Raw genomic sequence first — 57671 nt, forward strand, 5'->3', positions numbered from 1 at the left:
CCACCGACCCGACCCCCACCGCCACCTCCGACCCCACCGCCACTTCCGACCCAGCCCCCGCCGACCCCGGAACCACCGATCCCTCCGCGACCTGAGCCGACGATGTGTGAAGGCCTCGAAAGAGTGACGTGACCGTCCTGTGTTCTCAAGGGCCCGCACGGTGGACGCGTGCGGGACCGGGTTGATATTTCGGGCACCCTTCGAGATCTTTGCCCGAGGGAAACAGTTCGTTCCGACCGGAAGGTGGTGCGACTCGCCACAGGCGGGTCCCCGCTCATGGGTTCACCCAAGACAGAGACCGGCACGTCCACGAAGGAGCGGTTCGACCCGGCCGAGTGGGGCCGGCCGCCGTACGCCGTGCTCGTCGTCGACCGGGCCGGAACGGCCGTACGCACCGAGGGGGAGACGACCCTCCTCCCGGGCGTGGAGCAGGGCGTTCCGCTGCCGGAGGGCCTCTCCTGGCTGGCCGGGGCCACCGCCGCGGTGGCCGACGACGCAGTCCACCAGGGCGGCTCGCCGCGGCCCGCCGTCGATGGGGAGTTCGCGGGGCGCCGCTTCGAGGCCCACCCGACCCGGCGTGCGGACGGCGAGGTCGTGTGGTGGCTGGTCGACCACACGGCCCGGTACGCCGCCGAGGAGGCCCTGACCGCCGAGCGCGAGCGCACCAGGTTCCTCGCCGAGGCGTCCAACGTCCTGCTGTCCTCGCTGAACTCCGAGCGGTGCATGGCGGCCACCGCCAGGCTGGCCGCCGGATTCCTGGCCGACGCGGCCGTCGTGGTGGCCCCGGCGGCGGGCCGGCGGCTGCCCGTGACCCGTGCCGTACAGGGCCAGGACGTCACGCAGGACATGATCGTGGCCGACCCCTCCGACGTACCGGGTCTCGCCGAGGCGCTGAGGGGCTTCCCGCCCGTCCCGTCGCGGTGGATCGACCCGACGTCGCTGCCCGAGTGGCTGGTGCCCGACGGCTTCGACACGCCGGTCGGTTCGGTCGTCGTCACCCCGCTGCCGGGGCACGGTGTCCCGGCCGGGGCGCTGATCCTGCTCCGCGCGGACACCCGCAGCGGGTTCAGCGAGACCGAGGAGACGTTCGCCCGGCTCTTCGCGGCCCGCGCCGGAGCCGCCCTGTCCGCGGCCCGCCTCTACGCGGAACAGCACAGCATCACCCGGACCCTGATGCGCGATCTGCTGCCGCCCCGTCTCCACCGGGTGCACGGGGTGGAGTTCGCCGGCGGCTACCGGCCCTCCAGCTCCCACGAGAGGGTCGGCGGCGACTTCTACGACGTCCACCCCGGCCCCACGGCGTCCGACCCGTCCCTGGTGGTGCTCGGGGACGTCTGCGGCAAGGGGCTGGACGCCGCGGTCCTCACCGGCAAGATCCGCAACACCCTCCAGGCCCTCATGCCGATGGCCGACGACCACGAGCGGGTGCTGCAACTCCTCAACGGGGCCCTGCTGAACGCCGACAACACCCGGTTCGCGACCCTGATCCTGGCGTCCGTCCTGCGCACGGAGAACCAGGTGCACCTGCGGCTCACCTCGGCCGGCCACCCCGCGCCCCTCGTGGTGCGCGACGACGGCCGGGTGGAGGAGGTCGCCACCCGGGGCAGCCTGGTCGGGGCCCTGGACCAGGTGTCGGCCCGCACCGTCGAGACCTCCCTGCTCCCCGGCGACACGTGCCTGCTCTACACGGACGGGATCACCGAGGCGCGCGGCGGCCCGCTCGGCGGTGAGCTCTTCGGCGAGGAGCGGCTGAAGCGGGCCCTGGCCGAGTGCGGCGGCATGCCCGGCGACGCGGTGGTGGAGCACATCCGGATGCTCACCGCGCAGTGGCTCGGCGACGGCGGCCACGACGATCTGGCGGTCGTCGCCATCACCGCACCGCGGACCACCCATCTGAGTGCGGTGGACGGGCACACACGGGGCAGGTACACCGCATGACCACCACTGTCGAAGCTCCCGGTCTCGACACACTGCGCAGCGACCTGTGGACCGCGGTGACCGGCCGGGACGAGTACCGCGCCGCCGACATCGTGCTGCGGGCCCTGGACGCCGGGACACCCGCCGAGTCGGTCCTCCTCGACGTCATCGCCCCTGTCCAGGCCCGGGTCGGCCACGCCTGGCAGGCCGGCCGGCTGACCGTCGCCCAGGAGCACGCCGCGACCGCGATCGCCGAGCGGGTGATCGCCGCGCTCGCCCACCATCCGGCCCACCGGCCCGCCCCCTACGGCGGCCGGATCACCGTCGCCTGCGTGGACCAGGAATGGCACGCCCTGCCGGCCCGGCTGCTCGCCGAGGTCCTCACCCTGCGGGGCTGGCGGGTCGACTTCCTCGGCGCACAGGTGCCCACCCCGCACCTGGTGACCCATCTGCACAACACCGGCGCGGACGCGGTGGCCCTCTCCTCGTCCATCGCCACGCGGCTGCCCACGGCCCACACCGCGATCACCGCGTGCCAGGCCGTGGGCGTGCCCGTGCTGGCGGGCGGTGCCGCGTTCGGCCCGGACGGCCGGTACGCCCGGCTGCTCGGCGCCGACGCCTGGGCCCCCGACGCGCGCGCCGCGGCCCGGCGGCTGGCCGACGGCATCCCGCCCCCCGACCTGGCGGTGGGCCGGCCGGTCGAGGAGGGCCTGGCGCACCTCACCGACCAGGAGTACACCCTCGTCGTACGGGCCAGGGCCCGGCTCGTCCGGGTCGTGCTGGCGGACCTGGAGCGGAACTACCCCGCGATGGCCGCCTACTCCGCCCCGCAGCGGGAGCGCACGGCCGAGGACATCGCCCACATCGTGGAGTTCCTCGGCGTCGCCCTCTACACCGACAGCGACGCCCTCTTCACCGACTTCATCCGGTGGACCGCCGCCGTCCTGACCGCCCGCAAGGTCCCCGCCGCGTCCCTGCGCCCCGCGCTGGACGCCCTGGGAGCCGAGCTCAAGGACTTCCCGCGGGCCACCCGCATGCTCGACCGTGCCCGCCTCCACCTCGACGAGGCCGTGCCCACCACCGACCAGCCCCCCGGAGCTTCCGCATGACCGCCCTGCCCAGCCCCCTCCTCACCGTCACCGCCGAGGAGGGCCGGGGCTGGGTCCGGCTGCGCCTCACCGGCGACCTGGACTACGACACCAGCCACGAGCTGGTGGTGCGGGCGGGGGACTGGCTGGCCGTCCGGCCGGACCTGCGCGACCTCCGGCTGGGCTGCGCGGAGCTGAGGCTGTGCGACTCCATGGGCGTCTCCGCCCTGCTCCAGATCCACCGCGACGCGGCGGCCCAGGGCGCGCGCCTGCACGTGGAGGACGCGCCACCGTTCCTGGACCGGATCATGCGGATCACCGGAATCGACCACCTCTTCGCCCGCCAGGAGGAGCGCCGGCCCGCCCGGGGCGCCGGTGAGGCGGCACTGCCCCCCGACCAGCGCCCGTCGCCCTCGTCCTGAGCCGTCACGCCACCGGTCGGCGCGAAGCCGTTCCGCCACTCACCGGCAGGCGCGACGGCTCAGAACAGCGACACCACGGCGACGATGCGTTTGCCGTCCTCGTGCGAGGTGACGGACAGCTGCCGGGTGAGCCGGTGCACCAGCGACCAGCCGTAACCGCCCTCGCCGACCGACCCGGGCGGCGGGTCCTGGAGCACGGGATGCCGGGGGTCCGCGTCGTCGACGACCAGGCGGAGCCCGCCGTCGGTGATCCGGGCCGAGAAGCCGGTGAGGCCCCCGCCGTGCCGCAGTGCGTTGGTCACGATCTCCGAGGTGACCAGCAGGGCGTCCGCCACGACCACGTTCGAGAGAATCTCGTCCGACAGCTCGTCGAACTCCGCCGCCAGCAGCCGGGTCACGACATCGCGCGCCTCGCCCGCGGTCCGCGGCAGGTCCGCGGACGGGCCGCCGTCCGCGTGACGTACGGGAGGAGTGCTGTACACGCCCGTACCTCCTTCCGTGCCGTCGATCTTTTTCCACTGCGGTGGAAACCACCGCATTCCCTCTGCCGCCACCTCCATACCTGGCTCACCCCGATGGCTCACCCGGCCGCCCGCCGTCAGGCCTGCTCCGGATGGTCGCCCGGCCCGTGGGCCCGGGTGGCCAGCGGGGTGGGGGAGAGGTCCGACCGCTCCTCACCCGGTTCCAGCAGGGTGTCCGCGGGGCCGATGATCAGCGGGTCCGGGGTGCCGACCGCCTTGTCGTCCTTGCTGTCGTAGTCGAACCGCCACAGCAGACTGCGCATCGCCTCCAGGCGGCCGCGCTTCTTGTCGTTGCTCTTCACCACGGTCCACGGCGCGTGTTCGGTGTCGGTGGCCCGGAACATGTCGACCTTCGCCGCCGTGTAGTCGTCCCAGAGGTCGAGCGAGGCCAGGTCGGTGGGTGACAGTTTCCACTGGCGTACCGGGTCGACCTGCCGGATCGCGAACCGGGTGCGCTGTTCGTTGCGGGAGACCGAGAACCAGAACTTCACCAGCAGGACGCCGTCGTCGACGAGCATCCGCTCGAACTGCGGCGCCTGCTTCAGGAAATGCGCGTGCTGCTCCGGTGTGCAGAACTCCATCACCCGCTCCACCCCGGCCCGGTTGTACCAGGAGCGGTCGAAGAAGACGATCTCCCCGGCGGTCGGCAGGTGGGACACGTACCGCTGGAAGTACCACTGCCCGCTCTCGCGTTCGGTCGGCTTCTCCAGGGCGACCACGCGCGCGCCACGCGGGTTGAGACGCTCCGTGAACCGCTGGATCGTCCCGCCCTTGCCCGCGGCGTCGCGGCCCTCGCACAGGACCACCAGCCGCTGCCCGCTCTCCCGGACCCAGCGCTGGAGTTTCAGCAGCTCGATCTGGAGGATGCGCTTCTCCTTCTCGTACTCCCTGCGCCGCATCCGCCGTTCGTACGGGTAGTTCTCCCGCCAGGTCTCCAGCGGGCGGCCGTGCTCGTCCAGCAGCACCGGCTGTTCGGGCCGCCGTCCATCGACGGTCAGCCCCTTGAGCAGCTCCGCCGGGTCGGTCTCCGGGCCATCGGCCATCTTTCGTTCCCCGTTCTCCTCGGTACGCCCCCGCCCGCAGCCGGGTTCCCCCGTCGCCGCCGCTCATGTACGCGGAAGCCCCCCGGCCGGATCAGCCGCCCGCGAACACCTCGGCCAGGTCGTAGGAGACGACCTCCTCCAGCTGCGCGTAGGTGCAGCCGGCCGGGGCCCGGTCCGGGCGCCACCGCCGGAACTGCGTCGTATGGCGGAACCGGTCGCCCTCCATGTGGTCGTACGCCACCTCGCAGACCCGCTCCGGCCGCAGCGGCACCCACGACTGGTCCTTCTTCCCCGACCAGCGGTTCTGCGTCCCCGGCAGCCGTGAGGCCTCGTGCGCCGCGGCCTCCGCCCACGCCCCCCACGGGTGGTCGGGGAAGTCCGTGCGCAGCGGGGCCAGTTCCTCGGCGAGTTCGGCGCGCCGCTTCATCGGGAAGGCCGCGCAGACGCCGACGTGCTGGAGCACGCCCCCGGTGTCGTACAGGCCGAGCAGGAGCGAGCCGACGACGGGGCCGCTCTTGTGCTCGCGGTACCCGGCCACCACGACGTCGGCGGTCCGCTCGTGCTTGATCTTGTACATCACCCGGGTGTCGGGCCGGTACGGCAGGTCCAGCGGCTTGGCCACGATCCCGTCGAGCCCCGCGCCCTCGTACCGGTCGAACCAATCGCGGGCCAGCTCGATGTCCGTGGTGGACGGAGCGAGGAGTACGGGCGCGGAGGCGCCGGAGAGGGCGGCCGTCAGGACGGCCCGGCGGTCCACCTGCGGGGTACTCAACAGGGAGGTGTCGTCGACCGCGAGGATGTCGAAGGCGATCAGACTGGCCGGGGTCCTCTCGGCGAGCATCCGCACCCGGGAGTCCGCCGGATGGATGCGCTCGCTGAGCCGGTCGAAGTCGAGCCGCCCCTCGTGCGCGATGACCAGCTCCCCGTCGATGACGCAGCGCGGCGGCAGGTTCTCCCGTACGGCGTCGGCCATCTCGGGGAAATAGCGGGTCAGGGACTTGCCCGTACGGCTGCCGATCTCCACCTCGTCACCGTCCCGGTAGACGATGGCCCGGAAGCCGTCCCACTTCGCCTCGTAGCTCATGCCCGGCGGGATCTTGGACACCGACTTGGCGAGCATCGGCTTCACGGGTGGCATCACCGGCAGGTCCATGGCCCGATTCTGGACCGGTCCTCTGACCGTGTCTCCCGATATGCGGCATACGTGCGACCGGCCTACGGTGACCGTCATGGGAGCTGCGGTGGAGCTGGACGCGGGCGGACGAGCGGTGAGGCTGTCCAACCCCGACAAGGTGTACTTCCCGGCGAAGGGCTACACCAAGAGGGATGTGGCGGAGTATTTCCTCGCTGTGGGGCCCGGGATCACCCGTGCGCTCAACCACCGGCCCACCACGCTCCAGCGCTTCGTGGACGGGGTGGAGGGCGACTTCTTCTACCAGAAGCGCGCCCCGAAGAACCTCCCCGAGTGGATCCCCACCGCCCGGATCGCCTTCCCCAGCGGCCGTCCCGCCGACGAGCTCTGCCCCACCGAGCTCGCCGCCGTGATCTGGGCCGCCAACCTCGGCACCCTCACCTTCCACCCCTGGCCGGTCCGGGCCGGGGACACCGACCACCCGGACGAACTCCGTATCGACCTGGACCCGCAGCCCGGCACCGACTACGCCGACGCGGTCACTGCCGCCCACGAGCTGCGCTCCGTCCTGGAGGACCACGGCGTACGCGGCTGGCCCAAGACCTCCGGCGGGCGAGGAATGCACGTCTTCGTCCCCATCGAGCCCGCCTGGACCTTCACCGAGGTCCGGCGCGCCGCCATCGCCGCCGGGCGCGAGCTGGAGCGGCGGATGCCGGAGCGGGTGACGACGGCGTGGTGGAAGGAGGAGCGCGGCGAGCGCATCTTCGTCGACTTCAACCAGACAGCCCGCGACCGCACGATCGCCTCCGCCTACTCCGTACGCCCCTTCCCGCACGCCCCGGTCTCCGCACCGCTGCGCTGGGAGGAGATCGACGACGCCGAACCGCGCGACTTCGACATCGTCACGCTCCCGGTGCGGTACGCCGAGGTCGGTGACGTCCACGCGGACATGGACCAGGAGGCGTTCCGGCTGGACGGGCTGCTGGAGCTGGCGGACCGGGACGAGAAGGAGCGCGGGCTGGGCGACATGCCGTACCCGCCGGAGTACCCGAAGATGCCCGGCGAACCGAAGCGGGTCCAGCCCAGCCGCGCCCGGCACGACGACGACGGCGAGATGGCGTGAGCGGGAGCGGCGAGGCGGGCGGCGGCACCGGGGAGAGCGGGAGCGGCCAGGGCGGGAGCAGCCAGCGGCACGGCGCCCACGGCCGCCCCCTCACCCTCCGCGAGCGCTGGGAGGCGTACAAGAACAGCCCGTTCCTCCCCGCGACCGTCCTCGTCCTGATCGTCGCCGCCGCGGCCGGTCTCTTCGCCGGCTCCTACACCTACGCGATGGCCAACCCCACCCCGCACCGGATCCCGGCGGCCCTGGTCACCCAGCCGGAGGTGGAGCGCGGCGAGGCGTTCGTCACCGGGATGGAGAAGGCGCTCGACGCCTCCCTCGAACTGCGTGAGTACCCGGACGTCGCCGACGCCCGCCGCGCCCTGGACGAGCAGAAGGTCTTCGCGATCGTGCGCGCCTCCGACGACGGGGTGGCGCTGGACGTGGCCGGGGCGTCCGGCGCCTCCGTGGCCGAGCTGCTCGGCAAGGCGGGGATCGAGGTCGGCGACGCCACCGGGGTCGAGGTCACCGTCCGGGACGTCAAGCCGCTCCAGCGGGGCGATCCGCGCGGACTCGCGCTCTTCTACATCTCGCTGGCCGCCGTCATCATGGGCTTCCTCGGCGCGATCCAGTTGAGCGTCCACGCCCATGGCCTCAACCCGGCGGAACGCATCGCGTTCACCGCCGCGTACGCCCTGCTCGGGGGGTTCGCCATCGCCGCGGCCGTGGACTGGTGGCTCGGGGCGGTCGACCTGCCGTTCGTCCAGTCCTGGCTGATCCTGGCGTTCACGATGTTCACCTCGGGCATGGTCTTCACCATGTTCAACACCCTGATGGGCCGCTGGGCGATGATCCCGACCTGGGGCGTCATGGTGCTGCTGGGCAACCCGTCCTCCGGCGGCGCGGTCTCCTGGCCGCTGCTGCCCTCGGCCCTCGGCCACATCGGCCGCTGGCTGCCGCCGGGCGCCTCCGTCAACGCCCAGCACACCGCCGTCTACTACCAGGGCCACCAGTTCCTCTTCCCGTACCTGGTCCTGGCCGCCTGGGCGCTGGTCTCCTGCACGGTGTTCTGGGTGTGGCGCCACCGGCACCCAGGAGGCCGCGCCCGCACGCCTGAGCATGCGGCCACGGCCTCCTGAGACCTTTCCGTAGGGCTTACAGCTTCCCGTACGGCTTACAGCTCCTTGATCCGGATGTCGCGGTACGAGATGACGTCCGTGACCCCGTGGACCTGGAGCCCGATGTAACCGGAGGCGAACCGCCGGCCGTCGGTGCCCGGGTCGTCGCCGCGCGGCGGCTCGAAGAGCTGGCCGCCGGTGTTGTCGAACTCGTTGATCAGGACACCGTTGCGGTAGATCTCGTAGTGCTGGTCGACCACCTTGATCTCGTAGTCGTTCCAGGTGCCCTTGGGCGTGACCCCGGCGCCGCCGAGACCCACCCGGTCGAACCCGTAGACCGAACCGGTCTTGTACATGTCGCCGTCCGGCCGGTCGTTGACCTGGATCTCATGGCCGTACTTGATGGCGACCCACTCCGGACGGGACTCCTCCGGGTGGTCGTGGACCTTCGGGAAGCGGACGAAGACCCCGCCGTTGGCGTTGCCGGAGCCCGGGGCGTCGTCGCGCCACTGGAGCTTCAGCGAGAAGTCACCGTACGCACGGGTCGGGAACCAGAGCATGCCCATGCCGCCCACCGTGGTGGAGCTGGTGATCGAGCCCTCCTCCTCGTTCAGCCCGAACGCGCCGCCGCCCACGTGCTGCCACTTGGCGAGCGAGGCGGCCGTGCCGTCGAAGAGCTTGGTGTACCCCTCGGACTGGCCCGGCTTGCCGATGCCCGACTGCTTGGCGGCCTGGTTGATCGCCTTGCGCTCGCGCTGGTCGATGACGCCGTCGGTCTTCAGCTTGTCGAGGACCGTGGTCACGTGCTTGAGGAACAGCGCGTGCGAGGACCAGTCCTTCTCGTCCTCGATCAGCTCGTTGATCGTGCAGCGGTTACGGGTGATCCGGTTCGGGACGCCCGTGTCGACCGTGCCGACGAAGACGGTGTGCCGTTCGTCGAACTCCGCGCAGTTCGGCGCAGGGACCCCGCCGCCCTGGGCGATGGTGAACGACACCCTCTTCGCCTCGGAGGTGTTGCCCGCCTTGTCCGTCGCCCGGTGCGCCACCGTGTGGTGGCCGACCCGGTCGACGATCACGGGGGCGGTGTACGCGAGGTAGGGGCCGCCGTCCAGGCTGTACTCCACCTTGTCCACGCCCGAGTCGTCGTCGGTCGCGGTGACGGTGGCCTTGGCGCTGGTGATGAACGCGCCGTCGGAGTTCTTGCTCCCCTCCAGCTTCACCGAGGTCTCCGGAGCCGTCTTGTCCTGCGACGGCGGCTCGACGACGGTGAAGGTGACGGTCTTCTCGGCCGCGGCGTTCCCCGACCGGTCGGTGGCCCGGTAGCGGACGGTGTGCTCGCCCACCTCGTGGACCATCACCGGTGCGGTGTACGGCTTCCACTCACCGGCCGCGCCGAGCGCGTACTCGATGGTGTTGACGCCGGACCCGGTGTCGGACGCGGTCACGGTGACCGTGGCCATGCCCAGGTACGCGCCATCGGGGTCCTGTTCACCCGAGACGGTCGCCGAGGTCTCCGGCGGCGTCTCGTCGTCGGTGGGCGGCGCGGCGACCGCGAAGTCGACGGATTTCTCCGCCGCCGCGTTGCCCGCCTTGTCGGTGGCCCGGTAGCGGACCGTGTGGTCCCCGACCTCGTTCACCACGACGGGCGCGGTGTACGGCTGCCACGCACCGTCCGCGCCGAGCGCGTACTCGACGGTGTCGACGCCGGAGCCCTCGTCGGTCGCCTCGACGGTGACCGTGGCCTGGCCGATGTACGCGCCGTCGCCGTTCTGGTCGCCGTCGACCTTCGCCGAGGTGGCCGGGGCCTCGGTGTCCTCCTCGCCGCCGCCCTCGGTGACGGTCAGGATGCCCTGCATCTGGCCGTGGCCGGGGATCGTGCAGTGGTAGAAGTACCGGCCGGGCGAGAGCGTGACCTCCACGCTGTGCTTGCCGCCCTCGGAGTCACCCGGGTTGGCCAGGATGTTCAGCTGGACGTCGTTGTTGAACTCCGGGTCCGACACGCTGAACGTCAGCGTGTGCGGCATGCTCGTGGTGTTGCCGGTCGCCGTGCTGTTCTCGAAGACGATGGTCGCCTTGCCGGCCACCGCCGTCTGGGGAGCGGTGAGGTAGCGGTCGATCGGGTCGCCCGCGGTCCAGGTCAGCACCTGGTCGGCGGCCTTCGCCCCGGGGCCGTCGCCGCCCTTGCCGTACGCGGCCGTCGAGGTCAGCCCGAGGACCATCAGCAGGGAGGCCATCAGGGCGACCCAGAAGCTGGGCGGCCGATGCCGCCGCCGGGCGAGGTACGCGGGGTGTCTCACTGCGCTGCCGCCTTTCCAACCAGGTCCTTGGCGGCCGGAGTCGCCGCGCCGCCCTTGTAGGTCACGCGCCACAGCGCGGACTTGGAGTCGGAGGTGAAGAAGCCGCGCCCGTAGTCCAGGACGTACAGCGAGCCGTCCGGGGCGAACTTCCAGTCCATGAGGTTGCGGATACCGTCCGCGCCGACCGGGATGATCTTCTTCAACGACTCGGCGTGCGTGGGCAGTCCGCCCTTCCCGACCGTCTTCGGGTCGGTGATCACCGCGTGGCGCGGCTGCGTGTCGTCGTAGAAGTCACCGACGAACCACTTGCCGTCCCAGTAGGCCGGCCACTTGGCGGTCGAGTCGCTCTGCGCGTCGTAGCGGTAGACCGGGCCGTTCATGGTCGCCTGGCCACCGCCCTTGAGCCAGGGCAGCAACTCCTTCTGCTCCTCGGCCTTGTAGCTCGGCACGCCGTTGGCGTCGCGCGGGTAGTCGACCCCGCCTCCCTGCGGTGAGTACCAGATGGTGTTCGGCGTCACCGGCGGCAGCTTGACCAGGCCGTCGTTGTTCGGCGACTCGTTCTTCGGGGCGTTGCAGTCGTACCAGCCCAGCGGCTTGCTCGGGTCGGGCAGATTGCGGTCCCGGTAGGGCTGGTTGTTGCCCATGCAGAACGGCCAGCCGTGGTTGCCCGCCTTGGTGATCGCGGCGAACGTGTCGTACTTCGCCGGGCCCCAGGTGGTGGAGGCCGAGCCCGCGTCGGGGCCGACCCAGCCGGCGTACAGCGTGTCGGTGGAGGTGTCGACGGAGATCCGGGCCGGGTTGCGTACGCCCATCACATAGATCTCGCCCCGGGTCTTCCCGCCGCCCTCGTCCGGTTCCTTGCCGGTGAAGAGGTTGCCGGACGGGAGGGTGTACGTACCGTCGTCCTCGGGGTGGATCCGCAGGATCTTGCCGTTGAGGTTGTTGGTGTTGCCCGAGGTGCGCCGGGCGTCGGCGAAGGAGACGCCCTTGTAGTTCGGCTCCGGGTTGTTTCCGGAGTAACCGCTGCTGAAACCGGAGGAGTTGTTGTCGCCGGTCGCGATGTACAGGTTGTCCTTCGAGTCCCACGCCATCCCGCCGCCCGCGTGGCAGCAGCTGTGGATCTGCACCGGCCAGCCGAGCAGGACCTTCTCCGAGGCCAGGTCCAGCTTGCCGGTGGCCGAGTCGTAGGTGAAGCGGGAGACCTGACGGGTCGCCATGCGCTTGTCGCGGTCGATCTTCGCGTGCGGGGTGTAGTGGAGATAGACCCAGCCGTTGGAGGCGAAGTCCGGGTCCAGCTCGATGCCGAGCAGCCCCTCCTCCACCTTCACCAGCTCGTCGCCGCCGCCCTTGTTGCCGAAGACGTCCAGCGCACCGGCGAGGGTGACCTTCTTGGTCTTCGGGTCGTAGACGTGGATCTCGCCCTTGCCCTTGCCGATGTTCGGGTTGTTCCAGTCGGTGACGACCGGGACACCGCTCGCGGCGCCGCCGCGCCCGATGTAGAAGACCTTGCCGTCCGGAGCGGTGACGAGCCCGTGCGGCTCGCCGATCTGGTCGTTCTGGCCCGGCTGGTTGGGCTGGGTCAGGCGCTCGGCCGTGTAGTTGGAGGTGATGGTCGCCTTGCAGTCGGCCTGCGAGGTCCGGTTCGTCCAGGCGAGGGCGCCGCGCAAGTGGTCGCGGAAGTCGGTCTCGGCGAAGCTGTCCGCCGTACCGCCCATCGCCGTGTAGAAGGAGCGGCCGCCGTCGTAGTCGCGGCACCAGGAGACCGGGTGGTCCCAGCCGTTGGCGCCCGTACCCGGCTTGTACGTCAACTCCCGTACGCGGGCCACGGTGTGGACCTCACCGGACGGGTTCTGCGCCCAGTTCAGCCACTTGTCGGGGCGCTTCCACTCCAGCGGCAGGCTCTTGGTGGCCGGGTGGACCCGGTCGCCGATCTCGACAGTGGCCCGCTGCACGGAAGTTGGGCTGCCGGCCGCAGGTCGGGCGCCCACCAGGCCGGTGAACCAATCCGAGTACGGCTCGGTGCGCGCCGCGTCATGGATGCCGAGGAAGCCGCCGCCCGCCTCCATGTAGGCCTCCAGGCCCGCCTCCTGCTCCGGGTCCAGGACGTCGCCGCCGCCGGTCAGGAAGACCACCGCGTGGAAGGAGCCGAGCCGCTTGCCGTTGGTGAAGACGTTCGGGTTGGCGGTGGCCACGGTGGTGAACCGCCCGGCCTCCGGGCCGCTCTGCCCGATCTTCTCGATCGCCGCGATCCCGGCGTCCGTGTACGGCGCCTCGTCGCCCGCCGACGCATGGAAGACCAGCACCTTCACCTGGTTCGCGGCGCCCGGCGGGGACGGCAGGGACAACGTTGTCGCCATCTTCTCGACCAGGTCCCGGTCCGGCGACGTACCCGCGTTGGCCGGACCGCCCGCGCTCAGCAAGGACACGGTCAGTGCGCCGGCCGCCACGGCCGCCGCGAGGCCGCGTCGGTGTCGTGATCTGGACCGGTGATGCGATGCGCCTTGCATGTGGGTCACCCAACCCTTCTCTGGTCACTGGAGCGTTGACTGCGACAGCGCACGAAGCTAGACCTCTTTTCGTGGCCCGCCAATAGCTATGGCAGCAATCGCACAAACTTTGTCCTGAGTGTGGATAAACGCTCGGCTCCCGGTTACGGTGTGGCCCGTTCCGGTAGCTCCGGGGCCCTCCGTCTCCGCCAGTTTCCTTAGCCCAGTAGGGAGTTCGACATGGACCGAAGGACCTTCAGCCGGCGGATGCTGGTCGGCGGCGCGGCCGCGGCAGCGACCGGCGTGACATCGTTGTCGCTCGGCGCGGTGGAGGCAAGCTCCGCCGAGAACCCGCCGCGCACGGCCCCGGACGGGGGAGTGGTGCGCCGGATCAAGATGTACGCCGAGAAGCTGCCGAACGGCGAGCTGGGCTACGGCTTCGAGAAGGGCAAGGCGTCGATCCCCGGCCCGCTCATCGAACTGAACGAGGGCGACACCCTGCACATCGACTTCGAGAACCTGACCGACGTCGACGCCAGCCTCCACGTTCACGGCGTCGACTACGACATCGCCAACGACGGCACCCGGATGAACAAGAGCCACGTGGAGCCCGGCGGCACCCGTACGTACACCTGGCGCACGCACAAGCCGGGCCGCCGGAAGGACGGAACATACGAGCCGGGCAGCGCGGGCTACTGGCACTACCACGACCACGTCGTCGGTACGGACCATGGCACCGGCGGTATCCGCAAGGGGCTGTACGGGCCGCTCGTGGTGCGCAGGAAGGGCGACCTGCTGCCCGACCAGACGTGCACGGTCGTCTTCAACGACATGATGATCAACAACAAGACCGCTCACAACAGCGTCAACTTCGAGGCAACGGTGGGCGACCGGCTCGAATTCGTGATGATCACCCACGGCGAGTACTACCACACCTTCCACATCCACGGTCACCGCTGGGCCGACAACCGGACCGGGATACTGACCGGCCCCGACGACCCCAGCCGGGTCATCGACAACAAGATCTGCGGGCCCGCCGACTCCTTCGGCCTCCAGATCATCGCGGGCGAACGCGTGGGCGCCGGCGCCTGGATGTACCACTGCCACGTACAGAGCCACTCCGACATGGGGATGGCCGGGCTGCTGCTGATCAAGAAGCCGGACGGCACGATCCCGGGCTACGAACCCCACCATGTGGCAGGCGGAGCCGAGAAGAAGAAGGCCGCCGAGGGCAAGGGAGAGGACAAGGGCGCGGCGGAGCACCAGCACTGACCACCCGTCAGTCGGGCGGGTGGGCGAGCCGCTGCTGCTCCTCCTCGACGATCCGCCGGGCCAGCTCACCGTCGGACACGTCGACGGCGTCCGGCGCGGCCTCCGCGAGGTCACTGCGCCGGGCGTACGCGTCGAAGAGCCGGTCCTTGCGGGCCAGCAGCTCCACCATGCGCTGGTCGACGCTGTCCGCCGCCAGCAGCCGGTGCACCTGGACCGTGCGCACCTGCCCCATCCGGTGGGCGCGGGCGACGGCCTGGTGCTCCAGCGTCGGCTTGATCTGCGGCTCGCACAGGATCACCACCGACGCGGCCTGCATGTTCAGCCCGGTGCCCCCGGCCTGGATCTGGCTCAGCAGCACCGCGTGCCCGTCCCCGGCGGAGAAGGCGTCGACCAGCTCCTGGCGCCGGGCGGCCGGCAGGCTCCCCGAGATCGGTCCGTACGCTTCCGGCCCCAACGCTTCGCCGACCGCGGCCAGCACCTCGCGGAAGTAGGAGAACACCACCACCTTCAGCCCGTTGTCCCGTGCCTCGTCCACCAGTTCGCGCAGCCGCTCCAGCTTGGCGGAGGCGGCGGGCACGGCGTACGCGGCCCGGCGCATCCGCATGAACTGCCCGGACGCCACCGCCTCCCGGTACGCCTCCAGATCCCCGGCGCTGAACTCCTCCCACTCGTCCACGTGCACGAGCGCCGGGAGTTCGGCGAGGACGTCCACCTGGTTGCGGCGCAGGTAGGCGGGGGCGACCGCCCGGCGGAAGGCCTGCGAGCCGGCGGCGCCGTGCGTGGACGACACCACATCGGCGAGATCCGGGCGGAGTTGGCGTACCAGACTCCGGAACTCCTCCACCCGGTTCTCCATCGGCGTACCCGTGAGGAACAGGACGTGCTCCGCCCGCTCCGCCCACCCGGCGACCGCCTGAGCCCGCCGGGTGGCAGGGTTCTTGACGAAGTGGGCCTCGTCCACGACGAGCATCGACAGGGCGGTGCCGTCCTCGGGGAGGGTGCGCAGCGCGTCGAACGTGGTGAGCGCGACCCCGCCGCCCGCCCCCCACTCCGCGTACGCCGCCAGGCGCTCCGCCCCGTGCACCGGCAGCGCGCGCAGGGTGGACCGGGCCCGGACCTCCCGGCTCCAGTTGATCAGCACGCTGGCCGGGCACACCACCAGGAAGTGGCTCTCGCCCCGCGCCGCGAGATGGGCGAGGGCGGCGATGGCCTGCACGGTCTTGCCGAGCCCCATCTCGTCCCCTATGACCACCCGCTTCTGCGCCAGGGCGAAGCGCGCCCCGAACGACTGGTAGCCGCGCAGGGAGACCCGCAGCCGCGAGTCGTCGAGCCGGAGCGCCCGCACCCGGTCCGCGATCCCGGCGGGCAGGAACCCCTCGGCGGCGTCCCGGTCCGGGCCGCTGCCCGACAGCTCGGCAAGGAGGCTGTAGTACTCGGCGGACCGCAGCTCGAAGTCCACCCACGCCCCGGGTGCCGACTCCGGCGCCCGCAGCAGGTCGACCGAGACCTGGCCGAACAGCATCGGCAGCTCTTGCTCCGCCGCCTCCGTGAGCGCCGCACCGAGGGCGGCCACCGCGTCCAGTGCCCGGGTCCGCGCCTCCCTGCCGGTGAACAGCATCCGCAGCCGGCGCCCGGCCGGTGCGGCGGCGGACACCAGGGGATCGAGCCGCTCGGCCAGCCGCCCGGCCGCCTCCACCGCCCGCCGTGCGTCCGGACCGGCCTCGACCAGCCGGTGCAGGGCGATGACCAGGGCGGTCATCGTGTCGTCCGGGGCGTCCATGTCGATCCGTACGGAGACGGTCTCGCGCACCGCGCCGGCGATCTGCCCGGCGGCCGCCAGCGCCTGATCGGCGGTGTGCGCCCCGACCCCGGGGATCAGCCGGAGGTCGTAGCGGGCCGTGCCGTGGACCTGCCCGACGGTCGTGAACCCGGCCTGTTCGAGAGCGCCGAGGCGCAGCCGGCCCTCCGTGACGTCCTTCAGCCGGGCGACCGGGATGGCGGCCAGCTCCCGGCCGGCCAGGGAGGCCAGGAGCGGATCGAGGACGGCCCGCACGGCGTCGACGGCGCGGGCGTGGTCCTCGCGCACGGCACGGGCCCGGCTCAGCAGGGCCGCCGCCTCGGCCAGCAGCTCCCGGGTGGCCCGGCCCGTGGTCGCCGGGCGGGCGGCCCCGGCCCCGGTGTCGGTCATCGTCGCTCTCTCCGCCGTGCCCCGCGACCGGCAGGTGGTGGTCCGTTCGCTGTACGCAGCCATCGTCCCACGCCCCACCGACAGCCCCCGGCCCACCGGCAGCCCTCCGCGTACCGACAGCCCCCCGGCCCGCCGACAACCCCCGCGCACCGCCAGCCCCCGGCCCCGCTACCGCGCGGGCGGCCGCCGCTCCGCCGGGGAGAGCAGCAGCACCTCCAGAGCCCGCGCGCAGGACCGGGCCTCGCTGAGCAGCCACTCGGTGCGCTCGGCGGTGATCAGGGACGGGGTGGCCCGTACGGCGAGGGCGAAGCGCGCGTACCCCGCACCGTCCAGGACCGGCACGGCCAGGGTGCGCACCCCGTGCGCCGACTCCCCGTCGTTGAGCGCGTAGGCCTCGGCCCGTACCCGTACCAACTCCGCCTCCAGAGCCGCCGGTTCGACGATCGTCCGGTCGGTGAACGCGGGCAGCGGCGGCAGCGACTCAGGGCCGCCCTCGCCCGGCCGGGCCCAGGCGAGGAGCACTTTGCCCAGCGCGGTGGAGTGCAGCGGCCGGCGCAGCCCCACCTTCGGCGTCACCGAACCGCCCGCCACGATCACCGCGTGCGGCCCGCTGCGCAGCGCCAGGTCCGCCGTCGCGCCCGTCCGCTCGGCCAGGTCCGCCAGCTCCGGCGCGGCCAGGTGCAGCCCGCGCTGGTGGTAGGAGAGCCGGCCCAGCTCGGTCACGGCGGGGCCCAGGCGGTAGCGGGCGGTACGCGGATCCTGCTCCAGGAACCCCGCGCCGAGCAGCGTGCGCGCCAGGCGGTGGGCCGTGGACACCGAGAGCTCCAGACGCCGGGCGAGGTCGGAGGCGCTGAGGTCGGGCCCGTTGTCGTGGAAGCAGTGCAGGACGTCCAGCGCGCGCCGGACGGCCTGGGCGCCGCCCGGTGCGCGTGCTGTCACGGCCTCGGTCATGACGGGTCACTCTCCGATCGTCGAAGGGGCACGGGGTGCGTTCGATTGCCACATTACGGGAGTCGAGAAAGGGCTCAACCCTGCTGAGAAACACTCCGTTCACATGTGATCCCACATCATGGGAAGCGAGTTGTCGCATCCGGCACGGCCGTGGCAGGCTGCGGCCATCACCACCGACGAGCGGGAAGGAGCAGCGAGCCATGGCCCGACGTACCGCCGTGCACGCCTCCTCCGCCCCGGGCGCCCCCGTGCCGCTCGCCCTCACCGTGCGCCGCCACATCGACCTGGCGCGCGTCTCCAGCGCAGCCTGTCGCTGACCCTTCGCGGCACCCCCTCCCGTACCTCTCCGGCCGCCCCTCGCGCCGCCGTGGACCCGCTCCACCGCCGCTGAACTCCGTGCGGGGCGCGGGGAGCCGCGCCCTGTTCCCCGTGTGCCGCCGTACGTGCCAGGGGCCCCTGGGCTGCCCACCGCCACCCCGCACACCTCACGCGCCCCACCGACCCCTGTGGAGACCCACCCCCATGACGTCTGCCCCCGCCCTGCCCGCGACGCTCTGGTTCACCCGCTGTCCCGTGCCCACCGCCACCGGGATCGCGGCCGACCGGCAGTGGCTCACCGACGAGTTCGCCCCGGACGGCATCACGGTCCGCTCCCTCCAGGACGCCGAACCGGACGCGGACCGGGAGGCCCACTTCACCCACGCTCTGCCCGGGCTCTTCCGGGAAGGTGGCAACGTGCCCGCCCTCTGGGCCCGTTCACGCGGTGAGCGGACCCGGCTGATCGGTCTGACCTGGATCGAGGAGCGCCAGGTCGTCCTGGTCGCCCCCGGTTCCGGCATCCGGTCCGCCGGCGACCTGCGGGGGCGGCGGATCGCCCTGCCGGTGCACCGCATCGCCATCGACTTCTGGCGGGCCATGGCGCTGCGCGGCTTCGAGGGCGCCCTCGCCTCGGCGGGCCTCGGCCTGGCGGACACCGTCCCCGTCGACGTACCGGCGGACGGCCACCCGGGGCAGTGGGCCGCCGAACTGGCCGCGCTGCGCAGGGGTGACGTCGACGCGGTGTACGTCAAGGGCGCCCTCGCCGTCGAAGCGGCCCGCCGGTCTGGCGCCGAGGTCGCCGTGGAGCTCGACGACCTGCCGGACCGCCGCTTCCGGATCAACAACGGGACCCCGCGCCCCATCACCGTCCACCAGGACCTCCTGGACGAACACCCCGCGCTCGTCGACCGCTTCCTCGCCGTCCTGCTCCGGGCCGCCGACTGGGCGGCAAAGAGCCCGGCGGAGGTCGACCGCATCCTCGGCGCCGAGACCGGGGCCGGAGCCGAAGGGGTCGCCGGCGCCTACCGCCCCGGCACCCACCTCACCCTCCACCCCGACCTCTCCCCGGAGCGCCTCGCCCTGCTCGCCGAGCAGGAGAGCGCCCTGCGTGCCCACGGCTTCCTGCCCGAGCCCGTCCCCGTCTCCGCCTGGGCCGACCCCGAACCGCTCCGCCGAGCCGCCGCGCTGAACGACGCCCACCCGAAATCCCCCCTGCCCACCGCCCCTTGAGCCCGAGGACCCACCACCATGAACATCACCCGACCACGTCTCCGTACGACCGTCCCGACCGCCCTCCTCGCGGCCGCCGCCCTCCTCGCCCTGTCCGCCTGCTCCACCTCCGACGACAGCAACGGCAGCGCGCCCGCAGGGAGTTCGGGCAAGACCGTCGAAGTCCGTATCCCCGACCCCGGCAACTCCGGCGTCCTCGCCCTCGGCAAGAAGGACGGCAGCCTCGACAAGGCGCTCGGCAAGGTCGGTGCCCGGGTGAAGTGGACCGGCAGCGCGGGCCCGTTCGCGCCGGCCGCCCAGGCGATGAACGCCGACCAGCTCGACATCGCCACCGGCTCCATCACCTCCGGTATCACCTCGCTCTCCCAGCGCCCCGGCTTCACGTTCTTCACCGCCGTCGACCCCGACGCGAAGGGCGAGGGCATCCTCGTCCGCGACGGCTCCGGCATCGAATCCGTCGCCGACCTGGTGGGCAAGAAGGTCGCCGTCAACCAGGGCGGCACCGGTGAGTACCTGCTGCTCAAGGCGCTGGCCAAGGAGAAGATCCCGGCCGACAAGGTGGAGCGGGTCTATCTGCGCCCCGACCAGACCGCCGCCGTCTTCAACGCCGGTCAGGTCGACGCCTGGGCCGTCTGGGCCACCTACGCGGTGGCGGAGATCGGCAGCGGCAAGGCCCACTTCCTCGCCGACGGAGAGGCGATCGGCTCGGACAACTACAGCCTCAACGCCGTCCGTACGGGCTTCGCCGAGCAGCACCCCGCCGTCGTCAAGGCCCTCTACGACTACCTGCACACGGCCAGCGTCAAGGAGAAGAAGGACCCGGCCGCCTATCTCAACGTCTTCACCGACGTCGGCCCGACCGCCGTCACCGGCAAGGCCAAGGAGGTCCAGACCGAGATCACCGCCACGTCCGGCACCGTGGACCCGATCGGCCCCGAGGACATCGTCCGCTTCGAGTCCGTCGCCGCCTTCTACGCCGAGCAGAAGGTCACCAAGGAGAAGGTGGACGTCGCCGCACACCTCCTCGACGTCGAGAAGCTGACATGAGCGACACCCGCGCGGTCGCCCAGGTCGCCGACCCACCACCCCCGGGGCTCGTCACCCCGCGCCCCCAGCTCCGTAAACCCCGCAGCCGCCCCTACGCCCTGACCGTCCGCGCCCTCGGCCCGTTCGTCCTGCTCGGCCTGTGGTGGGCCGCGTCCGCGACCGGTCTGCTCACCCCGGACGTCCTCGCCTCTCCGGCGGAAGTCCTCAAGGTGGTAGGGGAGTTGTGGGGGAACGGCCAGCTGCCCGACGCGCTCACCACCTCCCTGAGCCGCTCCGGGCTCGGGCTGCTCATCGGCCTCGCCGCCGGACTGACCCTCGGCATCACCACCGGGTTCACCCGGCTCGGCGACGAGCTGCTCGACTCCTCCCTCCAGACCCTGCGCACCATCCCGTTCCTCTCCCTGGTCCCGCTGTTCATGGTGTGGTTCGGCATCAACGAGACCGCGAAGATCCTCCTCATCGCCGTCGCCACCACCTTCCCCATGTACGTCTCCACCTCCAGCGGCGTCCGCAACACCGACCCCAAACTCGTCGAGGCCATGCGCTCCTTCGGCATGAGCCGTCTCGCCATCGTCCGCGAGGTCGTCCTGCCCGGCGCACTGCCCTCGCTCCTTGCCGGACTGCGGCTCTCGATGACCCTCAGCGTCATCGCCCTCATCGCCGCCGAGGAGATCAACGCCACCGCCGGTATCGGCTACCTGATGTCCCAGGCCCAGAGCTACGCCCGCACCGACATCCTCGCCGTCTGCATCCTCGTCTACGGGCTCCTCGGCCTCACCGCCGACGTCCTCGTACGGCTCCTGGAACGCTTCCTGATGCCGTGGCGCACCCCGCAGGGAGCCCGCCGATGACCGAGAACGCCCACCGTCAGGCAGCTGTACGGGTACGGGGCCTGCGCCGGGTCTTCGGCGCCCGGGCCGTCCTCGACGGTCTCGAACTGGACATCGCACGCGGCGAGTTCGTCGCCCTGCTGGGTGCGAGCGGCAGTGGCAAGACGACCCTGCTGCGGATCCTCGGCGCGCTCGACGGTGCCGACGGGGGAGAGGTGCTCGTCCCCGAGGCCCGCACCATCGTCTTCCAGGAACCCCGCCTCGTACCGTCCAAGAAGGTGCTCGCCAACGTCACCGTCGCCCTGCCGCGCGGCCGACGGGACGACGGGCTGCGGGCGCTCGCCGAAGTGGGCCTGGAACGGCACGCCGACGCCTGGCCCGCCACCCTCTCCGGCGGCGAGGCCCAGCGCGTGGCCCTGGCCCGGGCCCTCGTACGGGAGCCCGAACTCCTCCTCCTGGACGAGCCGTTCGCCGCGCTCGACGCCCTGACCCGGCTGAAGATGCAGGACCTCGTGGACGAGCTGTGCCGCAAGCACCGGCCCGCCGTCCTGCTGGTGACCCATGACGTCGAGGAGGCCGTACGTCTCGCCGACCGGGTCGCCGTCCTGCGCGACGGACGGCTCGTCACCGACGAGAAGGTCACCGTCGCCCGCCCCCGCGACCCCGGCGACCCCGCCTTCGCCGCCCTGCGCCGCCGCCTCCTCGACGACCTCGGCGTCCCGGCCGCGTCCCACCCCGTGAAAACCCCCGAACTCGACCGTGTCGGAGTGATCTGAATGACCATCACCATCGGTGTTCACGCCAGCAACCCGTCCCTCTTCCACCTCTACCACCTGACTCGGCTCGGCTTCGCCCAGCAGGAGCTCGAACCCCTCGGCGAGACCGTCGCCTTCCACCCGTACAGCAACGGCGTCCGCACCGGCGAACTCCTCACCCAGGGCGTCATCGACTTCGGCGGCACGGGCTCCACCCCGCCCGTCACCGCCCAGTCCGCGGGCCACGACCTCGTCTACACCGCCGTCTCCGCCCCGCGCCCCGAGCACGGCGTCCTGCTCGTCCCCGAGGACAGCCCGGTCCGTACCGTCGCCGACCTCAAGGGCACCGCCGTCCACCTGGCGATCGGCTCCTGGCAGACCCACCTCGTCGCCAAGGCCCTCGACGACGCGGGCCTCTCCTACGCCGACGACATCACCGCCGTACGCTCCACCGACGAGAGTGAGCAGCTCCTGCGCACCGGGGCCATCGCCGCGTGGGTCGCCCAGGGACCCCAGCTCGCCGCCGCCCGCCGCACCGGCCAAGTGCGCACCCTGATCCCTACCGGCGACGTCATCAGCGACCGGTCGGTGTTCTTCACCCGCCGCGAACTCGCCGAGCAGCGGCCCGAGATCGTCGAAGCGCTGACCCGCGCCCTCCAGCACGCCGACGACTGGGCCGCCGCCCACCCCCGCGAGGCCGCCCATCTGGCCGCCGCCGACCTCGGCGGCGACGTGGACGACTGGGAGAGTGCGCTCACCGCCCTGCCCTGGCGGATCGAGCCGGTGAGCGAGGAGTTCCTCGCCGAGCAGCAGGAGGCGGCCGACATCTTCCACCGCACCGGCTTCATCGAGCACCCGGTCACCGTGGCCCGCGCCGTCGCCCACGCCTCCGCGACCACCCCGGCCGCCGCCCTGAAGGCGGTCTGAGCAGCCATGGCCACCGAAGTCCTCTGGTACATCATCCCGCGCGAGGGCGCCTACCCGTGGGAGCCGGCGGGCCGCCGCCCCACCGACCTCGGCTACCTCACCCGGCTCGCCGGAACGGTCGAACAGCTCGGCTACAGCGGGGCGTTGCTCGCCACCGACCTGCACGACGTCTGGCCGCTGGGCAGCGCGCTGTCCGCCGCCACCAGCACCCGGTTCAAGCCGCTGCTCGCCGTCCACCCCGGACTGATCTCGCCGACCCTGCTGGCGAAGATGGCGCTCACCTTCGACAACCTCTTCGGCGGACGGCTCCGCTTCAACGTCGTCAACGGCTTCACCAAGTCCCTCCAGGAGTACGGGCTCCATGTGGAGCACGACGAGCGGTACGAGCTGAGCGCCGAGTACTGGTCCCTCGTCAAACGGCTCACCGCGGGCGAGGTCTTCGACCACCAGGGCCGGTTCTACGACCTGAAGAACGCGGGCGCCTCGTTCCGCGAGCTGAAGCCCGTCCAGGACCCGCACATCCCGCTCTGGTTCGGCGGCTCCTCCGCCCCCGGCATCGAGATGGCCGCCCAGCACGTCGACGTCTTCCTCACCTGGGGCGAGCCCCCGCACCTGTTGAAGGAGAAGCTGGAACAGGTCCGTGCCCGGGCCGCCGCCCACGGACGCACCCTGCGCATCGGGCTCCGCCTCCACCTCATCGTCCGCGACACCGAGGACGAGGCGTGGGCGGCGGCCGACCGGCTGCTGGACGTCACCAGCGAGGCGACGTACGCCCGGCAGCTCGGGGACCGGGCGGGGGAGGACGGCGTCGGCTGGCAGCGCCAGTTCCGCCAGCACGGCGGCAGGGTCCCGGCGCGCGCCCGCGAACTGGAGACCCACCCCAACCTGTGGCCCGGCATGAGCCTCTTCCGCCCGGGCCCCGGCACCGCCGTCGTCGGCTCCACGGCCCAGGTGACCGAGCGGCTGAAGGAGTACGAGGAGCTGGGCGTCGACACCTTCATCCTCTCCGGCAACCCGCTCCTGGAGGAGGCCTACCGCGTCGCCGAGGCGGTCCTCCCGGCCCTGGGGGTACGCCGCTGACCTGCGCGGAGACGCGGGGCGGCCTCGGTCGGCCCCGCGCGGACTGCGGTGGACGGTGGCCGGTGCGAGACTCGACGGGACAGGGAACAGCCCCGCCGCCGTGCGCGAGCGGGGCCACGGGATCCGCTGAAGGAGCACGCCATGCTCAACCCCGCCTTCCCCGACGGAGCACCCAACTGGGTCGATCTCGGCACGCCCGACGTCGACGGGGCCGCCGCCTTCTACGGCGGTCTCCTGGGCTGGGAGCACGTCCCCGGCGGCCCGGAGGTCGGGGGGTACGGGATGTTCACCCTGGATGGCCACACCACCGGCGGGGTCATGGCGGTCCCCGAGGAGCAGTCCTCCAGCGCCTGGTCCCTCTACTTCCAGTCGCCCGACATCAACGCCACCGCCGAGCAGGTGAACCGGTCCGGCGGCCGCGCCGCCTTCGAGCCGATGGACGTCCTCGACTACGGCCGGATGGGCGGCTTCACGGACCCGGGCGGAGCCTACTTCGGCGTATGGCAGCCGCGGCAGAACCCCGGCCTCGGCGTCATCCAGCAGCCGGGCTCGCTCCTCTGGGCCGAGCTGTACACCCCGGACGTCCCGGCGGCGGCCCGGTTCTTCGGCGACGTCTTCGGCTGGAAGACCGACGCGCTGAAGGTGGAGGGCACCGAGTACGTCTACACCACGGTCCACCCCGCCGGCACCGGCCCGGAGCTGTCGTTCGGCGGCCTGGTCACGATGGGCGACGTCCCGGCCGAGGCGGCGCGCGGCCCGCACTGGATGCCGTATTTCGCGGTCGAGGACGTGGCGGTGACGGTGGACGCCGCCAAGCGGCTCGGCGGGGCGGAGGCGCTGCCGGCGATGGAGGTGCCGGGCGTCGGCACCATGGCCAACGTGACCGATCCGTTCGGAGCGGTCTTCGCGGTGATGAAGCCCCTGCCGAGGCAGTAGAAGCGAGGCAGGAGAACGAGGCAGTGGAAGAGGGCGCGCCGGACGATTGATGGATCGTTGATCAGTCGTTTATCGCACCCCGGCACCGTAGGTCCCATGCTGATCAATATGGTGACCGAGGACGCGCTCGACTGGCAGGAGACCGCGTTGTGCGCGCAGGCCGGACCCGAGTTCTTCTTCCCGGCCCCGGGCAGTTCGACGCGTGAGGCCAAGCAGCTCTGCGGAGCCTGCGAGGGGCGCGTGGCCTGCCTGGAGTACGCACTCGCCAACGACGAGCGGTTCGGCGTCTGGGGCGGGCTCTCCGAGAAGGAGCGCGAACGGCTGCGCCGGGAAGAGCGCGACCAGGGCTGAACCGCCCCCGCCCATGCCAGAATTCCGCTGTCCGCACAGCCACCCGCACCGGGCAGGGGAATCGCGATGACCACCACGTACGACTACATCGTCGTCGGCGCCGGATCGGCGGGCTGTGTCCTGGCCGCCCGGCTCTCCGAGGATCCGATGGTCAGAGTGGCACTGGTGGAGTCCGGCGGGCCCGACCGGAAGCCGGAGATCCGCATTCCGGCGGCCTTCCCGAAGCTGTTCAAGACCCCGTACGACTGGGATCTGCACACCGTGCCCCAGTCGGGCCTCGGCGGCCGCGAGCTGTACTGGCCGCGCGGCCACGGCCTCGGCGGGTCCTCGTCCATCAACGCCATGATGTGGGTGCGCGGACACCGGGACGACTACGACACCTGGGCGCGGACCGCGGGGGAGGACTGGTCCCACGACGCGCTCGTACGGTACTTCCGGCGGGCGGAGCAGTGGACGGGCCCCACCGGCGAGAGCACCGTCCACGGCACCGAGGGGCCGCTCTTCATCTCCCCGCCCCGGGACCCGAGCCCGCTGAGCGCCGCGTTCCTGGCCGCCTGCCGGTCCGACGGACTGCCCCAGCTCCCCGAACTCAACGTGCCCGACCACAGCGGCTGTTCCCTCACCCCGCTCAACCAGCGCAGGGGCCGCCGCTGGAGCGCCGCCGACGGCTACCTGAAGAGGGCCGCCCGCCGGCCCAACCTGGACATCCTCACCAGCGCCCGCGTCAGCGGCCTCACCTTCGACGGGCCCCGCGTCACCGGCGTCCGCACGGCGGTCGGCCGCCTTGCCGCCCGCCGCGAGGTGATCCTCAGCGCGGGCGCCATCGGCTCACCCCAGCTCCTGCTCCGCTCCGGCATCGGCGACCCCGAGGCACTCCGCGCGGCCGGGATCGAGGTGCGGGCCGCCTCCCCGGACGTCGGCCGGAACCTCCAGGACCACCTGTCCTTCGCCGTCACCGTGCGCTGCCCGCAGCCGGTGACGCTGACCGGCGCCGACACGCCCGCCAACCTCGCGCGCTACCTTTTGGCCCGCCGTGGGCCGCTGACCTCCAACGTCGGGGAGGCCGTGGCGTTCGTCCGCTCCACCCCGGAGCAGGCCGCCCCCGACCTTGAGCTGATCTTCGCCCCGGCGCCCTTCATCAACCACGGGCTGACCGCCCCCACCGAGCACGGCATCACTCTCGGCGTCATCCTGCTCCAGCCCGGGAGCACCGGCCGCATCACCCTCGCCCCCGACGGCACCGGGGCCCGGATCGACCCCGGATACCTCACCGACGAGTCCGACCTGCGCCGCCTGATCGCGGGTGTCCGCCGCGCGGAGTCCCTGCTCGCCTCCCCGGACCTCGCCGCCCACACCGGCGACCCCATGGGTTTCTACCCGGGCGTGGTCGACGACACCGAGCTGGCCCGGGCGATCCGCGGCGCTGCCGAGACCCTCTACCACCCCGTCGGCACCTGCCGGATGGGCGAGGACGAGGACGCGGTGACCGACCCCCGGCTCCGGGTGCGCGGGGTGGCGGGGCTGCGTGTCGTCGACGCGTCGGTGATGCCGCGGATCACGCGCGGCCACACCCACGCCCCGACGGTGGCCCTCGCCGAGCGCGCCGCCGAACTCATCCGCGCGGACGCCCGGGTGGGCGCTACGACGTAGCCGACGGCCCCCGCTCCGTGAACTCCTGGGGCGGGCGTGACCCGGCACGGCACAATCCCCCCATGACCGACGCACAGCCGCTCGTCCTCACCGCCGCCCTCCTCGACGCGCTCGACCCGCTGCCCCACCCGCAGCGCATGCGCGAACTCGCCTTGCGTGCACGGTGTTTGGCGGACGAAGGGCTCCTTCGGCCGGTGCTGGACGAGCTGGCCGACGGTGATCCGTACGAGCGGCGGACCGCCGTGGTCGCGGCCGCCGTCGGCCAGGACGCCGAGTGGACCGGTGCGCACCTCACCGACGAGGACGGCGTCGTACGGGGTCACGCCCTGCGCGCCGCCCGGAGCCTCGGCGTGCCGGACCGCGTGTACGAGGAGGCCTTCGCCGACGCGCCCGCCGTCGTACGGCGACAGCTCGTCCGGGCGATCGTCCTGGACGGGCGCACCGCGCTCGCCGACCGGCTGCTCCCCGTCCTCCGCGCGACCTGGGGCGACACGGAGGCGGCCCGCCTGCTGCCCGGGTGCTCGGCCGGCACGGTGGAGGAGGCGCTGCCCGCCCTGCTGCGCTCGGTGGGCGGCTGGTCCTCGCTCGGCCACCACCACCCCGGCCCGCTGCTCGACGCGGCCGAAGCGGAACTGGCCGCCCTCCCCGGCGCGGAGCGCCACGGGTGGTGGCACGGGTGCGGCCACGACCGGGCCGTCGCCGCGGCCGCGAGCGCCCTCCCGCACCGGGTGCTCGACCTCCTCGAACGGTACGGCCCCACCCGGCTCCCCGGGTCGCTCTTCCGCCACCTGGGACACCTCGCCACCGCCGACCCCGCCCGCTTCGCCCGCCTGCTCCTCGCCCCCGGCACCTGCGCGATACCGGGCCACGCGCTCTCCCGCACCCTGCTGCACCGGCTGGTGGGCGCCCTCCCCGACGGTCTCGTCGCCGAACTGGGCCGCAGCTCGCCCGACCTGCTGCCCCGCCTGCTCCGCGCCCTGCCGCCCTCCCGCCGCACCGCCGTCCACGCGGCGGCCGTCGCCGGCCAGGGCGAGGGCGCCCACGTCACCGTCGACACCGCGCTGCTGGATGCCCTGCCCCGTACGCACGTGGCCGACGTCGCGCGCCGCCTGGCCGACCGCGCCCGCGCGCGCGGCGCCGACCGCACCACCGTGCTCCGCGCCGAGTCCTACCTGCCCTTCGATGAGGTACGGGACCGGCTCCTCGCCGCCACCCGCGAACCCGTCGCAGACGACCGGGCCACCGCCTGGTCGTTGCTCGTCCGGAACGCGGGTCGCTCCGGTGACCGGAAGACCGTCGCCACCGTGCTGGAGGACCTGCTGCGGCTGCGCAACGAGCAGGACCCCGTGCGCTCGACCGCCCTGCGCGCCCTGCTCTCCGTCCCGCCCGACCTCTTCACCGACGCGCTGGAACCGCTGCTCGACCGCATCGCCGCCGACGCGGTGGAGGCCCGCGACTCCTCCGCGACGACCCGCACGGCCCTCAGCTCACTGGCCGTCGCCGTCCTGCGCGAACACGCGGTCACCGGCGAACGCGCCCTCCTCAACTGGGCGTTGCGCACCCTGGTCCGGATCTCCGGCAACAGCGGCAGCGCCGACCTCGGCCGCCTGGACCGGACCCTGCGCCGGGGCCAGGAGCACACCGTCCTCGAAGCGCTGCGGCCCTGGCTGGAAGCAGGTGCCGAACGCTCCGACTACGGTCTCGTCCTCGCGCTCGCCCGGGCCCTCGGCCGCCGCGCCGACGCCCTGCCCGGCCTCCAGGACCTGCTGTGGCAGGCCATCAGCTACGGCTCCACCTCCACCGCCCGCAGCGCGGTCGAGCTCTGGCTCCGGGACCCGGCGGACCGGGACGCGCGCATCGAGCGGCTGCTGACCCGCGACCCGTCCGCCGCCGCGCTGCCCGCCGTGCAGCGGGTCCTGACCACCCGCCGCACCGACCTGCTCGACGCGTACCTCGGCGGGACCCCGCCGTGGGGCCGCTTCCTCACCCCCGGCACGGTGTGGACCATCGGCACCGACTACGCCGGGACCCGCTGGGTTCCGCGCCAGCAGCGCACGGTGCAGCGGGATTTGGAGCGCACGGTGGCGGACGAAAAGCTGCCGCTGTACGCGCGCGGGGCGGCGCTCGGCCGGCTCGCCACGCTCCCGGGCCGTGGCTTCGACGCCGTACGGGCCTGGGTGGACGCCCCGGACGTGGTGCTGGCGGAAGCGGCGCTGGCGGCCCTCGCGCACACCGACCGCCCTGCCGACGCCCTGCCCGACCTGCTCGCCCACGCCGGGGACGACCGGGCCCGCGTCGCGCTGTACGCGGCGGGCCGGGCCGCCGCCCACGCCCGCCCCTCCCGGCTCCGCGAGCTGTTCGCCGCCCGCACCGCACCCGGCACCGGCAAGGTGACCAGCCGCAAGCAGACGGTCCGGCTGGCCGCCACCCTGCTGCCCCTGCCCGACGCGGCGGCCCTCCTCGCCGACGCGTACGCACAGCCGGACCAGCACCCCGATGTGCGGGCCGCCTGTGTGGCCTCCGGTACGGAGCTGCTCGGTGACGAGCGGATGTGGGAGGTGCTGGCGGACGCGGCGACCGGCGAACGCGCCCTGCGCACCGCCCTGTTGCGGACCCACCCGAACGAGCTGGACCCCGGCCACCGGCCGCGCTACGCCAAGCTGGTCCGGAAGGTGTGCGCATCCGACGACGACGAACTGGTCGCCCTCGGACACCGCGCGCTCGTCCCGTGGCTGCCCTGGGCACCCGGAGCGGCGACGGTCCTGGTGGAGGCGCTCACGGACATGGACCGGCGCGGAACCTGGAGCTCCGCCGCCGACGCCCTCGCCACCGCAGCCCCGGCCACACCGCAGGCGGCCGCTGCACTGCATCGCGCGCTGACGCTGCTGGCGACCGGGGAGACGGCGGACGACGCCGGGGCGGAGCGGGACCGGCCCGCCCGGCAACGCCTCGGCCGGCTGACCGAGGCGCTGACGGCGTGGCCCCAGGTGCACGACGCGCGGGGCAGGGCCGTGCTGGGTGAGGCCGGGCGGGTCCTCGCGGGCCACCGCGACCTCGTACCGCAGGCCGTGTCCCTGCTTGCGGAGTCTGTGGAGCTGGAGGGTGCGGGGGGTACGGACGCCGACGCGCTGCACGCCGCCCTGGTGGAGCTGGCCGCGCTGCACGGCGGCCGCCCGGCCCTCGCCGCCCGGACCGCCCGTACCGTCCGACGGCGCGTCGAGAGGGCCGGGGAGGCGGGCACGGGCGCCACGGACACCCTGCTGGTCGTCGTCGCACGGCTGGCCGGGACCGGGGACGCGGCCGAGGGGCTGCTCGCCGCCGAACTGACGGTGGCCTGCGGCCGGCGCACCGCATGGACCGGGCCGTGGCGCACCCAGCTCCGGATGCTGCGCCAGCACCCCTGCGGCGACGTACGCGACGTGGCGTACGGAGAGGTCACCGCCGTGGAGTGAGGGCGGGCGGGTGATCGGGCGGGGCGGGGGAGCGACCGCGTCAGGCGCGGCCGCGCGCGACCATCCGCGCCTTGCGGGCGGCGAGCTTCTCGTCGAACTTCGACGCCTCGCTGTCCAGCCCGCCCATGTACAGGCCGAGCTCCTCCTGCGCCTTCATGCCCTCCGGGCCGAGCCCGTCGATGTCCATGACCTTCAGGTGGCGCAGCACCGGCTGGATCACGTCGTCGTGGTGGATGCGCATGTTGTAGATCTCGCCGATCGCCATCTGCGCGGCGGCCCGCTCGAAGCCGGGCATGCCGTGGCCGGGCATCCGGAAGTTGACGACGACGTCGCGCACGGCCTGCATGGTCAGGTCCGGGGCCAGCTCGAAGGCCGCGCCCAGGAGGTTGCGGTAGAAGACCATGTGCAGGTTCTCGTCGGTCGCGATCCGGGCCAGCATCCGGTCGCAGACCGGGTCGCCGGACTGGTGGCCGGTGTTGCGGTGCGAGACGCGGGTGGCCAGCTCCTGGAAGGCCACGTACGCGACGGAGTGCAGCATCGAGTGCCGGTTGTCCGACTCGAAGCCCTCCGCCATGTGCGCCATGCGGAACTGCTCCAGCTGGTCCGGGTCGACGGCGCGCGAGGTGAGCAGGTAGTCGCGCATCACGATGCCGTGGCGGCCCTCCTCGGCGGTCCAGCGGTGCACCCAGGTGCCCCAGGCGCCGTCGCGGCCGAAGAGGGAGGCGATCTCGTGGTGGTAGCTGGGGAGGTTGTCCTCGGTGAGGAGGTTCACCACGAGCGCGATCTTGCCGATGTCGGTGACCTTGGACTGGTCCGCGGACCACGCCTCGCCGTCCTCGAAGATGCCGGGGAAGTTCCGTCCGTCGGAGAACGGGACGTACTCGTGGGGCATCCAGTCCTTGGCGACCTTGAGATGGCGGTTGAGTTCCTTCTCCACCACCTCTTCCAGCGCGTACAGCAGCTGGGCGTCGGTCCACGCCTTCGAACTGCCGAGGTGGGGAGAGGTGATCGTCACGGGGAGCTCCTGGGGACGGGAGTGGGGGGACGGGAATTACCTACGGATTCGTAGGTTACGTGACCGTAGGTTAAGGCGACGGTAAGGGGTAAGCCAAGCCCGTCCCCGCGGGCACCCGATCACGTACCGTTATGCGCGCAGCTCGCGGCGGACTTCCGTGAGCTTCAGCGGGTCTTCGCAGGTCAGCGGGGGTCCTCGGGCAGGCCCAGGTCCCGGCGCAGATACCGGGCGGTAACCGAGGTGCGGTCCGCGAGCAGCCCCACCGGCGTCCCCTCGAAGACCAGCTCGCCGCCCTTCTTCCCGCCGTCCGGGCCGAGGTCGATCACCCAGTCCGCCCGCTTGAGCACCTCCAGGTTGTGTTCGACGCAGATCACCGTGTTCCCCGCGTCGACGAGCCGGTCCAGCAGATCCACCAGCGCCCCCGTGTCGGCCAGGTGCAGCCCGGTCGTCGGCTCGTCCAGGACGTACACGCTGGAGGTGCGGTGCAGCTGGGTGGCGAGCTTGATCCGCTGGCGCTCACCTCCCGAGAGGGTGCTGAGGGGCTGCCCGAGCGTGAGGTAGGTGAGGCCGACCTCGTCGAGCGTGCGCAGCTTCCGCAGCAGTACGCGGTCCTCGAAGAGCCCGACCGCCTGCGCCGCCGTCATCTCCAGCACGTCGACGATGGACCGGCCGCCGACCCGGTGCTTCAGTACGTCGTCGTGGAAGCGGCGGCCCTCGCACTCCTCGCAGGTGGTGGTGACCGGATCCATGAACGCCAGGTCGGTGGAGATCTCCCCGCGGCCCGAGCAACCCGGGCAGGCACCCGCGGAGTTGAAGCTGAACAGCCCGGCGTCGACGCCGTTCTCGCGGGCGAAGACCTTGCGGATGGTGTCCAGCGCACCGATGTACGAGGCCGGGGTCGAGCGGGAGGACGCGGTGATGGCGCTCTGGTCGATGACCACCGCCTGCGGGTGGGCCGCCGTGAACACCTCCGAGACCAGCGTCGACTTGCCCGAACCGGCGACCCCCGTCACCACCGTCAGCACCCCGGCGGGGAACGACACGTCCAGCCCTTTGAGGTTGTGCAGGTCGGCTCCCCGGACCGGGAGTCGCCCGGTGGGGGAGCGGAACTCGCTCTTGACGGACGTCCGTCGGCGCAGGCAGCGGCCGGTGAGCGTGTCCGCCTCCCGCAACCGGTCGAACGGCCCCTCGAAGACGACGTGGCCGCCCTCCGCCCCGGCCCGCGGCCCCATGTCGACGATATGGTCCGCGACCGCCATCACGTCCGGGTCGTGCTCGACGACCAGCACGGTGTTGCCCTTGTCGCGCAGCCGCACCAGCAGATCACCGAGCCGCCCGACGTCCCGTGGATGCAGCCCGACGCTCGGCTCGTCGAAGACGAAGGTCAGCCCGGTCAGCGAACTCCCCAGGTGCCGCACCATCTTGAGCCGCTGCCCCTCGCCGCCGGAGAGGGTGGTCGTCTCCCGGTCCAGGCTGAGGTAGCCGAGCCCGATCCCCACGAGCCGCTCCAGCCGTTCACGGGCCGCCGCCGCGATCGGGCCGCCCACCGGGTCGTCGATCCTGGCCAGTACGCCGACGAGATCGGCGACCTCCATCCTTCCGTAGTCGGCGGGTGAGAGCCCGTCGACGCGGGTGGCGAGGGCCGCCGCGTTCAGCCGTGCCCCGCCGCAGGAGGCGCAGACCCGCTCGACGGTGAACCGGTCGGCCGCCGCGCGCCGCTTGTCCGACAGCGATGCCGTGTCGCGCTTGAGGTAGAGCCGCTCGAACCGCGTCACCACTCCCTCGAACCGCATGTCGGCCGAGCCCGTCCGCATGTCGATCCGGACGTTGAACCCGGATCCGTACAGCAGGAGTTGACGCTCCTCCTCGCCGTACGCGGAGAGCGGCAGGTCGTTGTCGAACCGCCCCGACCCGCCGTACAGGTTCCACTCCCAGCTGCCCACCGTGAGGCCGGGCAGCAGCAGCGCCCCCTCGTTCAGCGACTTCGACCAGTCCACCGCCCGGTCCAGGTCGAGCCGGACCGTACGTCCCACCCCGTCGCACTCCGGGCACATCCCCGCAGGGTCGTTGAAGGAGTACGCGGTGGCCCCGCCGGCGCTCGGCGTTCCGTACCGGGAGAACAGCACCCGGATCACCGACCAGATGTCCGTCGCCGTGCCCACGGTCGAGCGGATGTTGCCGCCCAGCGGCTTCTGGTCGATGACGACGGCCACGGACAGGTCCTCCATGGACTCGGCCCGTGGCCGCTCGTACTTCGGCAGCCGGTTCCGCAGGAACGAGGTGAAGGTCTCGTTCAGCTGCCGCTGGGACTCCACGGCGATCGTGTCGAAGACGACCGATGACTTCCCCGAGCCGGAGACCCCGGTGAAGACGGTGATCCGGCCCTTGGGCAGGGTGAGGGAGACGTCGCGCAGATTGTTCTCGTGCGCTCCGGTGATGACGATGCCGCGCTCGGTGCTGAGATCCATACCGACGACGCTAGGCGCAATACCCGACAGCTTCTGTCGCCTTTTCCCGCAGATCTGCCGGGGCCGCTCACCGCCCCGCCCGCACCTCCTCGGCAGTCGTGTCCCGCAGCTTCCCGTCCAGCCGCAGCCACCGGGTGATCCCGATCGCCTCCAGGAACGGCACGTCGTGGCTCGCCACGATCAGCGCCCCCTCGTACGCCTCCAGGGCCTCGGTCAGCCGCCGTACGCTCGCCAGGTCGAGGCTGTTCGTCGGCTCGTCCAGCAACAGCAGCCGGGGCGCCGGGTCCGCCAGCAGCAGCATCGCCAGCGTCGCCCGGAAGCGCTCCCCGCCCGACAGTGTCCCGGCCGGACGGTCGGCGGAGCCCCCCTTGAAGAGGAAGCGCGCGAGCCGGGCCCGGACGCCGTTGTCGCTCAGGCCGGGGGCCGACCGCTTCACGTTGTCCGCCACCGACAGCGCGTCGTCCAGCGTGTCCAGCCGCTGCGGGAGGAAGCCCAGCGGCACCGGCGTCGTCGCCTCACCGGAGAGCGGGGCGAGCTCACCCGCGATCGTCCGCAGCAACGCCGTCTTCCCCGCCCCGTTGCGCCCGGTCAGCGCGATCCGCTCCGGACCGCTGACGGTCAACTCCCCACGCAGCGGCGGCCCGTAGGGCGGTGCCGGATCACGCAGGAGCAGCACCTCGTTCCCCGGATGCACCCGCGTCGTCGGCAGCTCGATCCGGATCTCCTCGTCCTCGCGCACCGCCGACTCCGCCTCGTCGAGCCGTTCCCTGGCCTCCGCCAGCCGCTCGGTGTGCAGGATGCGGTGCTTGCCGGCCGACACCTGGGCGGACCGCTTGCGCTGGCCCATGATCACCTTGGGCTCCCGCTTGGTATCCCACATCTTCTGGCCGTACCGCCTGCGCCGGGCCAACTTCATGTGAGCGTCGGCCAGTTCGCGCTTCTGGCGCTGCACATCCGACTCGGCGGCCCGCACCATCCGCTGCGCCGCCTCCTGCTCGACGGCGAGCGCCTCCTCGTACGCCGAGAGGTTTCCGCCGTACCAGGTGACCGCGCCCTCGCGCAGATCCGCGATCCGGTCGACCCGCTCCAGCAGCTCCCGGTCGTGGCTCACCACGAGCAGCGCCCCGGTCCAGGCGTCGACCGCGTCGTACAGCCGCTTGCGGGCGACCGCGTCCAGGTTGTTCGTCGGCTCGTCCAGCAGCAGCACCCCGGGACGGTCCAGCAGCAGGGCCACCAGCCGCAGGAGCACGCACTCGCCGCCGGACATCTCCCCGACCGTGCGGTCCAGGCCGATGTGGCCGAGGCCGAGCCCGTCCAGGGCGGCGCGGGCGCGCTGCTCCACGTCCCAGTCGTCGCCGATCACCGCGAAGAGCTCCTCGCGTACGTCACCCGCCTCGACGGCGTCGATCGCCGCCCGCCGGTCCGCGATGCCCAGCACCCGGTCGACCTCTAGCGCGGTGTCCAGGGTGACGGTCTGCGGCAGATACCCGAGGCCGCCCCGGGTCCTGATCTCACCTTCCAACGGGGTGAGTTCACCGGCGATCAGCCGCAACAGGGTCGATTTGCCGCACCCGTTGAGGCCGATGAGCCCGGTGCGACCGGGGCCCACGGTGAGGTCGAAGCCGGAGAGGACCTCGGTGCCGTCGGGCCAGGAGAAGGAGAGGGAGGTACAGCTGATGTGGGTGTCGGACGCAGACATACGGATCTCCCGTGTACGTCGGGGAAGTGAGCTGAGGACGGCTGACGAGCTGAGGTCGCACACGGGCGCCCGATACCACGACGAGGCGTGGCGGCGCTGCACGGTGCGGGGGACCTCAGATCAGCAACGTCCTTCTCCGATCCGACGACAACAGGGACAGTCACGAAGGTAGAACCGCGGCGCACATCCCGGCAACGGGTTTTCCGACGGGGAGGCGGTGAGGTGCCGCCGCTCAGCAGGCGCCGCCGAGCAGATCGGTCAGGTTCCGGTCCAGCTCCAGATAGCGGTACTCGTCACCCATCGGCACCAGCTCCTGCGCCCGCTCCAGGAAGCGGCGCAGCTCCGCCGTGCGCACGTGGACCATGGCGATGCCCTCGGCCGCGTGGAACTCCAGCACCGTCCGCTCGTACCCGAACGGCCTGACCCGGACGTCCCCCTCGCCGGCCGGGGTGTCGACCCCCGCCGTCAGCAGCTCACGGGAGAACTCCCAGGACACCTCGGTCCCCTCCAGGGTCGCCGGGGCCGGAAACGCCATCCGCACGGCGAAGGGGTCCTTGCGGTCGTAACTCAGTGTGGCCGGCAGGGTTTCCATCCGCGGGGCGGACGCGACCATGCGGGCCTGCACGGACTGCTCGATAACGCTGGACAAGACCTGCTCCCTCTCGCGGCTGGGTGAACGGTTCCCGGCATTGGAGTAGACGACGGAACGCATCGATCCGTGCACCGGCGGGCGGCGTGAGCTGCGTCACCGCCCACGCCCCGCCTCTCCTCCACGCTCTCCTGCACCCCCGCCTCCTGCCCGCTTCCGGGCCGCGCACCCTGACCGGCGTACGTTCCGGCCTGCGCGAAGTCCGGGGAGGGTGCCGCCCGGCCCGCCTACTGCCCCGGCAACTCCTGCTTGAACGGAGCGAGTTCGGGTGCCGTCTTGGTCGCGATGAATTCGGTGATCCGGTAGGCGCAGACCCCGTGCGCGGCGAAGGGGTCGGCCGCGGCGATCGCCTCGATCCGCTGCCGGTCGTCCCCGACGGCGAGGATCACCCCGCCGTCCCGGGGGTTCTTGCGGCCCGACGCGATGAAGACGCCGGCGGCGTACTGCTCGTCGAGCCAGGCGATGTGCTCCTTCATCAGCGCGTCCGCGCGCTCGACGGGAGCCGTGTAGGTCAATTCGAGTACGAACATGATCGTCAGGCTACGGGAACGTGGGTGCCCCGGCACCGCCTAAGCTGCTGGTCATGACGACACAGCCCACCCCCGCCCATGAGACCCCCGCAGACGAAGCCGAGGGCCGGGCGATCCAGGACCGCCTGCGCGGCCTCGTGGTGCTGGACGAGCCGGGCCCGGCGCCCGGCACCGGCCTGGTGACCGGGGTCGACGTGGCGTACGACGAGGAGAAGGACGTCGTCGTCGCGGCGGCCGTGGTGCTGGACGCCGAGACGCTGGAGACCGTGGACGAGGCCACCGCGGTCGGCAAGATCACCTTCCCGTACGTCCCCGGGCTGCTGGCCTTCCGCGAGATCCCCTCCGTGCTGGAGGCCCTGGAGTCGCTGACCGTCGACCCCGGCGTCGTCATCTGCGACGGGTACGGCCTCGCCCACCCGCGCCGCTTCGGGCTCGCCAGCCACCTGGGCGTGCTCACCGGGCTGCCCGTGATCGGCGTCGGCAAGAACCCCTTCACCTTCACGTACGAGGCCCCCGGCCCCCGGCGCGGCGACTTCTCCCCGCTGGTGGACGGCGACGAGGTGGTGGGCCGGGCGCTGCGCACCCAGGAGAACACCAACCCGGTCTTCGTCTCCGTCGGCCACCGGATCAGCCTCGACAACGCCTGCGCCCACACCCTGCGCCTGGCCCGCCGCTTCCGCCAGCCGGAGAGCACCCGCCGGGCGGACGCGCTGTGCCGGCAGACCCTGCGCGAAGCGACCGCCTGAGGGGCCACCGCTTGCCATCGGATTCAATTGAGTATCTGTACGGATGGCATAGATCGATCTTGCTGGGCAGGCTGAACACATGAACGCCTCTCGCACAGCTGCCCGCCCCGTCCCCTTCGGCCCCGCCCAGCACCACATGGCCCACGGTATGGCTCTCGGTATGGCCATCGGCGGGGTCGTCGGCCTCGTCTGGCTGGGCGCGATGCTCTACACGCTGGTCAGCTGGATCTTCTAGCAGCGCTTCTTCACCGCACCGCCGCCACCCGGAAGCGCAGCCCCGCCGCCGTCAGGCGTTCCAGCAGCGCGTCGCCCATCGCCGTCGCCGTGGTGACCTGGCCGGAGGTCTCCGGGAGCTTGTCCAGGGCGAGGCAGAGGGCCGACTCGGCGAGGATCTTGGCCGTCTCGTCGTAGCCCGGATCGCCGCCGGACACCTCGGTGAAGACCCGCCGCCCACCGCCCTCCCCGACGAAGCGGACGCTGAACCAGCTCCGCCTGCGGCGCTCCGCGTCCGGCCCCTGCCCCGCCTCGTACCGCCCCATCAGCCAGTCGCGAACGGGACCCACCTGGGCCGCCGCGACCAGCGCACCGACCGCCGCAGGCCCGCCGAGGGCCATCGGCAGGGTCTTGACCGAGGCGAAGTGGCGGTAGCGGAAGTCGGGGCCGTACCGCTCCAGCGCCCGCGCGGAGCGGCCCACGACCGCCGGGTCCACGGTCGGCAGCGGCAGCGCCCAGGTGCCGGTGGCCCCGTTGAAGTGCGGGGAGCCCGCCGGGGTGCGGACCCGGCGCCCCACCTGTCGGGGCTCGTGCAGGCGCCGCTCCCGGGCGGCGAGCAGCATCTGCGGGCCGCGCCCCATCGCGGTGAGCGCGGAGGCGAACGTACCGCCGGAGAACACGGCGTTGCTGCGGACGAAGCCGTCGACGGTCAGCGGCACACCCTCCGGCAGCTGCTTCACCGTGAAGTACGCCCCCAGGTCATGGGGTACGGAGTCGAAGCCGCAGGCATGCACGATACGGGCGCCGGTCTCCCGGGCCCGCGCGTCGTGGCGCACATAGGTCCGGTCGATGAACTCCGCCTCGCCGGTGAGGTCCAGGTAGTCCGTCCCGGCCTCGGCGCAGGCGGCGACGAGCTTCTCGCCGTACAGGATGTACGGGCCCACGGTCGTGGCCACCACCCGTGCGGATTCCGCGAGTTCACGCAGCGCGTCCTCGTCGTCCGCGTCGGTCTCCAGCAACGGCAGCTCGGCGCAGCCCGGTTCGATCGCGGTGAGCCGCTCGCGCAGCCGCTCCAGCTTGGTGCGGCTGCGGCCGGCCAGCCCCCAGCGCAGCTCCTCGGGGGCGTGCGCCGCCAGGTACTCCGCCGTGAGCACCCCCACGAAACCGGTGGCACCGAAAAGGACGACATCCAGGGGGCGCGCGGCCCCGTTCTGCCTGTTCACGAGTACCTCCGGGGGGCGAGGGGGACGGGTGGAGACGTGGCAGGCAGGCTAGCGGAGGGGGGAAGCGGGTGTGCGGCCGGGCGGGGCGTGGGCGTGGAACGTCCGGCGGGGATGCGAGAGGATCCCGGTGAGGAACTAAGCGCTTGCTCGGCCCGGGGGGTTGTGCGGAGCGGGGCGCGTTCATAGCATCATTGATGTTACATCGGTTGTGTCACACCCCTGGGGGCTCACGGATGGCAAGGACCGGGCACGGCCCGCTGGCAGGGATCCGGGTCGTCGAGCTGGCGGGGATCGGCCCCGGACCGTTCGCGGCGATGCTGCTGGCGGACCTCGGAGCCGACGTCGTACGCGTCGACCGGCCCGGCGGAGCCGGTCTCGGCATCGATCCGGCGTACGACATCACCAACCGCAACAAGCGCTCCGTCCTCGTCGACCTCAAGGACGAGGGTGGCGCCGGCCGCGTCCTGGACCTGGCCGAACGCGCCGACATCCTCATCGAGGGGTACCGCCCCGGCGTCGCGGAACGACTCGGTGTCGGGCCCGACGCCTGCCTCGCCCGCAACCCGAAGCTGGTCTACGGGCGGATGACCGGCTGGGGCCAGGACGGCCCGCTGGCGCAGCGGGCCGGGCACGACGTCGCGTACCTCGCGCTCACCGGCACCCTCTCCATGATCGGCAAACCGGACGAGCCGCCCGTGGTCCCCGCCAACCTGGTCGGCGACTACGCGGGCGGCTCGCTCTACCTCGTCGTCGGGGTCCTCGCCGCCCTCCAGCACGCCCGCACCCCCGGCGGCGTGGGCCAGGTGGTGGACGCGGCGATCGTCGACGGCGCCGCCCACCTCGCCTCGATGATCCACGGCATGCTGGCCGCCGGGAGCTGGCAGGACCGGCGCGGCGCCAACCTGCTGGACGGCGGCTGCCCCTTCTACGGCACCTACGCCACCTCGGACGGCGGCCACATGGCGGTCGGCCCGCTGGAAGGGCAGTTCTACGACGAGTTCATCGGCCTCCTCGGCCTCGCCGACGCCTTCCCCGACCGGTGGGAGCTGGCCCGCTGGGACGAACTGCGCGCCGCCGTCACCGAGCGCTTCGCGACCCGTACGCGGGCGGAGTGGACCGAGGTCTTCGACGGCACCGACGCCTGCGTGGCCCCCGTCCTCTCGCTCCGCGAAGCCCCGCACCACCCGCATCTCGCCGCCCGCTCCACCTTCGTCGAGCACAGCGGCATCACCCAGCCCGCCCCCGCCCCGCGCTTCTCCGCCACCCCCGTCTCCGTCCGCAGCGGCCCCGCCCGGCCGGGCGCCGACACCGACGCGATCGCCGCCGACTGGGACGTACCGGGGCTCCGGCCCACCCCCCGAGACTAGGAGACCCCGTGCAACGCCAGATCTTCACCGAGGAGCACGACGCGTTCCGCGAGACCGTCCGGGCCTTCCTGGCCAAGGAGGTGCTCCCGTACTACGAGCAGTGGGAGCAGGACGGCATCGTCTCCCGCGACGCCTGGCTCGCCGCCGGGCGCGCCGGGCTGCTCGGCCTCGCCGTCCCCGAGGAGTACGGAGGCGGCGGCTCCACCGACTTCCGCTACAGCGCCGTCCTCGCCGAGGAGTTCACCCGGGCCGGGGCGCCGGGCCTCGCGATCGGCCTGCACAACGACATCATCGGCCCGTACCTCACCGGCCTCGCCACCGACGAGCAGAAGCGGCGCTGGCTGCCCGGCTTCTGCTCCGGTGAGACCATCACGGCCATCGCGATGACCGAGCCGGGCGCGGGTTCCGACCTCCAGGCGATCCGCACCACCGCCGAGGACAAGGGCGACCACTGGCTGCTCAACGGCTCGAAGACCTTCATCTCCAACGGCATCCTCGCCGACCTGGTGATCGTCGTCGCCAAAACCACCCCCGACGGCGGGGCGAAGGGGCTGTCGCTGATCGTCGTCGAGCGGGGCGCGGAGGGCTTCGAGCGCGGCCGCAACCTCGACAAGATCGGCCAGAAGGCGCAGGACACCGCCGAGTTGTTCTTCAACGACGTCCGCGTCCCCAAGGAGAACCTCCTCGGTGAACTCGACGGCGCCTTCATCCACCTGATGACCAACCTGGCCCAGGAGCGCATGGGCATAGCGGTCGCCGGGATCGCCGCCGCCGAACACCTGCTGGAGATCACCACGCAGTACGTCAAGGAGCGCGAGGCCTTCGGGCGCCCGCTCTCCAAGCTCCAGCACATCCGGTTCGAGATCGCGGAGATGGCCACCGAGTGCGCCGTCACCCGCACCTTCCTGGACCGGTGCATCGTCGACCACTCCGACGGGACGCTGGACGCCGTCCACGCCTCCATGGCCAAGTGGTGGGCCACCGAACTGCAGAAGCGCGTCGCCGACCGCTGCCTCCAACTCCACGGCGGCTACGGCTACATGAGCGAGTACAAGGTCGCCAAGGCGTTCACCGACGGCCGTATCCAGACCATCTACGGCGGCACGACCGAGATCATGAAGGAGATCATCGGCCGCTCGCTGCTCGCCTGACGCCCCCCGACTCCCTCCCTCTCCACCACCCTCGAAAGGCAGCTGTCTTGAGTACCGAAGCATTCGTCTACGACGCGATCCGCACCCCGCGCGGCCGTGGCAAGGCCAACGGCGCCCTGCACGGCACCAAGCCGATCGACCTGGTCGTCGGCCTCATCCACGAGATCCAGGGCCGCTTCCCGGACCTCGACCCGGCCGCCATCGACGACATCGTCCTCGGCGTGGTCAGCCCGCTCGGCGACCAGGGCTCCGACATCGCCCGGATCGCCGCCATCGCCGCCGGACTTCCCGACTCCGTCGCCGGCGTCCAGGAGAACCGCTTCTGTGCCTCGGGCCTGGAAGCAGTCAACCTGGCCGCCGCCAAGGTCCGTTCGGGCTGGGAGGACCTCGTCCTCGCCGGTGGCGTCGAGTCGATGTCCCGGGTGCCGATGGGCTCCGACGGCGGAGCCTGGGCCATGGACCCCATGACCAGCTTCGAGACCGGCTTCGCCCCGCAGGGCATCGGCGCCGACCTCATCGCCACCATCGAGGGCTTCAGCCGCCGCGACGTCGACGAGTACGCCGCCCTCTCCCAGGAGCGCGCCGCCGCGGCCTGGAAGGACGGCCGCTTCAACCGCTCCGTCGTCCCGGTCAAGGACCGCAACGGCCTGCTCGTCCTGGACCACGACGAGCACATGCGCCCCGGTACCACCGCCGATTCCCTCGCCGGCCTCAAGCCGTCGTTCGCCGCCATCGGTGACATGGGCGGCTTCGACGCGGTGGCGCTCCAGAAGTACCACTGGGTCGAGAAGATCGACCACGTCCACCACGCGGGCAACTCCTCCGGCATCGTCGACGGCGCCGCCCTCGTCGCCATCGGCTCGAAGGAGGTCGGCGAGCGCTACGGCCTCACCCCGCGCGCCCGCATCGTCTCCGCGGCCGTCTCCGGCTCCGAACCCACCATCATGCTCACCGGCCCCGCCCCGGCCACCCGCAAGGCGCTCGCCAAGGCCGGGCTCACCATCGACGACATCGACCTCGTCGAGATCAACGAGGCCTTCGCCGGGGTCGTCCTGCGCTTCGTCAAGGACATGGGCCTGAGCCTGGACAAGGTCAACGTCAACGGCGGCGCCATCGCCCTCGGCCACCCCCTCGGCGCGACCGGCGCGATGATCCTCGGCACCGTCATCGACGAACTGGAGCGCCGCGACCAGCGGTTCGGCCTGGTCACCCTCTGCGTCGGCGGCGGCATGGGCGTCGCGACGATCGTCGAACGCATCTGACCGTTCTGCCCCGGCCACCCCTGCTTACGGAGAAAACACCGACATGACGACCGAGAGCACCACCATCCGCTGGGAACAGGACGAGACCGGCGTCGTCACCCTCGTCCTCGACGACCCCAACCAGTCCGCGAACACGATGAACCAGGCCTTCAAGGACTCCATCGCGGCCATCGCCGACCGCGCCGAGGCCGAGAAGGACTCCATCCGCGGCATCATCTACACCTCCGCCAAGAAGACCTTCTTCGCGGGCGGCGACCTCAAGGACATGGTCAAGGTCGGCCCCGGGAACGCCCAGGCCGCGTTCGACACCGGCACCGCGATCAAGCGCTCGCTCCGCCGTATCGAGACCCTCGGCAAGCCCGTCGTCGCCGCCATCAACGGTGCTGCCCTCGGCGGCGGTTACGAGATCGCGCTCGCCTCCCACCACCGCGTCGCCCTCGACGCCCCCGGCTCCCGCATCGGCCTGCCCGAGGTCACCCTCGGCCTGCTCCCGGCGGGCGGCGGCGTCACCCGGACCGTACGTCTCATGGGCATCGCGGACGCGCTGCTCAAGGTGCTCCTCCAGGGCACCCAGTACACGCCGCAGCGCGCCCTGGAGAACGGCCTCGTCCACGAAGTCGCCGCCACCCGCGAGGAGATGATCGAGAAGGCCCGCGCCTTCATCGACGCCAACCCCGAGTCCCAGCAGCCCTGGGACGTCAAGGGCTACCGCATCCCCGGCGGCACCCCGTCCAACCCCAAGTTCGCCGCCAACCTCCCCGCCTTCCCGGCCAACTTGAAGAAGCAGATCGCGGGCGCGCCGATGCCCGCGCCGCGCAACATCCTCGCGGCGGCCGTCGAGGGATCCCAGGTCGACTTCGAGACCGCCCTGACCATCGAGGCCCGGTACTTCACCGAGCTGGTCACCGGCCAGGTCTCCAAGAACATGATCCAGGCGTTCTTCTTCGACCTCCAGGCCGTCAACTCCGGTGCCAACCGCCCCAAGGACATCCCCGAGCGCCCGGTCCGCAAGGTCGCCGTGCTCGGCGCCGGGATGATGGGCGCGGGCATCGCCTACTCCTGCGCCAAGGCCGGCATCGAGGTCGTCCTGAAGGACGTCTCCACGGAGGCCGCCGCCAAGGGCAAGGCGTACAGCGAGAAGCTGCTCGCCAAGGCGCTCTCCCGGGGCCGTACGACGGAGGCGAAGCGCGACGAGCTGCTGGCCCGGATCACCCCGACCGGCGACGCGGCCGACCTCGCGGGCTGCGACGCGGTGATCGAGGCCGTCTTCGAGGACACCGCGCTCAAGCACAAGGTGTTCCAGGAGATCCAGGACGTCATCGAGCCCGACGCCCTTCTCTGCTCCAACACCTCCACCCTCCCGATCACGGTCCTCGCCGAGGGCGTGTCCCGCCCGGCCGACTTCATCGGCCTGCACTTCTTCTCACCGGTCGACAAGATGCCGCTGGTCGAGATCATCAAGGGCGAGCGGACCGGCGACGAGGCGCTTGCCCGCGCCTTCGACCTCGTACGGCGCATCAAGAAGACGCCGATCGTCGTCAACGACTCGCGCGGCTTCTTCACCTCGCGCGTCATCGGCCAGTTCATCAACGAGGGCGTCGCGATGGTCGGCGAGGGCGTCGAGCCCGCCTCGATCGAACAGGCCGCCGCCCAGTCCGGCTATCCGGCCAAGGTGCTCTCCCTGATGGACGAGCTGACCCTGACCCTGCCCCGCAAGATCCGCAACGAGACCAAGCGGGCGGTCGAGGAGGCCGGCGGCACCTGGCCCGGCCACCCGTCCGACGAGGTCATCGACCGCATGGTCGACGAGTTCGGCCGACCGGGCCGCAGCGGGGGAGCGGGCTTCTACGACTACGACGAGCAGGGCAAGCGCACCGGCCTCTGGCCGGGCCTGCGCGAGCACTTCACCACCAAGGCCGACGCGGACGTCCCCTTCGAGGACATGAAGGAGCGGATGCTCTTCTCCGAGGCCCTGGACAGCGTCCGCTGCCTGGAGGAGAACGTCCTCGTCTCCGTCGCCGACGCCAACATCGGCTCCATCATGGGCATCGGCTTCCCGCCGTGGACCGGCGGCGTGCTCCAGTACATCAACGGGTACGAGGGCGGCCTGCCCGGATTCGTCGCCCGCGCCCGGGAGTTGGCCGACCGCTACGGCGACCGGTTCCTGCCGCCCGCGCTGCTCGTGGAGAAGGCGGAGAAGGGCGAGACCTTCCACGACTGAGCCCGTTCCGGGCCGCGTTCACCGTCACTCGGTGGTGAACGCGGCCCGCAGCTCCTCCTTGAGTGACCGCTGAAAGGCCGTCACCAACGCCTGCACCACGATCGGTTGCATATGGGCCGACAGCGACTTCATCGCCGCCACATGCTCCGGATCGCCCTCACGCTCCCGGTACGGATTCCACACCTCGTCCCGGAACAGCCGCGTCATCTCCTGCGCGGCGGAGCGCGTGTGCTCCAGCAGCACGGTCCGCGCCGCCAGGATCGTCTCGTGCGCGATCGGCACGTCCAGCAGCTCCACCCCGAGCCGCAGCAGCCCGAGGTCCACCCGGTACGCCCCGCCGTCCCCCTCCGGCCGCACCAGCACCCCCATCGCCGCCAGCCGGTCCACATCCGGCTCCGCCAGCGCCCGCCCCGCTCGCTTCTCCAGTTCCGCCCGGGTCAGGTCCTCCGCCGTGTCCGGCGCCCAGGACGCCACCAGCGCCCGGTGGATCGCCAGATCGTGGGCGCTCAGGTCGGGTGGCAGCTGCTCCAGATAGCGTTCGATGGCGGCGAGCGTCATGCCCTGGTGCTGGAGCTCCTCGATCAGCGCCAGCCGCGAGAGGTGATCGGCCCCGTACCGCCCGACCCGGCGCGGCCCGATGACCGGGGGCGGCAGCAGGCCCCGGGTGCTGTAGAACCGCACGGTGCGTACGGTGACCCCGGCACGCGCCGCCAGCTCGTCCACCGTGAGCGTGGGCTCGTCGGTCCCCGTCGCCATCTCTGCTCCCCGCAGTCGTACCCTCGTACCGGACAGTGCCGCTGTCTCACCACTTCTGCCAAAGTCTCCGGCACCACGGCCCCGCCGTCCACCCCGGCCCGTTGTCAGTGCCGGGCCGTACGGTGAAGCCATGTCGGGGATCACGTACGTACGGGGGGACGCCACCGCGCCGCAGGGCAAGGGCGTCAAGGTGATAGCGCACGTCTGCAACGACCTGGGCGGCTGGGGCAAGGGGTTCGTCGTCGCCCTCTCCCGCCGCTGGCCCGAGCCGGAGGCCGCCTACCGCCGCTGGCACCGGGAGCGCGCGGGCAATGACTTCGCCCTGGGCGCGGTCCAGTTCGTCCAGGTCGGCCCGTATCTCTGGGTGGCCAACATGGTCGGCCAGCGGGGGATGCGCACCGGCAGCAAGGGCGTGCCCGTGCGGTACGAGGCCATCGAGACGGCCCTCGGCGCGGTGGCCGCCCGGGCGGGCGAGCTCGGCGCCTCGGTCCACATGCCACGCATAGGCTGCGGCCTCGCGGGCGGCACGTGGTCACGCGTCGAGCCGATCATCGAGGGGCGCCTGATCGAGGAAGGCGTGCCCGTGACCGTGTACGACCACGACTGACCGGGACACCGGCAGCGTACGAGCACGACCGACCGGACCTCGCTTGCCCCGGACCTCGCGGACCCCGCCCCCACGCTCCGCCCGCCCGCGAGGGATCATGGAGGGAAGGGACGGGCAGCGCACCGCAGGCCCGCAAGGAGTGCGGGAGCACCGGATGAGCAGCGCGAACGGCGTCGAGGAGCCCCTGCCGCCCCCGCCCGGCGGGGTCCTGTGGAGCCTCTCCGGTGACATCCGGGCCCTGCTGATGCTGCCCGCCGCCCTCACCCTCCAGGTCGCCCACCCCGCCGTCGGCGCGGGCGTCGACGAGCACTCCGTCTTCCGCACCGACCCCTGGGGGCGCGGCGAACGCTCCCTGCGCTCGCTCCAGCTCTGGGTGTACGGCGGAGAGCGGGCCGCCGAGGAGGGCCGCAGGCTGCGCCGGCTCCACCGCACCATCCAGGGCACGGACACCCGGGGCCGGGCATACCACGCACTGACGCCCGCCAACTACGCCTGGGTGCACGCCACCGGCTTCCCCGTCTACCGGCACGCGGCGCGCTACCTGATCCGGCCGATGACCCCCGCGCAGGAACGCGCCCTGTACGCGGAGTGGCTCCAGGTCGGCCGTATCCTCGGCATCCACGACCGGGACATGCCCCGGACGATCGAGGAGTTCTGGCCGTACTGGGAGAAGATGCTCGCCGGGGAGATCGAGGCGACGACCGTGGTGCGCGAACTGGTCGACGTGGACCAGCCCGTACCGCCGCCGGACCGTGGCCCGTGGCCGGTGCGGACGGTTCTGCGGGCCCTGTGGCCGGTGCTCCTGCCGCCGCTGGCGCGCGGTCGGCGGTTCGTCACCATCGGGCTCATGCCGCCGGACGCCCGCGCGGCGATCGGGCTGCCGTGGACGGCGGCCCAGGAGAAGCGGCTGCGGAGGCTCTGCGCGGTGCTGCGGGTCGTCGTCCCCGCCCTCCCGGAGCGGCTGCGGTATCTGCCGATGGCCCGGGCGGCCCGCGCCGCGCACGCCACCGGGGGCCGCCGGAACGGCTGAACCTCACCGCTCCGAGGGCCCCCGATGGAGCACGTACAGCGAATCAGCGGTGGTCGTGATCGCTGTGACCGCCGTGGCTGCTGTGACCGCCTTGACCGCCGTGATCCCCGTGGTCATGGATCGTGTTCGTCGCCGCGATCTTCTTCCAGGACGCCGGCCGCTCCGGCCGGACCGCCGCCCGGGACGACGCCCCGCCCTTGGCGATGCCCGCCGAGGCCGCCGCCGGCAGAGCGGGCCGCTTCGGCTGGTACAGCCAGGTGTCGAAGAGCGTCGCCAGCGGCTTGCCCGAGACCCGCTCCGCGTACCGCAGGAAGTCACCCACGGTCGCGTTGGAGTGCGCCTTCTCGGTCGGCCACCCCTTCAGCAGGGCGAAGAAGGTCTCGTCACCGACCCTGTTGCGCAGCGCCTGGAGCGCCAGCGCGCCCCGGTCGTAGACGGCGATGTCGAACTGCTTGTCCGGACCCGGGTCGCCCGGCTTCACCTTCCAGAACGGGTCGTCCGCCGGGTGCTGGGCGTAGACGTAGTCGGCCAGCTGCTGCGCGGTGCCCTCGCCCTCCTTCTCCGACCAGAGCCACTGGCTGTAGCGGGCGAAGCCCTCGTTGATCCAGATGTCCTTCCAGCCGTCGACCGACACGCTGTTGCCGTACCACTGGTGCGCGATCTCGTGGACGACGACCGAGACGTTGGCGCCGTTCGCGAACTGCCGCGGGCTGTAGAAGGGCCGCGTCTGGGTCTCCAGGGCGAAGCCGCTCGTCACGTTGGGCACATAGCCGCCGAGCGCGTTGAACGGGTACGGCCCGAAGACCTCGGTCAGCCACTCGGCGACCTCGGTGGTCCGCTCGATGCTGGCCCGGGCGGCACCCGCGTGGGGACCGAGGTCCTTGCTGTAGGCGTTCAGCACCGGCAGACCGTCGGCGGTCTTGTCGGTCGTGATGTCGAACTTGCCGACCGCGAGCGTCGAGAGGTACGTGGCCTGCGGCTTGTCGGAGCGCCAGTTGAAGCGGGTCCAGCCGAGCTTGGAGCTCTGCGAGACGAGCACCCCGTTGCTGATCGCCTGCGTGCCGTCCGGCACGGAGACCGAGATGTCGTACGTAGCCTTGTCGAGCGGATGGTCGTTGCTCGGGTACCACCAGACCGCCGACTCCGGCTCCTGCGCGGCGATGCCGCCGTCCGGGGTCCGGGCCCAGGCGGTCCAGCCGCCGATCTTCAGCTCGGAGGGCTTCCCGGCGTACCGGACGACCACCGAGACGTCCTTGCCCTTGGCCAGGGGACCCGTCGGGGTGATCTCCAGCTCCTGGGTGCCGGTCTTGGCGAAGGAGGCCTTCTTGCCGTTGACCCGCACCTCGGAGACGGCGAGCCCGAAGTCGAGGTTGAAGCGGGTCAGGTCCTGCGTGGTGGTGGCGAGGATCGTCGCCGTGCCCTCCAGCAGGTCGGTCGCCGGCTGGTACGTCAGCCGGAGGTCGTAGTGGGAGACGTCGTAGCCGCCGTTTCCGCTGGCCGGGTAGTAGGGGTCGCCGATACCCGGGGCGCCCACGGTGCCGGTGGAGGCCGATGCCGGGATCGCCAGCAGAAGGGTGGCCGCCAGAGCGCTGGGGACGATGAATCTGCGGTGCACGCATACTCCAAGTCGTCGGGATCGTGGACCGGACGACGGGTGTGGCCGGCCGGTCGTGGAACCGGGCGGGGGGTGGTTCCGACCGGTCAGGAAAAAGGCTAAGCAGCCCACCGGGCAGGACGGTCGAATCAGGGCATCCCTGTCACACGATCGCCATGCCCTCGTCACGACCCGCAGTGATCGCCCCCTGTTGCACAGGAGTTCACCCGGGTAACGTCCGCGGCACCGGCCGACCGGGAGGGCGCGCGGTGCCCGCCGCGCGCGTCTCGTTCGCACCCTGCGCGCCCCGCTCGCACCTGCGCGTACTCGCGCGCCCCCCCGCCGGTACTCCGCTCGTCCTCCGGGAGGCAGCCGCTGATGACCCCTCGCATCACCCGCGCGCTCCGCATGCTCAGCCCGCACCCATGGCTCGGACCGGTCGCGCACCCCGGCCGCCCGCCGTCCGCCGCGCGGCGCCGGGGCCCGGCGGTCCGGCACCGGAGTGCGGTGGTGGCGGCGGTCCTGGGCGCACTGGCCGTCCCGTTCGCCATCGCACCCGCCGAGGCCGCGCCGCACCCGCCGCGCACCGGGTTCGAGACGAGCGACGGGGCGCGCTGGACCGGGGCGGGCGAGGAACAGGCCTTCCTGGGGGCGGTCGACCGGGCGAGCGACCGGGCCGCCGTCGACCGGATCGGGACCACGGAGCAGGGCCGCCCCCTCCAGCTCGTACGCATCGGGGAGCGGCGCCCCGCCGCCACCACGGTCCTGCTGATCTGCAGTCAGCACGGCGACGAGCCCGCCGGACGCGAGGCCTGTCTGACCACCCTGCGCGACCTTGCCTTCGCCCAGGACCGTGCCACTCGCGCCTTCCTCTCCCGTACGACGGTCCTGGTGCTGCCCACGGCCAACCCGGACGGGCGCGCCGCCGACACCCGGGGCAACGCCGACGGCGTCGACATCAACCGGGACCACATCGCCCTGGAGACCGCGGAGGGCCGGGCGTTCGCGGCCGTCGTCCGCGACGAACGGCCGGATGTCATCTACGACTTGCACGAGTACGGCGCCACACCCCCGTACTACGACAAGGACCTCTTCGTCCTGTGGCCCCGCAACCTGAACGTCGCACGCGGCGTCCACGACGTCTCGCGGACCCTCTCCGAGCAGTACGTCCGGCCCGCCGCGACCGGCGCCGGCTACAGCAACGGCCACTACGGCATCTGGACCGACCCGGTCACCGGCGACCCCATCAGGCAGACGGCCGGTGACGGCCAGGAACGCATCCTGCGCAACGCCTCCGGCCTCAAGCACGCGGTCGGTCTCCTCATCGAGTCACGTATCGACGCCCTGAGCGAGGCCGAGAAGGACGACCCGGCCCTCAACCACCGGCGCAGGGTCGACTCGCAGCGGACGGCCCTCGGCGGTCTCTTCGCCTTCACCGAGGAGCAGCGCGCCCGCATCCGGGCGGCCACCGGGCTCTCCCGTGTGAGCGGGTACGCCGACCGCGGCCCCGTATATCTCGGCGGCGCCGACAACGATCCCGCCGAGCCCGGCGAGATCCTCGCCGACCCGCCGTGCGGCTACCGGCTGACGGCGGCCCAGTACGCCGGTGTGAAGGACGAGCTGGCCCTGCACGGCGTCCGCTCCCACCGCGACGGCGATGGCGTGTTTGTGCCCCTACGCCAGTCGGGCAGGAACCTGATTCCGCTGCTCCTCGACCAACGGGCGACATATTCCCTCACATCTGGTCAAGCTGATACGGCTTGTTGATCCTTCGAGATCGTGGGTGGGTGTGGTACTGCCTACGAAGAGCGATTTTCAGACTCGGTGAAAGGTGCCATTTGTGTCCCAGGACGATCAGTCAGCTGGGGGCCGGGAGGAATTGTCGGTCACGGCTGACCTTCCCCCCGAACCCCTCAGCACCCGGGCCCCGACCACCGACCGGGTGGTCTTCGGCGTCACAGCGGTCCTCACCCTCGCCTTCGTCATCTGGGGCGCGACCGCCACCTCATCGCTGGAGACGGCGTCCGGCAAGCTCCTCACCGGGCTGATCCACAACGGTGGCTGGGCCTTCATGCTCGCCGCCTCCGGGTTCGTCATCTTCGCCCTCTGGCTGGCCATCAGCCGCTACGGGAAGATCTGCCTGGGCCAGGAGGGCGAGGGGCCGGAGTTCCGGACCATCTCCTGGATCGCGATGATGTTCAGCGCCGGCATGGGCATCGGCCTGATGTTCTGGGGTGTCAGTGAACCCCTGGCTCACTTCCGTACCCCGCCGCCCGGCACCGACCCCGCGGACTCGGCCGACGCCATGCAGACGGCGATGGCCACCACCCTCTTCCACTGGACGCTGCACCCCTGGGCCATCTACGCGGTGGTCGGACTCGCCATCGCGTACAGCGCCTACCGGATGCGCAGGCGGCAGACGATCAGCGCGGTCTTCGAGCCGCTGATCGGCAAGCGCCACGCGTACGGCGGATTCGGCCGCTTCATCGACATCCTCGCCATCTTCGCGACGCTCTTCGGTTCGGCTGCCTCGCTGGGCCTCGGCGCGCTCCAGATCGGCAGCGGGATCCAGGAGCTGGACTGGCTGGAGAAGGCCGGCACCGGACTCCTCGTCACCGTCATCGCCGTGCTGACCGTCTGCTTCGTCGCCTCCGCGGTCTCCGGCGTGGAGAAGGGCATCCAGTGGCTCTCCAACATCAACATGGTGCTGGCGCTGCTCCTGGTCCTGTTCGTCTTCGTCGCCGGCCCCACGATCTTCGTGCTCGACCTGATCCCCACCTCGCTGGGCGCCTACCTCAGCGACCTCGGACAGCTCGTCGGCCGCACCGAGGCGACCGGCGGCGGTGAGGTGGCCGACTGGCTCGGCAGCTGGACGGTCTTCTACTGGGCCTGGTGGATCTCCTGGACGCCCTTCGTCGGCATGTTCATCGCCCGGATCAGCCGCGGCCGCACGATCCGCCAGTTCGTCGGCGGCGTCATCCTGGTGCCCAGCACGGTCAGCCTGATCTGGTTCGCCGTCTTCGGCGGTTCGGCCATGAAGCTGGACGAGGCGGGCAAGCTCACCGGTGCGGACACGCCCGAGGCGCAGCTCTTCGGCGTCCTCCAGGAGTTCCCGATCGCCACCGTGACGAGCATCCTGGTGATGATCCTCGTCGGCATCTTCTTCGTCTCCGGCGCCGACGCCGCCTCGATCGTCATGGGCACGCTCTCGCAGAGGGGCGTCCTGGAGCCCAGCAAGTGGGTCGTCATCTTCTGGGGTGTCGTGACCGGGGCCGTGGCCGCGATCATGCTGCTCATCGGTGACGGCAAGGAGAACGCGCTGGAGGGGCTCCAGAACCTCACGATCCTGGTCGCCGCCCCCTTCGTCGTCGTCATGATCGGTATGTGCGTGGCCCTGATGCGGGACCTGCGCAAGGACCCGCAGATCGTCCGCCAGGAGTTCGGCGTGGAGGCCGTCGAGTCCGCGGTGATCGAGGGGCACGCCAAGTACGACGGCGACTTCGAGATCCGTATCGGCCCCGGCACGACGGTCACCACGGACGAGCGCCACAAGGAGGTTCCGACCGAGAAGGGCCCCCAGGACTGATCCCGGGATCCAGGGATCCAGGGAGACCATCTCGTACGTGTACGGCGGCGGCTCAGCCCACCAGGGCGGCCGCCGCCCGTGCGCAGCCCCAGGCCACGGTGACCCCCGCGCCGCCGTGGCCGTAGTTGTGGACCAGCAGACCGCCGCCCGGCAGGGCCTCCGCCTCGATCCGCACCCCGCCCTCCCGCACCGGCCGCAGCCCCACCCGGTGCCCCAGCACCCGGGCGCCCGCGATCTCCGGCCGGACCCGCGCGCATCGCGCCACGATCTCCCGGGCCACCGCCGCGTCGGGCTCCCGGCGCTCGTCGTCCGCCTCGGCCGTACCGCCCAGCACCAGGCCGGCCGGCTGCGGGAAGAAGTACGTCGTCGCGGCGGACGCCGGGTCGGCCTCGGTGAACCACTCCGCGATCCCCGGGTTCTCCACCACGACCAGCTGCCCCCGCACCGCCCGCACCCCCGCGTCCGGCACCAGCTCGCGCGCCCCCAGCCCCGTGCAGTTCACCACCACCGGAGCCTGCGCCGCCGCCTCCGCGAACCCGTCCACTGCCCGCCCCTCCACCGCACCGCCCGCCGCCACCAGCCGCCGCTCCAGCCACGCCAGGTGCGCCGGCATGTCCAGCAGCGGCAGGGTCACCCGCAGCCCCTCGGCCACCTCCACCGCACCCTTCAGCTCCGCCGCCCACGGCCCCAGCGCCGCGAACCGCTCACCGCCGTGCACCCCCGCCACCACCCGTACGCCGGTTCCGCCGGGCCCGCCCGCCAGCTCCTCGTACACCGCAAGGGTCTCCAGCGACCAGGCGCCGACCCGCTCGGCCGGCTCGATCCGGTACGGCCACCACAGCGCCCCCGCCACCGCCGACGTCGTCGCCCCCGCCGGATCGCGCGACCAGACCCGCACCCGCAGCCCGCGCTCGGCCAGCGTCACGGCGGTGGTGAGGCCGATGACCCCGCCGCCCACCACGATCACGTCCGCCACATCCGTCACCTTCGCCGCATCCGTCATCACGGTCACTCCCGTCCCCTAGCTTCACGCCCGTCGCTGCCCGGACGCTAACGGAAACCGGAGGCCAGGGGCACAGGGCGAGGGGCATCGGGCACCGGAGACTAGGATCGGCACCCTGATGACTGCCACCCTCGTCGCCAAGGACCTCGCCGCCGGACACGGCGACCGCACACTCTTCGCCGGACTCGACCTCGTCGTCGCCCCCGGAGACGTGATCGGTCTCGTCGGAGTCAACGGCGCCGGAAAATCGTCCCTGCTCCGCCTGCTCGCCGGACTCGACCGCCCGGAGGAGGGCGAGCTGAGGCTCTCCCCGCCCACCGCGACCGTCGGCCACCTCCCGCAGGAGCCCGAGCGGCGCGAGGGCGAGACCGTCGCCGCGTTCCTGGCCCGCCGCACCGGCGTCGCCGACGCCCAGCGCGCCATGGACGAGGCGACGGAGGGCCTGGTATCCGGAGCCCCGGGCGCCGACGACGCGTACTCCGAGACCCTGGAGCGCTGGCTCGCGCTCGGCGGCGCCGACCTGGAGGAGCGGGCCGCGCAGGTCGCCGCCGAACTGGGTCTCACCGTGAGCCTGGACCTGCCCATGACGGCCCTCTCCGGCGGCCAGGCGGCCCGCGCCGGGCTCGCCTCGCTGCTCCTCTCCCGCTACGACGTCTTCCTGCTGGACGAGCCCACCAACGACCTCGATCTCGACGGCCTGGAGCGCCTGGAGCGTTTCGTCTCGGGGCTGCGGGCCGGGACCGTCGTCATCAGCCACGACCGCGAGTTCCTGGTGCGCACGGTCACCAAGGTGCTGGAGCTCGACCTCGCCCAGCAGCAGATCAACCTGTACGGCGGTGGCTACGCGGCCTACCTGGAGGAGCGCGAGACGGCGCGCCGGCACGCCCGCGAGGGGTACGAGGAGTACGCCGACAAGAAGGCCGCCCTCGAAGCGCGCGGCCATATGCAGCGCTCCTGGATGGACAAGGGCGTCAAGAACGCCCGTCGCAAGGCCACCGACGGCGACAAGCTCGGCCGCAACGCACGCAGCGAGGCGAGCGAGAAGCAGGCGGCGAAGGCCCGGCAGACCCAGCGCATGATCGAGCGCCTCGACACCGTCGAGGAGCCGCGCAAGGAGTGGGAGCTGCGGATGGAGATCGCCACCGCCCCCCGCTCCGGATCGGTCGTCGCGACCCTGCGCGAAGCCCGCGTGGTGCGCGGCGACTTCTCCTTCGGCCCCGCCTCGCTCCAGATCGACTGGGCCGACCGGGTCGCCATCACCGGCGCCAACGGCGCGGGCAAGTCCACCCTGCTCGCCGCCCTGTTGGAGCGGCTCCCGCTCGACTCCGGCCACGCCACGCTCGGTTCGGGCGTCGTGGTCGGCGAGGTGGACCAGGCCCGCAAGCTCTTCCTCGGCTCCCAGTCGTTGCTGGAGGCGTTCTGCGCCGCCGTCCCCGACACGGAACCGGCCGAAGTCCGCACGCTGCTCGCCAAGTTCGGACTGCGCGCCGACCATGTGATGCGCCCGGCCACCAGCCTCTCCGCGGGCGAACGCACCCGCGCCGCCCTCGCCCTGCTCCAGGGCCGGGGAGTCAACCTCCTGGTGCTCGACGAGCCGACGAATCACCTGGACCTGCCCGCCATCGAGCAGTTGGAGGCGGCGCTGGAGAGCTACACGGGCACCCTGCTGCTGGTCACCCACGACCGGCGGATGCTCGAAGCGGTGCGCACCACGCGCCGCATCGAGGTCGCGGACGGCCAGGTCAAGGAAGTCTGAGCGCGCCCACGGGCAGGGCGTTCTCAAGAAGTACGGAGGTGGGGGCGGGCCGCACACGGCGACCCGCCCCCACCCTCGTTCGGGCCTCAGCGCCCCCGGCCGCCCTGCTTCGGGTCGGTCAGCCCCGCCCGCCGCAGCGCATCGGCCATCGCACTGTTCGCCGGAGCCGGAGCACCCTGGCCCTGCCGGGACCCGCCGCCACCGGAGCCGCCGCGCCGGTCCCGGCCGCCGCCCTGGCCGCCCTGCCGGCCCTGACCGCCGCCGGCCCCCTGGCCGCCACCTGAACCCTGCCCCTGCCGCTGCTTCGGCGGACGGGCGCCCCGCTCACCGCGGCCCTCACCGCGCCCCTGCCCGCCGCCGGCGCCCGGCTCGTCGTCCAGCCGCAGCGTCAGCGAGATCCGCTTGCGCTGCGCGTCGACGTCCATGACCTTGACCTTCACGATGTCCCCGGGCTTCACGACATCGCGCGGGTCCTTCACGAACGTCTTCGACAGCGCCGACACATGCACCAGCCCGTCCTGGTGGACACCGACGTCCACGAACGCGCCGAACGCCGCCACATTCGTCACGACGCCCTCCAGCACCATGCCGGGCTCCAGGTCCCCGAGCTTCTCGACACCCTCCTTGAAGGTCGCCGTACGGAACGCGGGCCGGGGGTCGCGCCCCGGCTTCTCCAGTTCCTTCAGGATGTCCGTCACGGTCGGCAGACCGAACATCTCGTCCACGAAGTCCGCCGCGCGCAGCGACCGCAGCGCCTCCGCGTTACCGATCAGCGAGGCGACCTCGCCGCCCGCCGTCTTCCCCATCCGCCGCACCACGGGGTACGCCTCCGGGTGCACGCTGGAGGCGTCCAGCGGGTCGTCGCCGCCCCGGATCCGCAGGAAGCCCGCGCACTGCTCGTACGCCTTCGGGCCGAGCCGCGCCACGTCCTTCAGCGCCTTGCGGGAGCGGAAGGGGCCGTTGGTGTCGCGGTGCGTCACGATGTTCTCGGCGAGCCCCGAGCTGATCCCCGAGACCCGCGAAAGCAGCGGTGCGGAGGCAGTGTTGACGTCCACACCGACGCCGTTCACGCAGTCCTCGACGACCGCGTCCAGCGAACGGGAGAGCTTCACCTCGGACAGGTCGTGCTGGTACTGGCCGACGCCGATCGACTTGGGGTCGATCTTCACCAGCTCGGCCAGCGGGTCCTGGAGCCGCCGCGCGATCGACACCGCGCCGCGCAACGACACGTCCATGTCCGGGAGTTCCTGCGAGGCGAAGGCGGAGGCGGAGTACACCGAGGCGCCCGCCTCCGAGACCATCACCTTGGTGAGCTTCAACTCCGGGTGCTTCTCGATCAGTTCACCGGCGAGCTTGTCCGTCTCGCGGGACGCCGTGCCGTTGCCGATCGCGATCAGGTCGACCGCGTGCTCCTTCGCGAGGTGCGCGAGCTTGGCCAGCGCCTGGTCCCACTTGTTGGCGGGCACATGCGGGTGGATCACATCGGTGGCCACCACCTTGCCGGTCGCGTCGACGACCGCGACCTTCACCCCCGTACGGAAACCGGGGTCCAGGCCCAGCGTGGCGCGCGTCCCGGCCGGGGCGGCGAGCAGCAGATCGCGCAGGTTGGAGGCGAAGACCCGTACCGCCTCGTCCTCCGCCGCCGTGCGCAGCCGCAGCCGCAGATCGATGCCCAGGTGCACCTGGATCCGGGTCCGCCACGCCCAACGCACGGTGTCGAGAAGCCACTTGTCGCCCGGGCGGCCCCGGTCGGCGATCTCGAAACGGCGGGCGATCATGTTCTCGTACGTCGAGGGGCCCGGCCGCTCGGCGGCCTCGGGCTCCTCCGGCTCCAGGACCAGATCGAGCACGTTCTCCTTCTCGCCGCGCAGCATCGCGAGCACCCGGTGCGAGGGCAGCGCGGTGAACGGCTCCGCGAAGTCGAAGTAGTCGGCGAACTTGGCGCCCGCCTCCTCCTGGCCCTCACGCACCTTCGCCGCCAGCCGGCCGCGGGTCCACATGCGCTCGCGCAGCTCACCCGTCAGGTCGGCGTCCTCGGAGAACCGCTCGGTGAGGATGGAGCGCGCGCCCTCCAGAGCGGCCGCCGCGTCCGCCACACCCTTGTCGCCGTCCACGAACGCGGCAGCGGCGGCGAGCGGATCGGCCGACGGGTCGGCGAGCAGGCCGTCCGCCAGCGGTTCGAGCCCCGCCTCCCGGGCGATCTGCGCCTTCGTCCGCCGCTTCGGCTTGAACGGCAGGTAGATGTCCTCCAGGCGCGCCTTGGTCTCGGCACCCCGGATCGCGGCCTCCAGCGCGGCGTCGAGCTTGCCCTGTTCGCGTACGGATTCGAGGATCGACGTACGCCGCTCCTCCAGCTCCCGCAGATACCGCAGCCGCTCCTCCAGCGTGCGCAGCTGCGCGTCGTCGAGCGATTCGGTCGCTTCCTTGCGGTAGCGCGCGATGAACGGCACGGTGGACCCGCCGTCGAGCAGCTCGACGGCCGCCCTGACCTGTCGCTCACGTACGCCGAGCTCCTCGGCGATCCTGCCTTCGATGGACGTCGTCACGGTTTTCCCGACTCGCCTTCTCGTACTGGCTGTGCAGTGACAGGGCCCTCTCGTTCGGATCGGACCCCCAGAGCTGCATTGTGCCGGGTGGCCGGGCGCCGTGTCGCATGACCTCGGGGAACACGCCCGGGAGCCCCAG

45 protein-coding genes are annotated in these 57671 nt (G+C 72.1%); 28 read left to right on the forward strand and 17 right to left on the reverse strand.

The window, feature by feature from the left end; genetic code table 11:
• Positions 1 to 276 precede the first annotated feature (276 nt).
• The 3 genes from IF17_RS0128110 to IF17_RS0128120 are packed head-to-tail and all read left to right on the forward strand — an operon-like array spanning position 277 to position 3427.
• On the forward strand, positions 277 to 1938 hold the full coding sequence (locus IF17_RS0128110) for a PP2C family protein-serine/threonine phosphatase (protein WP_030571581.1): 1662 nt from the start codon (positions 277 to 279) through the stop codon (positions 1936 to 1938).
• Positions 1935 to 3026 (forward strand): cobalamin B12-binding domain-containing protein, encoded by a 1092-nt coding sequence (locus IF17_RS0128115; protein WP_030571583.1) that lies wholly within the window; start codon positions 1935 to 1937, stop codon positions 3024 to 3026. Before IF17_RS0128110 ends, IF17_RS0128115 begins: the two co-directional genes overlap by 4 nt.
• Positions 3023 to 3427, forward strand: a complete 405-nt coding sequence (locus IF17_RS0128120) for an STAS domain-containing protein (RefSeq protein WP_030571585.1) — start codon at positions 3023 to 3025, stop codon at positions 3425 to 3427. The genes IF17_RS0128115 and IF17_RS0128120 overlap by 4 nt, the downstream gene beginning before the upstream one ends.
• A gap of 59 nt (positions 3428 to 3486) precedes the next feature.
• Here the strand turns inward: IF17_RS0128120 and IF17_RS0128125 are convergent, their stop codons facing one another.
• From IF17_RS0128125 to IF17_RS0128135, 3 genes are all read right to left on the reverse strand, one after another.
• Positions 3487 to 3909 carry an ATP-binding protein gene (locus tag IF17_RS0128125; protein WP_030571588.1) on the reverse strand — a complete coding sequence of 141 codons (423 nt, stop codon included), beginning with the start codon at positions 3907 to 3909 and terminating at the stop codon, positions 3487 to 3489.
• A gap of 116 nt (positions 3910 to 4025) precedes the next feature.
• Positions 4026 to 4991: a polyphosphate kinase 2 gene (gene ppk2, locus IF17_RS0128130; RefSeq protein ID WP_030571591.1), complete on the reverse strand. Its 966-nt coding sequence runs from the start codon at positions 4989 to 4991 to the stop codon at positions 4026 to 4028.
• A gap of 91 nt (positions 4992 to 5082) precedes the next feature.
• Positions 5083 to 6144 (reverse strand): ATP-dependent DNA ligase, encoded by a 1062-nt coding sequence (locus IF17_RS0128135; protein WP_030571594.1) that lies wholly within the window; start codon positions 6142 to 6144, stop codon positions 5083 to 5085.
• Positions 6145 to 6220: 76 nt separating this feature from the next.
• Here IF17_RS0128135 and ligD point away from each other — a divergent pair, with 76 nt between their 5' ends.
• Both ligD and IF17_RS0128145 read left to right on the forward strand, forming a co-directional pair.
• The gene (gene ligD, locus IF17_RS0128140; RefSeq protein WP_203611987.1) at positions 6221 to 7246 is read left to right on the forward strand and encodes a non-homologous end-joining DNA ligase; all 1026 of its coding nucleotides are present in this window, start codon (positions 6221 to 6223) and stop codon (positions 7244 to 7246) included.
• Positions 7243 to 8361 (forward strand): ABC-2 transporter permease, encoded by a 1119-nt coding sequence (locus tag IF17_RS0128145; RefSeq protein ID WP_051884149.1) that lies wholly within the window; start codon positions 7243 to 7245, stop codon positions 8359 to 8361. The genes ligD and IF17_RS0128145 overlap by 4 nt, the downstream gene beginning before the upstream one ends.
• 35 nt (positions 8362 to 8396) lie before the next feature.
• Here IF17_RS0128145 and IF17_RS0128150 read toward each other — a convergent pair whose 3' ends face one another.
• Entirely contained in the window at positions 8397 to 10637 is a 2241-nt protein-coding gene (locus IF17_RS0128150; protein ID WP_030571603.1) for an OmpL47-type beta-barrel domain-containing protein, read from the reverse strand.
• Positions 10634 to 13144: a ThuA domain-containing protein gene (locus IF17_RS0128155; protein ID WP_244890556.1), complete on the reverse strand. Its 2511-nt coding sequence runs from the start codon at positions 13142 to 13144 to the stop codon at positions 10634 to 10636. Before IF17_RS0128155 ends, IF17_RS0128150 begins: the two co-directional genes overlap by 4 nt.
• Before the next feature lie 219 nt (positions 13145 to 13363).
• Between IF17_RS0128155 and IF17_RS0128160 the strand changes: the two genes are divergently transcribed.
• Positions 13364 to 14395 carry a multicopper oxidase domain-containing protein gene (locus tag IF17_RS0128160; protein ID WP_030571608.1) on the forward strand — a complete coding sequence of 344 codons (1032 nt, stop codon included), beginning with the start codon at positions 13364 to 13366 and terminating at the stop codon, positions 14393 to 14395.
• A 7-nt stretch (positions 14396 to 14402) separates the two neighbouring features.
• On the opposite strand, the gene IF17_RS0128165 is transcribed toward IF17_RS0128160, so the two are convergent.
• Both IF17_RS0128165 and IF17_RS0128170 read right to left on the reverse strand, forming a co-directional pair.
• Positions 14403 to 16583 carry a DEAD/DEAH box helicase gene (locus IF17_RS0128165; protein ID WP_030571611.1) on the reverse strand — a complete coding sequence of 727 codons (2181 nt, stop codon included), beginning with the start codon at positions 16581 to 16583 and terminating at the stop codon, positions 14403 to 14405.
• 168 nt (positions 16584 to 16751) lie between these two features.
• Complete coding sequence (locus IF17_RS0128170) at positions 16752 to 17534, reverse strand: IclR family transcriptional regulator (protein ID WP_030571614.1); 783 nt, start codon at positions 17532 to 17534, stop codon at positions 16752 to 16754.
• Between the two features lie 200 nt (positions 17535 to 17734).
• Between IF17_RS0128170 and IF17_RS1000000140285 the strand changes: the two genes are divergently transcribed.
• From IF17_RS1000000140285 to IF17_RS0128225, 11 genes are all read left to right on the forward strand, one after another.
• Positions 17735 to 17851 carry a putative leader peptide gene (locus tag IF17_RS1000000140285; protein WP_309544405.1) on the forward strand — a complete coding sequence of 39 codons (117 nt, stop codon included), beginning with the start codon at positions 17735 to 17737 and terminating at the stop codon, positions 17849 to 17851.
• A 205-nt stretch (positions 17852 to 18056) separates the two neighbouring features.
• Positions 18057 to 19082: an ABC transporter substrate-binding protein gene (locus IF17_RS0128180; protein WP_030571616.1), complete on the forward strand. Its 1026-nt coding sequence runs from the start codon at positions 18057 to 18059 to the stop codon at positions 19080 to 19082.
• Between the two features lie 18 nt (positions 19083 to 19100).
• On the forward strand, positions 19101 to 20129 hold the full coding sequence (locus IF17_RS0128185; protein ID WP_030571619.1) for an NrtA/SsuA/CpmA family ABC transporter substrate-binding protein: 1029 nt from the start codon (positions 19101 to 19103) through the stop codon (positions 20127 to 20129).
• The gene (locus IF17_RS0128190) at positions 20126 to 20980 is read left to right on the forward strand and encodes an ABC transporter permease (protein ID WP_030571621.1); all 855 of its coding nucleotides are present in this window, start codon (positions 20126 to 20128) and stop codon (positions 20978 to 20980) included. Before IF17_RS0128185 ends, IF17_RS0128190 begins: the two co-directional genes overlap by 4 nt.
• A complete protein-coding gene (locus IF17_RS0128195) occupies positions 20977 to 21735 on the forward strand; it encodes an ABC transporter ATP-binding protein (protein WP_030571625.1) in 759 nt (252 codons plus the stop codon). Before IF17_RS0128190 ends, IF17_RS0128195 begins: the two co-directional genes overlap by 4 nt.
• On the forward strand, positions 21736 to 22641 hold the full coding sequence (locus tag IF17_RS0128200; protein WP_030571628.1) for an ABC transporter substrate-binding protein: 906 nt from the start codon (positions 21736 to 21738) through the stop codon (positions 22639 to 22641).
• A gap of 6 nt (positions 22642 to 22647) precedes the next feature.
• On the forward strand, positions 22648 to 23721 hold the full coding sequence (locus IF17_RS0128205; RefSeq protein ID WP_030571630.1) for an LLM class flavin-dependent oxidoreductase: 1074 nt from the start codon (positions 22648 to 22650) through the stop codon (positions 23719 to 23721).
• Between the two features lie 141 nt (positions 23722 to 23862).
• A complete protein-coding gene (locus IF17_RS0128210; RefSeq protein WP_030571632.1) occupies positions 23863 to 24657 on the forward strand; it encodes a VOC family protein in 795 nt (264 codons plus the stop codon).
• Positions 24658 to 24753: 96 nt separating this feature from the next.
• The gene (locus IF17_RS0128215; protein ID WP_026241705.1) at positions 24754 to 25008 is read left to right on the forward strand and encodes a WhiB family transcriptional regulator; all 255 of its coding nucleotides are present in this window, start codon (positions 24754 to 24756) and stop codon (positions 25006 to 25008) included.
• Between the two features lie 66 nt (positions 25009 to 25074).
• Positions 25075 to 26658 (forward strand): GMC family oxidoreductase, encoded by a 1584-nt coding sequence (locus IF17_RS0128220; protein WP_030571634.1) that lies wholly within the window; start codon positions 25075 to 25077, stop codon positions 26656 to 26658.
• Between the two features lie 62 nt (positions 26659 to 26720).
• Positions 26721 to 30110: a hypothetical protein gene (locus IF17_RS0128225; RefSeq protein ID WP_030571636.1), complete on the forward strand. Its 3390-nt coding sequence runs from the start codon at positions 26721 to 26723 to the stop codon at positions 30108 to 30110.
• 40 nt (positions 30111 to 30150) lie between these two features.
• Here IF17_RS0128225 and IF17_RS0128230 read toward each other — a convergent pair whose 3' ends face one another.
• From IF17_RS0128230 to IF17_RS0128250, 5 genes are all read right to left on the reverse strand, one after another.
• Entirely contained in the window at positions 30151 to 31125 is a 975-nt protein-coding gene (locus IF17_RS0128230) for an acyl-ACP desaturase (RefSeq protein ID WP_030571638.1), read from the reverse strand.
• A 182-nt stretch (positions 31126 to 31307) separates the two neighbouring features.
• Positions 31308 to 33593 carry an ATP-binding cassette domain-containing protein gene (locus IF17_RS0128235; RefSeq protein WP_030571640.1) on the reverse strand — a complete coding sequence of 762 codons (2286 nt, stop codon included), beginning with the start codon at positions 33591 to 33593 and terminating at the stop codon, positions 31308 to 31310.
• A 67-nt stretch (positions 33594 to 33660) separates the two neighbouring features.
• Positions 33661 to 35292 carry an ABC-F family ATP-binding cassette domain-containing protein gene (locus tag IF17_RS0128240; protein ID WP_030571642.1) on the reverse strand — a complete coding sequence of 544 codons (1632 nt, stop codon included), beginning with the start codon at positions 35290 to 35292 and terminating at the stop codon, positions 33661 to 33663.
• A gap of 232 nt (positions 35293 to 35524) precedes the next feature.
• Positions 35525 to 35941 carry a spore wall synthesis regulator SsgD gene (gene ssgD / locus IF17_RS0128245; protein ID WP_026241704.1) on the reverse strand — a complete coding sequence of 139 codons (417 nt, stop codon included), beginning with the start codon at positions 35939 to 35941 and terminating at the stop codon, positions 35525 to 35527.
• A 227-nt stretch (positions 35942 to 36168) separates the two neighbouring features.
• The gene (locus IF17_RS0128250) at positions 36169 to 36471 is read right to left on the reverse strand and encodes a YciI family protein (RefSeq protein ID WP_030571646.1); all 303 of its coding nucleotides are present in this window, start codon (positions 36469 to 36471) and stop codon (positions 36169 to 36171) included.
• Between the two features lie 53 nt (positions 36472 to 36524).
• Here IF17_RS0128250 and IF17_RS0128255 point away from each other — a divergent pair, with 53 nt between their 5' ends.
• Positions 36525 to 37217 carry an endonuclease V gene (locus IF17_RS0128255; RefSeq protein WP_030571649.1) on the forward strand — a complete coding sequence of 231 codons (693 nt, stop codon included), beginning with the start codon at positions 36525 to 36527 and terminating at the stop codon, positions 37215 to 37217.
• 79 nt (positions 37218 to 37296) lie between these two features.
• Positions 37297 to 37452: a morphogenic membrane protein MmpA gene (mmpA, locus tag IF17_RS1000000139355; RefSeq protein ID WP_167344539.1), complete on the forward strand. Its 156-nt coding sequence runs from the start codon at positions 37297 to 37299 to the stop codon at positions 37450 to 37452.
• Positions 37453 to 37462: 10 nt separating this feature from the next.
• Here the strand turns inward: mmpA and IF17_RS0128265 are convergent, their stop codons facing one another.
• The gene (locus IF17_RS0128265) at positions 37463 to 38653 is read right to left on the reverse strand and encodes a saccharopine dehydrogenase family protein (RefSeq protein ID WP_030571652.1); all 1191 of its coding nucleotides are present in this window, start codon (positions 38651 to 38653) and stop codon (positions 37463 to 37465) included.
• 233 nt (positions 38654 to 38886) lie between these two features.
• Between IF17_RS0128265 and IF17_RS0128270 the strand changes: the two genes are divergently transcribed.
• The 4 genes from IF17_RS0128270 to IF17_RS0128285 are packed head-to-tail and all read left to right on the forward strand — an operon-like array spanning position 38887 to position 44654.
• A complete protein-coding gene (locus IF17_RS0128270; protein WP_030571655.1) occupies positions 38887 to 40020 on the forward strand; it encodes a CaiB/BaiF CoA transferase family protein in 1134 nt (377 codons plus the stop codon).
• Positions 40021 to 40028: 8 nt separating this feature from the next.
• Complete coding sequence (locus IF17_RS0128275) at positions 40029 to 41171, forward strand: acyl-CoA dehydrogenase family protein (protein ID WP_030571657.1); 1143 nt, start codon at positions 40029 to 40031, stop codon at positions 41169 to 41171.
• Positions 41172 to 41218: 47 nt separating this feature from the next.
• Positions 41219 to 42433, forward strand: a complete 1215-nt coding sequence (locus IF17_RS0128280; protein WP_018513291.1) for an acetyl-CoA C-acetyltransferase — start codon at positions 41219 to 41221, stop codon at positions 42431 to 42433.
• Positions 42434 to 42476: 43 nt separating this feature from the next.
• Positions 42477 to 44654, forward strand: a complete 2178-nt coding sequence (locus IF17_RS0128285; protein WP_030571660.1) for a 3-hydroxyacyl-CoA dehydrogenase NAD-binding domain-containing protein — start codon at positions 42477 to 42479, stop codon at positions 44652 to 44654.
• A 24-nt stretch (positions 44655 to 44678) separates the two neighbouring features.
• Here IF17_RS0128285 and IF17_RS0128290 read toward each other — a convergent pair whose 3' ends face one another.
• Entirely contained in the window at positions 44679 to 45410 is a 732-nt protein-coding gene (locus IF17_RS0128290) for a MerR family transcriptional regulator (RefSeq protein WP_030571662.1), read from the reverse strand.
• A gap of 130 nt (positions 45411 to 45540) precedes the next feature.
• Between IF17_RS0128290 and IF17_RS0128295 the strand changes: the two genes are divergently transcribed.
• Entirely contained in the window at positions 45541 to 46017 is a 477-nt protein-coding gene (locus IF17_RS0128295; RefSeq protein ID WP_030571664.1) for a macro domain-containing protein, read from the forward strand.
• 154 nt (positions 46018 to 46171) lie between these two features.
• Positions 46172 to 47047 (forward strand): oxygenase MpaB family protein, encoded by an 876-nt coding sequence (locus tag IF17_RS0128300; RefSeq protein ID WP_032772726.1) that lies wholly within the window; start codon positions 46172 to 46174, stop codon positions 47045 to 47047.
• Positions 47048 to 47090: 43 nt separating this feature from the next.
• Here the strand turns inward: IF17_RS0128300 and IF17_RS0128305 are convergent, their stop codons facing one another.
• Positions 47091 to 48662 carry a M1 family metallopeptidase gene (locus tag IF17_RS0128305; protein WP_030571668.1) on the reverse strand — a complete coding sequence of 524 codons (1572 nt, stop codon included), beginning with the start codon at positions 48660 to 48662 and terminating at the stop codon, positions 47091 to 47093.
• Positions 48663 to 49019: 357 nt separating this feature from the next.
• Between IF17_RS0128305 and IF17_RS0128310 the strand changes: the two genes are divergently transcribed.
• Together IF17_RS0128310 and IF17_RS0128315 are read left to right on the forward strand one after the other, a co-directional pair.
• The gene (locus IF17_RS0128310) at positions 49020 to 50408 is read left to right on the forward strand and encodes a M14 family metallopeptidase (protein WP_030571671.1); all 1389 of its coding nucleotides are present in this window, start codon (positions 49020 to 49022) and stop codon (positions 50406 to 50408) included.
• Between the two features lie 73 nt (positions 50409 to 50481).
• Positions 50482 to 52227, forward strand: a complete 1746-nt coding sequence (locus IF17_RS0128315; RefSeq protein ID WP_030571675.1) for a BCCT family transporter — start codon at positions 50482 to 50484, stop codon at positions 52225 to 52227.
• A gap of 52 nt (positions 52228 to 52279) precedes the next feature.
• Here IF17_RS0128315 and IF17_RS0128320 read toward each other — a convergent pair whose 3' ends face one another.
• Positions 52280 to 53230: an FAD-dependent oxidoreductase gene (locus IF17_RS0128320; RefSeq protein ID WP_030571677.1), complete on the reverse strand. Its 951-nt coding sequence runs from the start codon at positions 53228 to 53230 to the stop codon at positions 52280 to 52282.
• Between the two features lie 118 nt (positions 53231 to 53348).
• Between IF17_RS0128320 and IF17_RS0128325 the strand changes: the two genes are divergently transcribed.
• A complete protein-coding gene (locus IF17_RS0128325; protein ID WP_030571679.1) occupies positions 53349 to 54986 on the forward strand; it encodes an ABC-F family ATP-binding cassette domain-containing protein in 1638 nt (545 codons plus the stop codon).
• Between the two features lie 86 nt (positions 54987 to 55072).
• On the opposite strand, the gene IF17_RS0128330 is transcribed toward IF17_RS0128325, so the two are convergent.
• On the reverse strand, positions 55073 to 57532 hold the full coding sequence (locus tag IF17_RS0128330) for a Tex family protein (protein ID WP_030571682.1): 2460 nt from the start codon (positions 57530 to 57532) through the stop codon (positions 55073 to 55075).
• Positions 57533 to 57671 lie beyond the last annotated feature (139 nt).

The sequence above is a fragment of the Streptomyces cyaneofuscatus genome (assembly GCF_000718135.1).
Classification (GTDB): Bacteria; Actinomycetota; Actinomycetes; order Streptomycetales; family Streptomycetaceae; genus Streptomyces; species Streptomyces cyaneofuscatus.

What these genes read in the sequence shown, in the direction of transcription:
- IF17_RS0128110 (WP_030571581.1), top strand. Translation starts at nt 277, where the DNA reads ATGGGTTCACCCAAGACAGAGACCGGCACGTCCACGAAGGAGCGGTTC.
- IF17_RS0128115 (WP_030571583.1), top strand. Translation starts at nt 1,935, where the DNA reads ATGACCACCACTGTCGAAGCTCCCGGTCTCGACACACTGCGCAGCGAC.
- IF17_RS0128120 (WP_030571585.1), top strand. Translation starts at nt 3,023, where the DNA reads ATGACCGCCCTGCCCAGCCCCCTCCTCACCGTCACCGCCGAGGAGGGC.
- ppk2 (WP_030571591.1), bottom strand. Translation starts at nt 4,991, where the DNA reads ATGGCCGATGGCCCGGAGACCGACCCGGCGGAGCTGCTCAAGGGGCTG.
- IF17_RS0128135 (WP_030571594.1), bottom strand. Translation starts at nt 6,144, where the DNA reads ATGGACCTGCCGGTGATGCCACCCGTGAAGCCGATGCTCGCCAAGTCG.
- ligD (WP_203611987.1), top strand. Translation starts at nt 6,221, where the DNA reads ATGGGAGCTGCGGTGGAGCTGGACGCGGGCGGACGAGCGGTGAGGCTG.
- IF17_RS0128155 (WP_244890556.1), bottom strand. Translation starts at nt 13,144, where the DNA reads ATGCAAGGCGCATCGCATCACCGGTCCAGATCACGACACCGACGCGGC.
- IF17_RS0128160 (WP_030571608.1), top strand. Translation starts at nt 13,364, where the DNA reads ATGGACCGAAGGACCTTCAGCCGGCGGATGCTGGTCGGCGGCGCGGCC.
- IF17_RS0128165 (WP_030571611.1), bottom strand. Translation starts at nt 16,583, where the DNA reads ATGACCGACACCGGGGCCGGGGCCGCCCGCCCGGCGACCACGGGCCGG.
- IF17_RS0128170 (WP_030571614.1), bottom strand. Translation starts at nt 17,534, where the DNA reads ATGACCGAGGCCGTGACAGCACGCGCACCGGGCGGCGCCCAGGCCGTC.
- IF17_RS1000000140285 (WP_309544405.1), top strand. Translation starts at nt 17,735, where the DNA reads ATGGCCCGACGTACCGCCGTGCACGCCTCCTCCGCCCCGGGCGCCCCC.
- IF17_RS0128180 (WP_030571616.1), top strand. Translation starts at nt 18,057, where the DNA reads ATGACGTCTGCCCCCGCCCTGCCCGCGACGCTCTGGTTCACCCGCTGT.
- IF17_RS0128185 (WP_030571619.1), top strand. Translation starts at nt 19,101, where the DNA reads ATGAACATCACCCGACCACGTCTCCGTACGACCGTCCCGACCGCCCTC.
- IF17_RS0128190 (WP_030571621.1), top strand. Translation starts at nt 20,126, where the DNA reads ATGAGCGACACCCGCGCGGTCGCCCAGGTCGCCGACCCACCACCCCCG.
- IF17_RS0128195 (WP_030571625.1), top strand. Translation starts at nt 20,977, where the DNA reads ATGACCGAGAACGCCCACCGTCAGGCAGCTGTACGGGTACGGGGCCTG.
- IF17_RS0128200 (WP_030571628.1), top strand. Translation starts at nt 21,736, where the DNA reads ATGACCATCACCATCGGTGTTCACGCCAGCAACCCGTCCCTCTTCCAC.
- IF17_RS0128205 (WP_030571630.1), top strand. Translation starts at nt 22,648, where the DNA reads ATGGCCACCGAAGTCCTCTGGTACATCATCCCGCGCGAGGGCGCCTAC.
- IF17_RS0128210 (WP_030571632.1), top strand. Translation starts at nt 23,863, where the DNA reads ATGCTCAACCCCGCCTTCCCCGACGGAGCACCCAACTGGGTCGATCTC.
- IF17_RS0128215 (WP_026241705.1), top strand. Translation starts at nt 24,754, where the DNA reads ATGCTGATCAATATGGTGACCGAGGACGCGCTCGACTGGCAGGAGACC.
- IF17_RS0128220 (WP_030571634.1), top strand. Translation starts at nt 25,075, where the DNA reads ATGACCACCACGTACGACTACATCGTCGTCGGCGCCGGATCGGCGGGC.
- IF17_RS0128225 (WP_030571636.1), top strand. Translation starts at nt 26,721, where the DNA reads ATGACCGACGCACAGCCGCTCGTCCTCACCGCCGCCCTCCTCGACGCG.
- IF17_RS0128235 (WP_030571640.1), bottom strand. Translation starts at nt 33,593, where the DNA reads ATGGATCTCAGCACCGAGCGCGGCATCGTCATCACCGGAGCGCACGAG.
- IF17_RS0128240 (WP_030571642.1), bottom strand. Translation starts at nt 35,292, where the DNA reads ATGTCTGCGTCCGACACCCACATCAGCTGTACCTCCCTCTCCTTCTCC.
- IF17_RS0128250 (WP_030571646.1), bottom strand. Translation starts at nt 36,471, where the DNA reads ATGTTCGTACTCGAATTGACCTACACGGCTCCCGTCGAGCGCGCGGAC.
- IF17_RS0128255 (WP_030571649.1), top strand. Translation starts at nt 36,525, where the DNA reads ATGACGACACAGCCCACCCCCGCCCATGAGACCCCCGCAGACGAAGCC.
- mmpA (WP_167344539.1), top strand. Translation starts at nt 37,297, where the DNA reads ATGAACGCCTCTCGCACAGCTGCCCGCCCCGTCCCCTTCGGCCCCGCC.
- IF17_RS0128270 (WP_030571655.1), top strand. Translation starts at nt 38,887, where the DNA reads ATGGCAAGGACCGGGCACGGCCCGCTGGCAGGGATCCGGGTCGTCGAG.
- IF17_RS0128285 (WP_030571660.1), top strand. Translation starts at nt 42,477, where the DNA reads ATGACGACCGAGAGCACCACCATCCGCTGGGAACAGGACGAGACCGGC.
- IF17_RS0128290 (WP_030571662.1), bottom strand. Translation starts at nt 45,410, where the DNA reads ATGGCGACGGGGACCGACGAGCCCACGCTCACGGTGGACGAGCTGGCG.
- IF17_RS0128295 (WP_030571664.1), top strand. Translation starts at nt 45,541, where the DNA reads ATGTCGGGGATCACGTACGTACGGGGGGACGCCACCGCGCCGCAGGGC.
- IF17_RS0128300 (WP_032772726.1), top strand. Translation starts at nt 46,172, where the DNA reads ATGAGCAGCGCGAACGGCGTCGAGGAGCCCCTGCCGCCCCCGCCCGGC.
- IF17_RS0128310 (WP_030571671.1), top strand. Translation starts at nt 49,020, where the DNA reads ATGACCCCTCGCATCACCCGCGCGCTCCGCATGCTCAGCCCGCACCCA.
- IF17_RS0128320 (WP_030571677.1), bottom strand. Translation starts at nt 53,230, where the DNA reads ATGACGGATGCGGCGAAGGTGACGGATGTGGCGGACGTGATCGTGGTG.
- IF17_RS0128325 (WP_030571679.1), top strand. Translation starts at nt 53,349, where the DNA reads ATGACTGCCACCCTCGTCGCCAAGGACCTCGCCGCCGGACACGGCGAC.